Origin of the sequence: Shewanella sp. Shew256, from assembly GCF_002196695.1 — a bacterium.
Lineage (GTDB): Bacteria > Pseudomonadota > Gammaproteobacteria > Enterobacterales > Shewanellaceae > Shewanella > Shewanella mangrovisoli.
The window spans coordinates 346,029-403,699 of sequence record NZ_NAJR01000004.1 but is presented as its reverse complement, the minus strand read 5'-3'; the positions used below and the strand labels follow the sequence as shown (position 1 = coordinate 403,699).

47 protein-coding genes and 1 pseudogene are annotated in these 57,671 nt (G+C 47.9%); 34 read left to right on the top strand and 14 right to left on the bottom strand.

Annotation, left to right across the window (positions count from 1 at the left end):
* Positions 1–638: 638 nt before the first annotated feature.
* Positions 639–4,541: a S8 family serine peptidase gene (locus B5P39_RS09870; protein ID WP_088211379.1), complete on the top strand. Its 3,903-nt coding sequence runs from the start codon at positions 639–641 to the stop codon at positions 4,539–4,541.
* Positions 4,542–4,626: 85 nt separating this feature from the next.
* On the opposite strand, the gene B5P39_RS09865 is transcribed toward B5P39_RS09870, so the two are convergent.
* On the bottom strand, positions 4,627–5,508 hold the full coding sequence (locus tag B5P39_RS09865; protein ID WP_023265845.1) for a LysR family transcriptional regulator: 882 nt from the start codon (positions 5,506–5,508) through the stop codon (positions 4,627–4,629).
* Positions 5,509–5,778: 270 nt separating this feature from the next.
* On the opposite strand from B5P39_RS09865, the gene B5P39_RS09860 reads away from it, so the two are divergent.
* From B5P39_RS09860 to B5P39_RS09845, 4 genes are all read left to right on the top strand, one after another.
* On the top strand, positions 5,779–7,029 hold the full coding sequence (locus B5P39_RS09860) for an MFS transporter (RefSeq protein ID WP_088211378.1): 1,251 nt from the start codon (positions 5,779–5,781) through the stop codon (positions 7,027–7,029).
* A gap of 341 nt (positions 7,030–7,370) precedes the next feature.
* The gene (locus tag B5P39_RS09855) at positions 7,371–8,441 is read left to right on the top strand and encodes an alpha/beta hydrolase (protein ID WP_217895739.1); all 1,071 of its coding nucleotides are present in this window, start codon (positions 7,371–7,373) and stop codon (positions 8,439–8,441) included.
* Between the two features lie 94 nt (positions 8,442–8,535).
* Positions 8,536–9,582, top strand: a complete 1,047-nt coding sequence (locus B5P39_RS09850; protein ID WP_088211377.1) for an NAD(P)-dependent alcohol dehydrogenase — start codon at positions 8,536–8,538, stop codon at positions 9,580–9,582.
* A gap of 106 nt (positions 9,583–9,688) precedes the next feature.
* Positions 9,689–10,126, top strand: coding sequence for a (R)-mandelonitrile lyase (locus B5P39_RS09845; RefSeq protein WP_088211376.1), 438 nt, complete (start codon positions 9,689–9,691; stop codon positions 10,124–10,126).
* A gap of 87 nt (positions 10,127–10,213) precedes the next feature.
* Here the strand turns inward: B5P39_RS09845 and B5P39_RS09840 are convergent, their stop codons facing one another.
* Positions 10,214–10,588 (bottom strand): cyclophilin-like fold protein, encoded by a 375-nt coding sequence (locus B5P39_RS09840; protein WP_088211375.1) that lies wholly within the window; start codon positions 10,586–10,588, stop codon positions 10,214–10,216.
* A gap of 81 nt (positions 10,589–10,669) precedes the next feature.
* The gene (locus tag B5P39_RS09835) at positions 10,670–11,209 is read right to left on the bottom strand and encodes a (R)-mandelonitrile lyase (RefSeq protein ID WP_176399904.1); all 540 of its coding nucleotides are present in this window, start codon (positions 11,207–11,209) and stop codon (positions 10,670–10,672) included.
* A 210-nt stretch (positions 11,210–11,419) separates the two neighbouring features.
* Between B5P39_RS09835 and B5P39_RS09830 the strand changes: the two genes are divergently transcribed.
* The gene (locus B5P39_RS09830; protein WP_088211374.1) at positions 11,420–12,328 is read left to right on the top strand and encodes an AraC family transcriptional regulator; all 909 of its coding nucleotides are present in this window, start codon (positions 11,420–11,422) and stop codon (positions 12,326–12,328) included.
* Positions 12,329–12,671: 343 nt separating this feature from the next.
* Positions 12,672–14,234 carry an MATE family efflux transporter gene (locus B5P39_RS09825; protein WP_088211373.1) on the top strand — a complete coding sequence of 521 codons (1,563 nt, stop codon included), beginning with the start codon at positions 12,672–12,674 and terminating at the stop codon, positions 14,232–14,234.
* Positions 14,235–14,387: 153 nt separating this feature from the next.
* On the opposite strand, the gene B5P39_RS09820 is transcribed toward B5P39_RS09825, so the two are convergent.
* Entirely contained in the window at positions 14,388–14,606 is a 219-nt protein-coding gene (locus B5P39_RS09820) for a DUF2986 domain-containing protein (RefSeq protein ID WP_088211372.1), read from the bottom strand.
* Positions 14,607–14,874: 268 nt separating this feature from the next.
* Between B5P39_RS09820 and yqfB the strand changes: the two genes are divergently transcribed.
* Entirely contained in the window at positions 14,875–15,207 is a 333-nt protein-coding gene (gene yqfB / locus B5P39_RS09815) for a N(4)-acetylcytidine aminohydrolase (protein ID WP_088211371.1), read from the top strand.
* Positions 15,208–15,366: 159 nt separating this feature from the next.
* Here the strand turns inward: yqfB and B5P39_RS09810 are convergent, their stop codons facing one another.
* From B5P39_RS09810 to B5P39_RS09795, 4 genes are all read right to left on the bottom strand, one after another.
* Positions 15,367–18,423 (bottom strand): efflux RND transporter permease subunit, encoded by a 3,057-nt coding sequence (locus B5P39_RS09810; protein WP_088211370.1) that lies wholly within the window; start codon positions 18,421–18,423, stop codon positions 15,367–15,369.
* Positions 18,420–21,683 (bottom strand): efflux RND transporter permease subunit, encoded by a 3,264-nt coding sequence (locus B5P39_RS09805; RefSeq protein WP_088211369.1) that lies wholly within the window; start codon positions 21,681–21,683, stop codon positions 18,420–18,422. The genes B5P39_RS09810 and B5P39_RS09805 overlap by 4 nt, the downstream gene beginning before the upstream one ends.
* A 12-nt stretch (positions 21,684–21,695) precedes the next feature.
* Positions 21,696–22,760 carry an efflux RND transporter periplasmic adaptor subunit gene (locus B5P39_RS09800; RefSeq protein WP_011716731.1) on the bottom strand — a complete coding sequence of 355 codons (1,065 nt, stop codon included), beginning with the start codon at positions 22,758–22,760 and terminating at the stop codon, positions 21,696–21,698.
* A 286-nt stretch (positions 22,761–23,046) separates the two neighbouring features.
* Positions 23,047–24,333 (bottom strand): citrate synthase, encoded by a 1,287-nt coding sequence (locus B5P39_RS09795; RefSeq protein ID WP_011716732.1) that lies wholly within the window; start codon positions 24,331–24,333, stop codon positions 23,047–23,049.
* Between the two features lie 416 nt (positions 24,334–24,749).
* Here B5P39_RS09795 and sdhC point away from each other — a divergent pair, with 416 nt between their 5' ends.
* The 10 genes from sdhC (at position 24,750) to B5P39_RS09745 (ending at position 35,745) form a co-directional block, all read left to right on the top strand.
* On the top strand, positions 24,750–25,145 hold the full coding sequence (sdhC, locus tag B5P39_RS09790) for a succinate dehydrogenase cytochrome b556 subunit (protein ID WP_011622410.1): 396 nt from the start codon (positions 24,750–24,752) through the stop codon (positions 25,143–25,145).
* Positions 25,139–25,486, top strand: coding sequence for a succinate dehydrogenase, hydrophobic membrane anchor protein (gene sdhD / locus B5P39_RS09785; protein ID WP_011622411.1), 348 nt, complete (start codon positions 25,139–25,141; stop codon positions 25,484–25,486). Before sdhC ends, sdhD begins: the two co-directional genes overlap by 7 nt.
* Complete coding sequence (sdhA, locus tag B5P39_RS09780; protein ID WP_011622412.1) at positions 25,487–27,253, top strand: succinate dehydrogenase flavoprotein subunit; 1,767 nt, start codon at positions 25,487–25,489, stop codon at positions 27,251–27,253.
* Positions 27,254–27,264: 11 nt separating this feature from the next.
* Positions 27,265–27,972 carry a succinate dehydrogenase iron-sulfur subunit gene (locus B5P39_RS09775; protein WP_011622413.1) on the top strand — a complete coding sequence of 236 codons (708 nt, stop codon included), beginning with the start codon at positions 27,265–27,267 and terminating at the stop codon, positions 27,970–27,972.
* A 214-nt stretch (positions 27,973–28,186) separates the two neighbouring features.
* Positions 28,187–31,006: a 2-oxoglutarate dehydrogenase E1 component gene (gene sucA, locus B5P39_RS09770; RefSeq protein WP_088211368.1), complete on the top strand. Its 2,820-nt coding sequence runs from the start codon at positions 28,187–28,189 to the stop codon at positions 31,004–31,006.
* A 48-nt stretch (positions 31,007–31,054) separates the two neighbouring features.
* A complete protein-coding gene (odhB, locus tag B5P39_RS09765; protein ID WP_088211367.1) occupies positions 31,055–32,257 on the top strand; it encodes a 2-oxoglutarate dehydrogenase complex dihydrolipoyllysine-residue succinyltransferase in 1,203 nt (400 codons plus the stop codon).
* Positions 32,258–32,375: 118 nt separating this feature from the next.
* Positions 32,376–33,542: an ADP-forming succinate--CoA ligase subunit beta gene (gene sucC, locus B5P39_RS09760; protein ID WP_011622416.1), complete on the top strand. Its 1,167-nt coding sequence runs from the start codon at positions 32,376–32,378 to the stop codon at positions 33,540–33,542.
* Positions 33,542–34,414 carry a succinate--CoA ligase subunit alpha gene (gene sucD / locus B5P39_RS09755; protein ID WP_011622417.1) on the top strand — a complete coding sequence of 291 codons (873 nt, stop codon included), beginning with the start codon at positions 33,542–33,544 and terminating at the stop codon, positions 34,412–34,414. Before sucC ends, sucD begins: the two co-directional genes overlap by 1 nt.
* Positions 34,415–34,793: 379 nt before the next feature.
* On the top strand, positions 34,794–35,201 hold the full coding sequence (rnk, locus tag B5P39_RS09750; protein ID WP_086904046.1) for a nucleoside diphosphate kinase regulator: 408 nt from the start codon (positions 34,794–34,796) through the stop codon (positions 35,199–35,201).
* Between the two features lie 46 nt (positions 35,202–35,247).
* The gene (locus B5P39_RS09745; RefSeq protein WP_088211366.1) at positions 35,248–35,745 is read left to right on the top strand and encodes a GNAT family N-acetyltransferase; all 498 of its coding nucleotides are present in this window, start codon (positions 35,248–35,250) and stop codon (positions 35,743–35,745) included.
* A gap of 91 nt (positions 35,746–35,836) precedes the next feature.
* Here B5P39_RS09745 and fur read toward each other — a convergent pair whose 3' ends face one another.
* Entirely contained in the window at positions 35,837–36,268 is a 432-nt protein-coding gene (gene fur / locus B5P39_RS09740; protein WP_011716738.1) for a ferric iron uptake transcriptional regulator, read from the bottom strand.
* 256 nt (positions 36,269–36,524) lie between these two features.
* Between fur and cobB the strand changes: the two genes are divergently transcribed.
* From cobB to corA, 4 genes are all read left to right on the top strand, one after another.
* Positions 36,525–37,268 carry a Sir2 family NAD+-dependent deacetylase gene (cobB, locus tag B5P39_RS09735; RefSeq protein WP_088211365.1) on the top strand — a complete coding sequence of 248 codons (744 nt, stop codon included), beginning with the start codon at positions 36,525–36,527 and terminating at the stop codon, positions 37,266–37,268.
* Positions 37,269–37,301: 33 nt separating this feature from the next.
* The gene (locus B5P39_RS09730) at positions 37,302–37,751 is read left to right on the top strand and encodes an ATP-binding protein (RefSeq protein ID WP_088211364.1); all 450 of its coding nucleotides are present in this window, start codon (positions 37,302–37,304) and stop codon (positions 37,749–37,751) included.
* Positions 37,752–37,990: 239 nt separating this feature from the next.
* A complete protein-coding gene (locus B5P39_RS09725; protein WP_088211363.1) occupies positions 37,991–38,353 on the top strand; it encodes a hypothetical protein in 363 nt (120 codons plus the stop codon).
* A 126-nt stretch (positions 38,354–38,479) separates the two neighbouring features.
* Positions 38,480–39,427, top strand: a complete 948-nt coding sequence (gene corA / locus B5P39_RS09720) for a magnesium/cobalt transporter CorA (protein ID WP_011716742.1) — start codon at positions 38,480–38,482, stop codon at positions 39,425–39,427.
* 81 nt (positions 39,428–39,508) lie between these two features.
* On the opposite strand, the gene B5P39_RS09715 is transcribed toward corA, so the two are convergent.
* Positions 39,509–40,771 (bottom strand): HD-GYP domain-containing protein, encoded by a 1,263-nt coding sequence (locus B5P39_RS09715; RefSeq protein WP_088211362.1) that lies wholly within the window; start codon positions 40,769–40,771, stop codon positions 39,509–39,511.
* A 116-nt stretch (positions 40,772–40,887) separates the two neighbouring features.
* Here B5P39_RS09715 and B5P39_RS09710 point away from each other — a divergent pair, with 116 nt between their 5' ends.
* Complete coding sequence (locus B5P39_RS09710) at positions 40,888–41,583, top strand: 2OG-Fe(II) oxygenase (protein ID WP_088211361.1); 696 nt, start codon at positions 40,888–40,890, stop codon at positions 41,581–41,583.
* A gap of 15 nt (positions 41,584–41,598) precedes the next feature.
* Here the strand turns inward: B5P39_RS09710 and B5P39_RS09705 are convergent, their stop codons facing one another.
* The gene (locus tag B5P39_RS09705; RefSeq protein ID WP_011716745.1) at positions 41,599–42,948 is read right to left on the bottom strand and encodes an ATP-binding protein; all 1,350 of its coding nucleotides are present in this window, start codon (positions 42,946–42,948) and stop codon (positions 41,599–41,601) included.
* Positions 42,939–43,613: a response regulator gene (locus B5P39_RS09700; protein ID WP_088211360.1), complete on the bottom strand. Its 675-nt coding sequence runs from the start codon at positions 43,611–43,613 to the stop codon at positions 42,939–42,941. The genes B5P39_RS09705 and B5P39_RS09700 overlap by 10 nt, the downstream gene beginning before the upstream one ends.
* A 253-nt stretch (positions 43,614–43,866) precedes the next feature.
* On the opposite strand from B5P39_RS09700, the pseudogene tnpA reads away from it, so the two are divergent.
* Both tnpA and B5P39_RS09690 read left to right on the top strand, forming a co-directional pair.
* Positions 43,867–44,313, top strand: a pseudogene (tnpA, locus tag B5P39_RS09695) (IS200/IS605 family transposase).
* Positions 44,314–44,724: 411 nt separating this feature from the next.
* Positions 44,725–47,373 (top strand): TonB-dependent receptor, encoded by a 2,649-nt coding sequence (locus tag B5P39_RS09690; protein WP_088211359.1) that lies wholly within the window; start codon positions 44,725–44,727, stop codon positions 47,371–47,373.
* Positions 47,374–47,447: 74 nt separating this feature from the next.
* Here the strand turns inward: B5P39_RS09690 and B5P39_RS09685 are convergent, their stop codons facing one another.
* Positions 47,448–47,807: a TraR/DksA C4-type zinc finger protein gene (locus tag B5P39_RS09685; protein WP_011717378.1), complete on the bottom strand. Its 360-nt coding sequence runs from the start codon at positions 47,805–47,807 to the stop codon at positions 47,448–47,450.
* A 163-nt stretch (positions 47,808–47,970) separates the two neighbouring features.
* Positions 47,971–48,918 carry a tRNA-dihydrouridine synthase gene (locus tag B5P39_RS09680; protein WP_088211358.1) on the bottom strand — a complete coding sequence of 316 codons (948 nt, stop codon included), beginning with the start codon at positions 48,916–48,918 and terminating at the stop codon, positions 47,971–47,973.
* Between the two features lie 259 nt (positions 48,919–49,177).
* On the opposite strand from B5P39_RS09680, the gene B5P39_RS09675 reads away from it, so the two are divergent.
* The 9 genes from B5P39_RS09675 to recR all read left to right on the top strand — a co-directional run bounded on the left by B5P39_RS09675 (position 49,178) and on the right by recR (position 57,463).
* The gene (locus B5P39_RS09675; protein ID WP_088211357.1) at positions 49,178–49,609 is read left to right on the top strand and encodes an HvfA family oxazolone/thioamide-modified RiPP metallophore; all 432 of its coding nucleotides are present in this window, start codon (positions 49,178–49,180) and stop codon (positions 49,607–49,609) included.
* A 91-nt stretch (positions 49,610–49,700) separates the two neighbouring features.
* Positions 49,701–50,540, top strand: a complete 840-nt coding sequence (locus tag B5P39_RS09670) for an HvfB family MNIO-type RiPP peptide maturase (protein WP_088211356.1) — start codon at positions 49,701–49,703, stop codon at positions 50,538–50,540.
* Entirely contained in the window at positions 50,540–51,280 is a 741-nt protein-coding gene (locus B5P39_RS09665; RefSeq protein WP_088211355.1) for an HvfC family RiPP maturation protein, read from the top strand. The genes B5P39_RS09670 and B5P39_RS09665 overlap by 1 nt, the downstream gene beginning before the upstream one ends.
* A gap of 156 nt (positions 51,281–51,436) precedes the next feature.
* Positions 51,437–51,559, top strand: coding sequence for a hypothetical protein (locus B5P39_RS24910; RefSeq protein WP_011623018.1), 123 nt, complete (start codon positions 51,437–51,439; stop codon positions 51,557–51,559).
* A 119-nt stretch (positions 51,560–51,678) separates the two neighbouring features.
* Positions 51,679–52,047: a YbaN family protein gene (locus tag B5P39_RS09655; protein ID WP_088211354.1), complete on the top strand. Its 369-nt coding sequence runs from the start codon at positions 51,679–51,681 to the stop codon at positions 52,045–52,047.
* Positions 52,048–52,518: 471 nt separating this feature from the next.
* The gene (gene apt / locus B5P39_RS09650) at positions 52,519–53,070 is read left to right on the top strand and encodes an adenine phosphoribosyltransferase (protein ID WP_011623016.1); all 552 of its coding nucleotides are present in this window, start codon (positions 52,519–52,521) and stop codon (positions 53,068–53,070) included.
* Positions 53,071–53,199: 129 nt separating this feature from the next.
* Positions 53,200–56,352: a DNA polymerase III subunit gamma/tau gene (dnaX, locus tag B5P39_RS09645; protein WP_088211353.1), complete on the top strand. Its 3,153-nt coding sequence runs from the start codon at positions 53,200–53,202 to the stop codon at positions 56,350–56,352.
* 169 nt (positions 56,353–56,521) lie between these two features.
* Positions 56,522–56,851, top strand: a complete 330-nt coding sequence (locus tag B5P39_RS09640; protein WP_047540411.1) for a YbaB/EbfC family nucleoid-associated protein — start codon at positions 56,522–56,524, stop codon at positions 56,849–56,851.
* 12 nt (positions 56,852–56,863) lie between these two features.
* Entirely contained in the window at positions 56,864–57,463 is a 600-nt protein-coding gene (gene recR, locus B5P39_RS09635) for a recombination mediator RecR (RefSeq protein WP_023265729.1), read from the top strand.
* Positions 57,464–57,671 lie beyond the last annotated feature (208 nt).

Here is a 57,671-nt window from a genome sequence, read left to right as displayed (position 1 = left end):
GTTTTTTCGAAAGGGGAGTCAATCCCCTTTTTTATTGCTTGTTTTTCACTCTTCCACTTTTCTTTTATCGGATGTCCATACTCTGTATTTCGTTCTGTGTATTTCGTTCTGTGTATTTCGTTCTGTGTGTTTTGTATGGACAATAAGTTTGCTAAATAAGTACGACATTCGTTAAATCATATGCCTGTAATTTGTCCATGTAATCCTCTAACTCATCACAGCCTTAATTGTGAAAAATTATGTCTGCTTGAAATTATTTCATTTAAATCTAATCCGTTTTTATCTTGATTTATCAGTTATTCATACTGTTAATTATCAATTAAGCAAAGGATTTATTAATGAGTGATAATGAATTTTTATTTGGTTTTTAAGCGCTTGCTAACATTCCCTTTCGCAGCATAAACCATCTCGCATTCCGTTAACCGTTAAACAATGAATATTTATTGAGAACGACATTCTTATTAATTGATTTTATGGGTAATTATCCGGTTAATAAGGTGTTTCAATATGTATCGTTGCGTGTTAAAACGCTGCGGTAAAGTTCTCTCAGTTACAGCCATTTAATGATGTTGCCGTACTGAATAAATATTAAAAATGGAACTTTCGGTAGTAATTTTAATATAGCGAAGGAAGCGAACATGAAAACAAAAATTGCACTAGCAGTGTCTATGGCATTGCTGTCGGCTGCAGCAAATGCGCAAACCGTATTATCGCCAACCGGTGAAACGTTACAGTTAGATATTCCAGCCGAATTATCAAATGATTCTACCCGAGGTCAATTAACCGCGGTTAATAACCAAGATGTAAAATTTATTCCTGAGCCAGATTTAGCCGAGGGAGAATATACCTATATCGTGAGATTGCGTGACAGCGCGGTCGCGAATTATCAAGGGGATATTCCAGGCTTTAAGGCCACCAGCCCACAACATGTACAGTCGTCCTCACAGGCAAAAAGCACCGGTAAGACAGGCAATGTCAAACTGAACGCCGCCGCACCTGAAGTCAAAAATTACGTCAGTTTCCTCAAGGTCAAGCAAGAGCGCTTTTTAACGAGCGCCAGCGCGGCCATTGGTACCCGTCTTGAGCCGCTGACCACTTACCAATACGCCATCAACGGTGTTGCCGTGCGTATGACTCAGGCTCAAGCCATCAAACTGGCCGAATTACCTGAAGTGGTTTATATCGAGCGCGAGAAAATCGAACAGCTCGAAACCGATGTGAGTCAGGCACTGATCGGCTCCCCAAAGGTGTGGGACGGTAGTGCTACGGGCACTAAGGCCATGGGTGAAGGCGTGATTGTGGCGATTATCGACTCAGGGATTAACTCTGATCACGCTTCTTTCGCCGATGTGGGTGAAGATGGTTACGATCACACCAACCCCTTAGGCCAAGGGATTTATGTGGGTGACTGTAAAACCGATTTTGCCAGCATGTGTAACGACAAGTTGATTGGTGTGCGCAGCTACCCTGAAATCACCGATATCTATGATGACGAAAAGGTTTTCGGCGCGACGCCGCCCGCTAAAAACGGCGAAGACTACGGTGGCCATGGCTCGCACGTGGCCAGCACCGCGGCAGGCAACATATTACTCAATGTACCTTATGTTGAGGGAGAAGTAGGTAAACTCGAAGGTTCGGGTATCCCGACTGGCTTAACGTTTGCGCAAATGTCCGGCGTGGCGCCCCATGCAAACATTATTGCCTATCAAGTCTGTGAGCCAGGTGATCAAGAAGATACATACAGTGGCTGTGCAACGGCGCCGATTTTAAAAGCGATTGATGATGCGATTAAAGATGGCGTGGACGTGATTAACTTCTCTATCAGTGGCGGCGGCAATCCATGGAACAGCGCGACGGAGCAGGGCTTCTTAGCGGCGCGTAATGCCGGTATTTTTGCTGCGGTTGCGGCGGGCAACACCCGGGCAAACATCGAGCAGGTACCTTATTCATCGTCTAAAAACGCACCTTGGTATACCTCAGTCGCTAACTCGACTCACAATCGTGAAGTGGTACGCGAGCTGGAATTTAATGGTAAGACCTTTGAATTCACCCCAGGCTCAGGCCCTGTGCAAACCGACGTCGTGAAAGGGCTACCCGTATTTGCAGGCGCGATTGATGCGACCAATGTGGAAGGCTGTAAAGTGTTCCCTGCCGATGCCTTTAAAGACAAAATTGCCGTTATCAAACGCGGTTCATGTGATTTCGCTACTAAAGTGTCGAGTGCATTAACCGCGGGCGCTAAAGCGGTGATCGTGTACAACCGTGATGGTGAAGGCAATGCGCGTTTAACCATGTCGGCATTAGAGAAGTTAAATGTCCCTGCGGTATTCATTGGTAATACCGATGGCGTAGCTTTACTCGAGGCCATGGCCGCCAATCCAGCCGTTGAGCTAACCTTAACCCCGACACCGCAAGTGATTAGCCGCGAGGCCGATGTGTTATCTGCCAGTTCACTGATTGGCCCAAATGCGACCAATGATGTGATCGTACCTTCGGTGGCCGCTCCGGGTACGGACATTTACGCTGCTTATGCTGATCAGCAATTTGGCCATGATAAATCGGGCACAAATCCTGCCGACTTTACCTTGATGTCGGGCACATCCATGGCAAGCCCCCATGTTGCGGGTGCGGGCGCGCTGTTAAAGTCACTGCACAAGGACTGGACGCCGGACAATATCCGCTCTGCATTAATGCTGACCGCTACGACCGCGCAGGCGATGAAAAAAGCCGATGCTAAAACCGTTGCCGATCCGTTCGATGTGGGCGCTGGCCGTATTCGTGTGGATTTAGCGGCTAAAACCGGTTTAGTGATGGACGAAAGTGCACTGAACTATGAAATTGCTAACCCAGTCGTGAACGGTGACCCACGTAAGTTAAACGTGCCTAGCATGGCCGATTCTCGCTGCGTGAACACCTGTACTTGGACCCGTACCGTAACCGCAACTCAAGATGGTAGCTGGACGGCGAAGGGCCAAGCGGTGACCGATAAGTTAGCCGTAACGGTATCGCCTGAAAGCTTTACCCTGAAAAAAGGTGCGAGCCAAGCCATTACCGTGACCGCCGATGTGACACAAGTGGGCGCAGATTGGGGCTTTGGCAACTTAGTGCTCGAGTCGACCAGCTTCCCAACGGCGACTATGCCGATTGCCGCTAAGATTGGTAAGCGTAATCTGCCCAATTTGGTGAATATTGAAGCGACCCGTAATGCGGATGAAATCAATCTTGAAGGCTTAAAGGCGGTTGATTTTGCCAGCGTTGGCGCCGAAGTGTCGGGCCTAAAGCTTAGCCAAACCATTGAGTCAAGCGTGAAGCAAGACTCGAACAATGCCTCATACACTGATGATCTTGCCGATGGGGTCAAAGTGTTTAAGTTTGACGTGAATGAAAATGCACTGTATTTCCGTGCATCGATTAGCTACACCACGTCGCCTGATCTCGATATGTACGTGCTACTCGATAAAAACGATGGTAGTAAGCTTGCTCGAGTGGCTTCATCGGCGAAAGACGGTTCAGAGGAAAGTGTCTTACTCAACAATCCTGTTAAAGGCACTTACTATGTGATTGTGCAAAACTACAGCGCCTCATCCGCGACGGCCGATGACGTGTTTGGTTTGAAACAATTGACCTTCTACAACAACGAAACCGCGGGGGATAACCTGACGGCGACCCTTTCTGGCGATACTAAAGACTTCGACGTCAAGTTGGCGTGGAAGGACGCGCTCAAAGTGGGTGACGATGGTTTAGCCATGCTGACCCTCACTACGGGTGATGACAAGGTAGCGCCAGTCAAGTTACCCGTTATCTTTGAACGTGTGGGTGATGATGTGTTGTCGCCTCTGGGCAATGCGCTAAGTGGTCAGTTGACACCAGGTGTGGCCAAGATGATGAAGACCCGCATCGAAGCCAACAGAACCCAAGAAACACGTGTATATAACTTAGAAGCTCTGCTGCCTGAAGGCCATGAAGTGGCTAACATCAGCCATGACGGTAAGCAGGATGGCAATAAGATCACTTGGACAGTCGAGATGCCATCGGGCGCTGACGCGAAAGACATCAGCTTTGAGTTGGTACCACGTAAGGCGAGTGTCGATAATCAGTTAAGCCTAACAAACAAGGTCAACAATGCCTCGTCAGAAACCCTGACGCAAAGTTACCAGTTTGATGTGGCTGAAGTGGCGCCAGTGGCTAAGGTGGAAGCGCCAACCTCAGTACAAGAAGGTAAACCGCTGTTTATCGATGCAAGCAAATCATCGGATGCGAACAATGATCCGCTGACCTACAAGTGGACTCAGTTAGGTGGCACCAGCTTTAATTTTGACCCCGCAGCGGCCAAATTAAACTTAGTGGCGCCAAGTGTGAATGGTGCGGCACAAACCGTGTCATTCCAACTGACGGTATCCGATAACCACGGCAATAGTGATTCGAGCTTAGTATCTGTATCTATTACCGATACTCCGCCGAAGAAGGATGACGGTGGTGCTTTAGGCTGGTTAAGTTTATTACTGCTGCCATTTGCTTTTGGTCGCCGTAAACAGCGCTAACTTGTTATGAGTTAACCTATTTCACCTTAATTATTAGGGGACGCATTAAAAGGGCCGAGCAATCGGCCCTTTTTATTGCTTTTTGTTAGCGGTTTTTCATTAAAAATTCCACAAAGGCGCGGTCGGCTTGGCTGACGGGGCGCTGCTTTTTCCACGCAATGTGCAGATTTAAAAACACTGGTGGGTCAAAGGGTTTGGCTAGAATGTCATCTTTTGGACTAATGGCCATTTCAAGCACGCTGGTGATCCCAAATCCCTGGGAGACAATCTGTTTGATTAAGTTAATCAGGTTAGTCTCAAAGGCGATATTGGGCTTTTTACCCAGTTCTTTGGCTTGGGAGAGGATCCATTCCCGGTGGAAATAGCCGGTTTTAAACATGACTAATTCATGGTCAAAGAAGTCATTGAGGCTGACCGCAGGATGATCGGCGAGCGGGTGCTCGGCGCCCATGGCGATCACCATCTGCTCACGGATCAACAATTGGCTATCGAAGTCACTCTGCAGATCCTGTGCGGTAATGATGGCAATATCCACTTCTTCCTGCTGTAACATCCGCAGCGCGTCACGGGTACCGCCTTCGAACAGTGACAGCTTTAACTCGGGATATTGATGGCGAAACGCCATAAGTCGTGAGGGCAGATAGAAGGAGCCCAGCATACCCGGCACTGCAATCCGTACTTCCCCCGAGGTGAGATTCGCCATGGCGCGGATTTGCGCTTCCGCCTGCTTGATTTGTTTTAGGATCAACGTGGCATGCTGGTGCAGCACTAAGCCTTCGGCGGTGAGCGCGAGGTGCTTGTCATTCTTATTGCTGGTGCGATTAATCAGTATCACCCCAAGCGACTGCTCGAGCCGTTTAATACTTTGACTCAGGGCAGGCTGCGCCATATTGAGCTTTTTGGCCGCCGCGGTAAAACTGCCGGTATTGGCCAGCGCATCTAAATGTTTAAGTTGGCGTATATCCATGATTATCCATATTTTTGGCAATAGCACTTATACGCGATGGTATTTATGCTCGAGGGCACTTACACACGATTACACTGTGCTTTAAGGGCTAACAAGGCGTCATAACCCAGTACAGTCGTGTCTCGCATGGCTTGGTCGACAACAGGGCGCATCGCAACTGTTAGCTATAACAAAAATCAATAATTTCAATATAAATTATCTATTATTGTTATGTTATGCCCAGTGCTAATCTTTGTCTATCCTGAGAGTGATGCGTTATCGAGGCCAAAAGTGCAAGCCGTGTTAGACACTATTATCGACAGTAAACAACGTGATACCCGACTGATGTGGGCCCTGTGTGTGGCTTCCGTGGTGGTGTATATCAATCTGTATTTGATGCAGGGCATGTTACCGCTGATCGCCGAGCATTTTGCGGTATCTGGCTCACAGGCAACGCTTATCCTCTCGGTCACCAGCTTTTCGCTGGCGTTTTCCCTATTAATTTATGCGGTCGTGTCCGACAGAATTGGCCGCCATACGCCGATTGTCGTGAGTCTCTGGCTACTGGCGCTGTCGAATCTGCTGTTGATTTGGGCTGGGGATTTTAATGCACTTGTCTACGTGCGCTTTTTACAGGGCGTGCTGTTAGCAGCGGTGCCCGCCATTGCCATGGCCTATTTTAAGGAGCAACTCTCGCCAAGCACTATGCTCAAAGCCGCGGGCATTTACATCATGGCCAACAGTATCGGTGGGATTGTCGGCCGGTTACTGGGCGGGGTGATGTCGCAGTTTTTATCTTGGCAAGAGTCCATGTGGCTGCTGTTTTTAGTCACGCTTGCGGGTGTTGCCTTAGCCAGTTATTTATTGCCTTCTGGCGCCGATGCGCAGGCGGTCTCGGGTGGACAAACTACCTCGCCAACACTCTCAAAACGGGCACGTTTATTACAGGATTTTTATGGCTTTAGCCATCACCTTACCGATCCGCAGATGCGTTTAGCCTATGCCATCGGTGGGATCACTTTTATGATGATGGTGAATCAATTTAGCTTTATTCAATTGCATTTGATGGCCGCACCCTACGAGTGGAGCCGTTTCCAAGCGACGTTGATTTTCCTGTGTTATTCCAGTGGTACCGTGGCCTCCTATTTTACCGCCAAGTGGCTGGCAAAATTTGGTCAGCACAAGTTATATCAATGTTCTTGGTGCTTGATGTTACTGGGCAGTTTATTGACCCTGTTCGATACCCCTGTCACGATTAGCCTAGGCTTTTTGATGACGGCCTGTGGCTTCTTCTTAACCCACAGTTGCTGCAATTCCTTTGTGGCGATGCGCGCGAGTCGCGACCGCGCTAAGGCGACGTCGTTGTATCTGTGTTGCTATTACTTAGGCGCAGCGCTGGGCGGGCCTTACCTGATGCTGTTTTGGCATAAAGCCGAGTGGCAGGGGGTCGTGATGGGGTCATTAACACTGCTTGCATTAATCGCCTTTTCCATCGCTCGGTTGCGTTATCACCAAACCCAGATGAGCCGCGTGGCGTTATAGTCTGCTAAGCCCGTTAGCGCCGCAACCCACAACAGGTTCGATATCCACTGAACGTTTAGGCCAACGATTCCCTGTTGGCCTTTTTGTACGCCAGATTTGCCCTTGCGGCTATTCGCGTTAAACCGATACATATAGCCGAACTCGACATTGCTGCGTTATCCGGCCTCGATTTCCTCACCTCTCACTACATGATTTCCGCATTTTCGGAGTTTTAGGCAAGTAACTACGAGTTTCATGGCTTCAATGTCTTGGGCGTTTTGTCGACAATTTCAGCATGAGTTGCCATGGCATTTTACGTATATCGCCTAAGTGACACCTCTGTTCCCCATTAAGGACTGAATATGAAAACATCGAACGGTGCATTGTCTTTGGCGGCATTGCTGATCTCGGCATTGTTGATAAATACAAGCATGCCGGCCTTAGCGGCAACATCGGGCCATCAAGGTGATTTATCCCATGGTGTTAACAATTTTTATCGGAGTGCAACCCTGACTATGCAAAAAGTCACTTTTCCAAACCAATACAAAATGAATGTCACGGGCAATCTGTATTTGCCTAAGGGTATGAAGGCGGGCGAAAAAAGCGCCGCCATTATCGTGGGCCACCCGATGGGCGCGGTAAAAGAACAAAGTGCGGTGCTCTATGCCCAGCAACTGGCCGAACGCGGCTTTGTAACCCTCGCCATCGACTTATCCTTCTGGGGTGAGAGTGAGGGCAAGCCCCGCAATGCCGTGTTGCCAGACATATACGCCGAAGACTTTAGCGCCGCGGTAGACTTTCTGGGCACCAGCGAGTTTGCCGATAGGGAGCGCATTGGCGTGCTCGGGATCTGTGGTAGCGGTGGTTTTGCCATTAGCGCCGCGAAAATTGACCCACGCATGAAAGCCATTGCCACCGTCAGCATGTATGACATGGGCGGATTTAGCCGTCATCTGTATGGCAAGTCGTTGACCTTAGCGCAGCGCAAACAAATGATCGCCGAGGCGGCTGCGCAGCGTTATGTGGAGTTTAGCGGTGGTCAAACCCAATACACTGGCGGTACGCCCCATGAAATCGATGAAAACTCTCACCCCATTGCCAAGGAGTTTTATGACTTCTATCGCACCCCAAGGGGAGAGTATACGCCAGCGGGATCATCGCCTGAGCTGACGACACATCCGACCCTGAGCAGTAACACTAAGTTTATGAATTTTTATCCATTTAACGATATTGATTCGATTTCTCCGCGCCCCTTGTTATTTGTTGCTGGCGATGAAGCGCACTCACTGGAGTTTAGCCAAGAAGCCTACAGCCTCGCAGCAGAGCCTAAAGAACTCTATCTGGTAAAAGGTGCTGGCCATGTTGACTTGTATGACAGAGTGAAGCTAATCCCCTTCGATAAGTTGACGCAATTTTTCACTCAGTATTTGTAATTTAGCTCACGGGCCAGCGCTTTTGCTGGCCTTGATGATTTCTCGCAGAGGCGTGTCATTTTACGTTTCTGCCTCAATCCACAGGGGATGAAATATGCAAACCATTGGATATGCCGCAGCGTCGGCGCAAAGCCCGCTAGAACCTTATCACTATGAGTGCCGTGAATTACGCGACAACGATGTCGCTATCGAAATTCTCTATAGCGGCGTCTGCCATAGCGATTTACACACAGTGAAAAACGATTGGGGCTGGACGGTTTATCCCACAGTGCCAGGCCATGAAATCGTTGGCCGCGTGGTGCAAGTGGGCAGCCAAGTTAACAAATACAAAGTGGGCGATCATGTCGCTGTGGGCTGTATGGTCGACAGTTGTCAGGAATGTACTCACTGTCATCATGGTGAAGAGCAGTTTTGTGAGCAGGGTTTTACCCAAACCTACAACAGTGTCGATAGGCACACCCAAGAGCTTACCAAGGGTGGCTATGCCAAGCATATCGTCGTGCGCCAAGAGTTTGTGCTGAGTATTCCAGCATCGCTCGACCTTGCTAAAGTCGCGCCCTTACTCTGTGCGGGGATCACTACCTATTCGCCCTTAAGAACCTGGAACGTTGGGCCTGGCAGTCAAGTTGCGGTCATTGGTATGGGCGGTCTAGGCCATATGGCGATCAAACTTGCGGCCGCGATGGGCGCCCATGTTACTGTACTGAGCCGCTCGGAAAGTAAGCGCAGCGATGCGCTCGAACTCGGTGCGAGTGACTTTTTGATCTCTTCAGATCTTGAGCGTATGCAGCAAGCCGCTAATCGCTTCGAGCTTATCATCGATACAGTGCCGACAAAGCACGACATTACCCCATACCTGCCATTATTGAATGTGGATGGCACGCTCACCTTAGTCGGTCAAGTGGGGCCAATTGCCGAAGTGAATACTGTGCCTATGGTGATGGGACGTCGCCGCATTGCCGCCTCACTCATTGGTGGCATTGCCGAGACCCAAGAGATGCTCGATTTCTGCGGCCGAATGAACATTTTGCCAGAGGTCGAGATGATCACAATGGAGCAGATTAATGAAGCCTTCGAACGGCTGGAGAAATCCGACGTGCATTACCGGTTTGTGATCGATATGCAGGCATCTTCCTTCTAGGCTTAAGAAGGTTATCTCATTTGTTAAAAGGGCGGTTTGCGGACCATTTCCCATGCCGCCATCACTTTTAAATCAGCTTAAGACAACGTCAGCAAAGGAGTTTTTGATGAATACCTTAGAAACCGCATCCATGACACTGATCCCTGCAGGAACACAACAACCGATTAAAGGCCCGAGTGAATGGTTTACCGGCGAGGTGGTGATCAGCAGTTTATTTAATGCGCCGCCACCCGCGCGGGTGGGTATGGCCGTAGTTAACTTTTCCGCGGGCGCGCGAACCCATTGGCATAGCCATCCACTCGGGCAAATGCTATTGGTCACCCAAGGTGAAGGCTGGACCCAGTGTGAAGGTGGTGAGCGCACTACAATTCGCCCAGGGGATTTGATTTGGTGTAATTGTGGTAAGCGGCATTGGCATGGCGCAACGGCATCATCCTCAATGCAGCATGTGGCCGTTCAAGAGGCGCTTGAGGGGAAAGCGGTCGATTGGTTTGAAGCCGTCACTGATACTGTGTACTTAAATGGCGACAGTGTAGGCGAGTAACTCAATCACCGGCGAAAATGATCGGAATTAAAAGAAAAAGGCGAACTCAGTGTCGCCTTTTTTGCTTTTATGTTTTGCTTTATATGGTTAGGGCAGTTTATCGAACACCACCTCGAGATCTTTGCCGCTAAGCAGTTCGACAAATTCATCACTCATCTCTTTACTCGTCTCGTTACTAAGAGTACCGAGCGGAATTAAGCCATCGGCATAGCCAAAGTCTCTATAGAACAGGGCTAAGTTACCCCAAGGGGCGTAATAGGTGATATCGCCGCGTTTAGCGCTGGTGCCTTTTGGGGCCTGCGCTTTGGTGAGCTTTGGCTCGAGCATGGCGATTTTTTCGGTATTGGCATAGTCCTTAAGCGTGAGTTTTAGGGGTAAGCGGGCGTAGAAATCCTTTGCCGTTGGATTATCGAGGAGGGTAAATCGATATGCTTTGCCGTTTGCGGTCACACTAATGTTCATCGAAGTCACCTTAGATTGCGTCATGGCGTTTTTAGCTTGATTTGGTTTAACTAAATTTGACGAAGAGTCGCTAAGCTTGATTCAGGGCTTGTCGTATTGTGCTGGGGAGACACTTTCTAGCCATGTGACCACCTTGCCCGCGTTGGCTTCTTGTATGGCGATATGCGTCATGGGTGTGCTGCTCGTCGCGCCATGCCAATGTTTGACATTCGCAGGGATCTGCACCACATCCCCTGGCTGGATTTCAAGGCGTGTTTGACCTTCTTGCTGCACCCAGCCCATTCCAGAGGTGATGATTAAAGTTTGCCCCACAGGATGAGTATGCCAATGGGTGCGACTGCCTGGCTCAAAGGTAACTAAGGCGCCAGATGCGCGACCTTCGCCCTTGGCCTGAAACAAAGGCTCAACGCGCACTGGGCCGGTAAAATAGTCTTCGAACCCTGTCGCGGGGAGCTGAGTGCCATTGCGGGCAATACTGATTTGCTCAAAGGCAATCGCTGTTTTAGGCATTATCTCTGATACAGGCATTGATACAGGCACTGATGCTGGCACTGGCTCTGTTGCCAGCACGCCAAGCGTTAACAATAGCAGGGAGCCTAATCCAAAATGCATGGGTTTCATCGATTTTCTCCTTTATTCAATCGCTAAAAAATCACTTGTTCGGATCCCTTATTCTTGCCACTTGCAGGCGCGCAGGGTAGTTCATTCGTCGGTAATGCTTGCCTAATTCTCCAAGAGTTAGGCATTTCGTATGCTAACGCGATAAGTTGCGAGTAAGATAAATTCAGATGACCGAGTGCCGACTGTTACTGATAAAAATTGGTGAAACTGATGAGCGAGATGCAAATGATGAATGGTTTTTCCCAAGAGCTTACCGACAATGTGGCCAAAAGAACCCTTGGCGTCGAATGGGCATCATCTGAGGTCGAAGGGCTCGAGTTTTATCGGCAGAATGCGCCCACCTCCAATTCGGTTTGTATTGTCGAGCCAAGTATTGCGCTCGTGGTGCAAGGGACGAAGAGCATGACCTTGGGGGAGCAGGTATTGATCTACGATCCTAGTCGATTCTTAATCACCTCTTTAGAGTTACCCGCCACCATGCAAGTGTTAGAGGCCAGTGCTGAAAAACCTTACCTCGGTGTCGTGCTAAAACTCGATTTGGCGGTGATGAGTGACTTAATGTTGCAAACGCCCTTGGCGAGGCAAAAGGATACAGTTACCGAACAAGGCATGATTTTAGGCCATTCCACCCCAAGCTTGTTGAATGCTTTCAGCCGGTTAGTCGCCTTACTCGATGAGCCTGAGTCGATTCCTGTGCTTGCGCCTCTGATTAAAAGAGAGATTTACTGGCGGGTGCTTATCAGTGAGCAGGGCGCGCGCTTAAGGCAAATCGTGTCGGCGGGCAGCCATGGTTTACGTATTGCGCATTCTATCGAGTGGCTTAAAGTGAATTTTGCCCAACATTTTAGCATTGATGATTTAGCTGATATGACCAGAATGAGTAAATCGACCTTTCACCATCATTTTCGCCAATTGACCTCAATGAGTCCGCTGCAATATCAAAAACGATTACGCTTGATGGAGGCTCGCCGATTGATGTTGGGAGAGAACCTCGATGCTGCCGCAGCCGCTTATCGTGTCGGTTATGAGAGTCCATCGCAATTTTCCCGGGAATACTCGCGCCTGTTTGGCAATTCCCCCAAACGAGATGTCGATATCCACTGGTTATCATCGACCTAACTAAAGAAAGATACTTAGACCAACTGGTTGGGCTTAAGTGATTGGATTTAACAGGTTGGGACTAACTATTTGGAATAAGCCGTTTGGCATAGGCGACTGACTTAAGTGACTGGCTTAAGCACGACCGAGTGACATGGCTTGAGGGCATTCTAACCAAACAGGCTTATTGTGAGAGTAAAGGCCTGAGTGTGTAAGTTATTCGTAACAAACCAAATCGTTTAAATGATTTATTATGTGCGCTGCCTCATGGTAGGCTTACTTACTCAAGAGACTGCTTAAGTGGCGAGAGCCGCAGACTGGATTTAATGTCAGTCCATCCAATAGATCAAGGTAAAACAACCCCATGACCCAAGCCAAATTCGTTGAAGGTTCGATTCTTCGTCATATCCTCGTGATGAGTTCGACCGCCGCCGTGGGGATTTCTGCCTTATTTGTGGTCGATTTGCTCGATATTTTCTTCTTAAGTTTACTTGGCGAACATGAACTGGCCGCAGCGGTGGGCTATGCGGGCAGCATTTCGTTTTTTACCACTTCTATTGGCATCGGCCTCTCGATTGCGCTCGGCGCGTTAGTTTCCCGCTCGATTGGTGCAAAGGATGTTGAACTCGCTAAACGCCTATTGCTCAATAGTGCGGCGGTGACCACCTTAATCAGCCTCTTCGTGAGTGTGGTGGTGACCTGTTTTATCCCAGAATTAGTGACTCTGGTGGGGGCGAGCGGCCATACCGCCGAACTTGCCGAGAGTTATCTGTACATTTTGGTGCCTTCTTTACCCTTTATTTGCCTTGCGATGGCCCTTGGCGGTGCGCTGCGTGCCGTTGGGGATGCTAAGCTGTCGATGATGTCGACCTTAGCGGGCGGCGGCGTTAATGCGGTGCTGGATCCGATTTTTATTTTCCTGTTTGCCATGGGGATTGAAGGTGCGGCACTGGCGTCGGTGCTTGCCCGTATCGCGGTTTTTATCATTGCCGGGCGCGGCGTAGTCGTAAAACATCAACTGCTGGGTAAGTTTAACTTCAGCTATTTTGTTGCCGATCTCAAACCGATTTTCGCCATTGCCGGGCCTGCCATGCTGACGAATATCGCTACGCCCATAGGTAACGCCTTTGTGACTCGCGCGATTGCCGATTTTGGTGATGCCTATGTTGCTGGTTGGGCGGTGCTTGGTAGATTAATCCCGGTCACCTTTGGGATGATTTTTGCGTTATCCGGTGCCATTGGGCCGATTGTTGGGCAAAACTTCGGGGCGGGCCGATTCGACCGGGTGCGCGAGAGTTTAACCAAGGCGATTCAATTTTGTACCTTGTATGTGGTGGTGATGTCGCTATTGCTGTTCTTGCTTAAATCGCAGGTGGTTAGCCTGTTCGATATGAAAGGCGATAGCGCGGCACTTATTGAGTTTTTCTGTACCTATATCGCGGTGTTTTTTACCTTCTCTGGCATTTTATTTGTGGCCAATGCTTCGTTTAATAATCTGGGTAAAGCCAAATATTCCACCCTGTTCAATGTCGGTAAAGCCACGTTAGGCACTGTGCCATTTGTGTATTTTGGCGCGCAGTGGGGCGGGGTATACGGTGTGTTAATCGGCCAAGTATTAGGCTCGATTCTTTTTGGGATCATGGGCGTGTGTGTGGCTTACCGCTTAGTTGATAAGGTGGCACTGGCAAGTCGTGCGAACGCAGTGCAGTCTGTCGTGAGCGATACCGAAGAGGCGCAGAATAAGTGCCAGCAGCTACTGGCGGGGGACGAGGAAGAAATTGCCAATTGTGTTGGCCAAAATCTGCCCTCATCTACGAGTCCGTTTTCATCCTCCCATGTGCAAATGGGCCAATTGACCGAAGAGCTGGAATGCGAGGCGGCCGCTAACGCAGTGGATTTTGATAAAGCAAAACCCAATACGCCGTAAACCCTTAGATAACCATCTTGGTAATTTAAAGAGATAAAAATTGATAAAACATAAAGGCCACTGAAAAGTGGCCTTTATGTTTGGCATATTCGCATTCACGCGAGAGCGTTTTATGCGAGTGCGAGCACCCCGAGAGTCACGACACAAAGCGGCTTAGCTCGCAGCTTTATCTTCCGCGCTAGATGCGTCGACATCTGCGATCTCTTGCGCTACTTCTAAAGCCACGGCTTCTGGCGTTTCTGCTTCAAGACGCGCGCGCTCTGCTTTAGAAATATAACGCGGCTTTGTACCCACCTTGGGCTTCTCGATTTTGTTTTGTTTGGCTTTTTCGCGCTTAGCCATCTTCTTAACGATCTTTTGCTTCTTGTTCATAACATCTCTAATTCGGTTTTTGCCTATGCAGGCTGAGTCCAGTGGCTCAATTAAAGCTGGATTCTAACTGAATATTGCCAATCTCTCCATGTTTTGCTGTTACAGCGCCATAGAAGCTGTATCTAGAGCGAGGTCGAGGCCGTGCTAGAATATGGCGTTTTTTACGGGTGATGCACTTTATTTATGGCAAAATGAGCGTGAGTTACCCATTTAACATACTGATAGTTATAAATTTTTAATGCTTTAAAAAGCAATAGGTGGAGGTCACTTGTTAACTAAGATCACTTTCTTTGAGCGTTTCGAGCAGGATATTTTATCGGGAGCTAAGACCATTACCTTAAGGGATGAAGCCGAGTCCCATGTGTTTGCCGGGCAAATTTTACCGGTATCGACCTTCGAAGCTGACCGTTGGTTTTGTGATATTAAGGTGATTGAGGTTGTGCCTGTATTGTTTTCGGCGCTGACAGAGCAACATGCTGCCCAGGAGAATATGACGCTGCCTGAGCTGCGCCGAGTGATCCACGAGATTTATCCCGGCCTTGAGCAGTTATTTCAAATTCGCTTTTGTGTTGTGAATACAAGGGCTCACCCTATTGATTAACTCAATTGACTAAGTCTATTGATTTAGCCTACTGATCTACCCATTGGTTAACGCTATTGGCTAAGCTCTGTTTATAAAAAATAGGCTGGCTTGTTTTGATGCAAGCCAGCCTATTATCTTTCAAGTGGAATGCGAACTTATATCGCAAACATTAACTAGTTAAACCGTCCAAGGTAGCAGTTTTTGGGCGATGCGGTTCGATTCACCCAGGCGCACCGCGGCGCGATAACGCATTCTGTAGAGCAGTTGGTAACATAATGGCACCAAATACAGACTCGTCACCGTTGAGAACGACAAACCGCCGATAATCGCGATGGCCATTGGCGAGTACGGTGGGCCTCCGCCGCCGATTTGGGTATCGCCCATTGCCAGTGGCACTAGGCCTAGTACGGTTGTTCCCACTGTCATCAGTACCGGGCGCAGACGGGTAATACAGACTTCGCGTATGGTGTCCGACAACTTATCGAGCTCCGGTGTCATCTGGTTGATTTGGTCAACCAATACGATACCGTTATTCACCACAATTCCCATTAGAATCAAGATCCCTATCATGGCCATGACCGACATAGGTGTGCCTGTTAGCAGCAGTGCCCAAAAGACGCCGGTGATCGAGAACAGAATCGAGGTGATAATTGCCGTCGGTAATAGCAAGGATTCAAACAGCGCCGCCATCACGATGTAAATCATGGCGATAGCAAGCAGCATATTGATAGCCATCACGCTCTGATCTTCATCCTGACGCTCAAATCCACCGCGCAGTGAATAGTTATAACCATTCGGGAAGCGCACATTTTCCATCACCTGTTTGATCTTCGTTTGGGCTTCCTCTGTGGTGAGATTATCTAAGTTCGCCCCGATAGAAAGCGAAGTTTGGCGATTATAGTGCTTGATGGTATCGAACCTAGGTTGGATCTCGATACTGGCAAGGTTATCAAGGGTATACAAACGTTGGTCGATACGCACGATCGGCAGTTGTTTTAGCTTCTCGAGGGATTTTTGCCATTCCTTCTCATAGGCCATTTCGATACGCAGTTCCCCATTGGGATCGTGCCTAAATGAGCGTAGCGGTGAGCCGCGCAATGCCATTGAGATGCTAGAAGCTACTTCGTTGAGTTTTAAATCCAGTCGTGCCGCCATCTGACGATTTATGCGGATCACGACTTCCTGCTGCGCGCCGTTCACTTCGGAGCGCACATCCACTAACCCTTTGATATTGGAGAGTAAGGGTAATACTTGCTCACTCAAATGGATAAGCTCTGAGGTGGAGCGACCTGTGAGCGTGACACGTACGCCCGAGTTATCATTGCCCCAGCCAAATTGAGGTTTCGCGATGGAGAATTTAGGAAAACCGCTGCGGATTTTCTTCTTTAATTCATCCAGTGGCATGGGCAAGTCTTTTTTCAGCAAAATCACCGAAGAAGCATCATCGGGGGCATAGTAGCTATACACTGAGTCGATATGGAATTCCTCTTTATTATTATAAAGATACTCTTCCATTTGGCTCACCATTGCCTCGGTCACATTAAGATTATGGCGACCTTCTACTTGGTAGTTGACGTAAATGCGCTCCTTACTTTGGCTGTCCTCCTGATCCTGTTTGACCATCGACAGCGGCAGGGCGGTGGATACTAAAATCGCCACCGAAATCAGGCCAGAACGCCAAGGACGCAGCAGCACCCAGTTGAGGCTACGATTGTAGAAGTTTTGCAACTTACCCGGCGCTTTCTCTGGCGTGATATCGAAGTGGAACTTAGTTAACATCAATGGGATTAATGTTTTAGCCACTAACAGTGAGGCCGCCAGCGAAATACAAATCGCAATCGCTACATGCTCAAGGAAGATGGTGAGCTCGACTTTAACCCCGAAGATATTGGGTAAAAACACGATAGCCGTGGTCATAGTGCCCGCAAGCACGGCAAGACTGACCTTATCGACCCCTGTCATGACCGCATTTTCATTGTCTTGAACACTCTTAGTATCTTTGCCTTGTTTCTCCTGCAGTACACTCTCGGTCACCACCACAGCATTATCGATAAGCATACCGACCGCTAATAACAGTCCCATCATCGACAGAATGTTTAAGCTGTAACCTAGAAGATACATAGCGGCTAGCGTCATACCAATCGAAATCGGCACAGATGACACCACAATCAAGGTCATCTTGAAGTTTCTCAGGAATAAATACAGCACGATAAAAGACAGCAAGGCGCCGATTAATCCCGACAGTAGTAGATCCGAGAGGGAAGATTTTACGCCAGAGGCTTGATCTTCCATGATAAACAAGCGAATACCTTGGAATTGTTGATCTTGCTTGGCAAGCTCAATCACCTTTAACACTCGGTCAGACACTTCCACTAAGTTGGCGCCGGATTCTTTAAACACATCCAGACCCACGGCGTAATGCTTATCTAAATGACGCCCTTCGACCCGTTCAGGCAGCGCAAATTGCACATCGGCAACGTCACCTAAGGTCAGCCCTGGCAATAGCACTAGGGCTTTAATGTCTTCTAGATTGCGAAACTCGCCCTTAGGTGACACCTGATAAACCAGATTACTCTCCCGCAAAGTGCCAGCGCTCAGCACAAAGTTTTCGCGGCCGAGACGCGTCTGTAACTCGGTTGCCGAATAGCCACTGGCGGCGAGGCGGTTGGCATTGATCCTGACCTCAATCTGCTTTTGCTCAACCCCATAGAGATTGACCTTAGACACCCCCTCGACCCGCTCCAGCGGACGTTTAAGCTGTTTATCAAGCAAGTCGAATGCGCCAGAGAGCTCGCGGTCGCTCGAAATCCGTATGGTCAATACCGGCATATCGGCGGTGGAGAATTGGCGGATAAACACCCGTTCAACATCCTTGGGCAATAAATGCCGCACCGCATCGATTTTTTCCCGCGCTTCTAAGCTTTTAGTGGCGACGTTCTCGCCCCATTTCATATTGATTTCGATTTCCGAACCCTCTTGGGAGGATTCGGACTCCAGCTCATCAATACCGCCCATAGTGGCGAGGGACTCTTCGAGCACCTTAGTGATATCGCGCTCAACTTCCGCTGGCGTTGAGCCTTTGTAAGGCACTTGCACCACAATTTGTGGAATATCGATGCCGGGGAACATTTCGAGCGGCAATAGGCGACTAGAAGCCAAACCAAACAGCAAGATAGCGAAGAAAAACATGCTGGTGGTGACAAGGCGTTTTATCGCTAAACGGGTGAGGTTCATAGGCGAGCCTCCGTGGTTTCTACCGTGTTGTCTTGCTCTGTGGCGGTATGCGTAAACTCTTTACGGTCAAACAAGGCATAGAGCACTGGAATCACAATCAGGGTCAATAGGGTCGAGAGGCTCAAACCAAAGATCACGGTAATCGCCATCGGTGCGCGGACTTCTGAGCCATCGCCTAAACCTAACGCCATCGGCAGCAAACCTAAGGTGGTGGTTAGGGTGGTCATCATAATCGGGCGCAGCCGGGATTTGGCCGCAACCTTAATGGCCTCGAGTTTGTCCACGCCTTCGGTGCGCAGCTGATTAATTCTATCTACGAGTACGATGGCGTTGTTGACCACAATTCCCGCGAGCATGATAAGGCCTATAAACACCACCACACTCAAATGGGTTTGGGTGATATAGAGCCCCAGCACGCTACCAGCCAGCGCCATGGGCACTGCAAATAAGATCAGTAGCGGATGCAGCAGCGATTCGAACTGACTCGCCATCACTAAGTACACCAGAAAAACCGCTAGGATTAATGCAATCTTCAGTGATTGGAATGAATGCTCCATTTCCTCATTTTGTCCACCAAAGCGCGCTTGAACCGAGGCGGGCAACACTTGTGCCGACAAAATTTGCTGCGCTTCGGCTACTGCGTCACTTAAGTCGCCATAGGCAAGGTTAGCCGATACTAAAGCCACGCGTTGTTGGCTGATGCGGTTAATCGCCGATGGACCTAATTGCAATGACACTTCGGCCACGGCGCTCAGGGCAATCGGTTGTGGGCTGTTGGGGTTGATGATCAAGGCATCGATATCACTGATTTGATCCCGCTCATTCAGTTCGCTGCGCACTAAAATATCAATCTTGCGGTCACGTACTGTGTATTGACTGGCGACCGTGCCGCCGACGCGCTGGGCGATGCGATTGGCGACCGTGGGCGCATCCATGCCTAAGGCGGCTAAGCGAGCATGGTCGAAGCGAATGCTGAGTTCTGGCTGACCATCACGCAGGCTAGTATTCACATCGGCAAAGCGATCGGAGGCGGAAAGTGCCTTAACCAGATTATCGGCACTGCGTTTGAGCAAGTGTAAATCGTAGCCTGTGAGTTCAATCTCCAATGGGGTTTTAAAGCTGAATAGTTCAGGTTGCTCGATTTTGGCTTCCAGTTCAGGGATGCGGCGTGCAGTGTCACGCAGCACTTGTGTTACTTTGTGGTAAGCCGTGTGATCGCTCAGTACGACCTGTAAACGCCCCCAGTTTTCGCCGCCACGGGCGGTATCAGAGGTCATGAGACCGCCGCTGCCTGCTTGGCTATAGGCATGTTTAACTTCCGGCCTGTCTTTAATCGACATCGCGAGTTGTTGCAGCACTTTATCGGTTTCACCGACCGCCGTGCCAGGAGGCAGCAGGATCTCCACATAAAACTCCCCTTGATTCATCGGTGGGATGAGTTCCATGCCAAGACGGGGGAGCAGGCTAATACAGGCGCCAGTGATCCCAATGGTCAGCAACAAGGTGGCGACTTGTTTACGCAGCGCCATCGCCAGCAGTTTGTGATAAACCGACTCGATAGCATGGTAAACAAAGTTAAAACCACTGCTCAGCGGGCGCATCACTAACCCGAGTAGCCAAGAGAAGAAGCGGCCAATGACTAACGCTAATGTCAGCAATGCACTCGGTAAGTAGCTAAAAAGCAACACAATCGGGAAGGAAAATACCGTCGCACTATAGTGTTTTAACTTACCGAGCTTAGTAGTGGGTTTCTCCTTCGGGGTTTTATTGATGAGTTCGGGCAGTGCTGTAAAGCCTTCGCGGGAGGCCAGCATTGGAATTGAGGTTAATGCCACCAAGAGTGATGCGAGCAAGGCAAAGGTCACTGTGAGGGCTTGATCGGAGAATAGGGCGCCCGCAATACCATCGACAAATACCAAGGGGACAAACACCGCGAGTGTGGTTAGGGTGGAGGCGAAAATCGCGCCCGCCACTTCTTTGGTCCCAGTCACAGCCGCATCTAACTTACTCATGCCTTCGCTGCGGCAGCGGTCGATGTTCTCCAGCACCACAATGGCGTTGTCAACCAAGAGCCCAATGGCGAGCGCAATACCGCCTAATGACATGATATTTAGGCTGATATCGGCAAAGTACATCATGTTAAAGGTGGCAATCACCGAGAAGGGGATCGAGATAGAGATGATCAGCGTCGGAATAATATTGCGCAGGAACAGGTAAATCACCAGCATGGACAAAATACTGCCCATCAACGCGGACGAGGTGACTTCGCTAACGGCACTCTCAATAAACTCGGACTGATCGTAAATCACTTCCAGTTTGTTTTGCTTAGGATCTTGGTTGATTTTGACTAGCTCATCGCGCAGCTTTTTAGCCACCGCGACCGTGTTGGCATCGCCTTCCTTATAGATAGCCAGTTCAATCGACTCTTGGCTGCCGATACGGGTGATGTCGCTGCGCTCTTTAAAGGCATCGGTAATGGTGGCGACTTCAAATAGACGTACTAAGGTCTGTGCGTCGCGATAGACGATCACTTGTCCCAATTCTTCCAATGAATTGAATTGGTTAAGGGTACGTACCAGATATTCGCGGTCGCCTTGGATCACTTTACCCGCAGATAAGTTGATGTTTTCCTCGTTGATGCGGCGTTTAATGTCGTCAGCATTCAAATTGAGTTGAGATAACTTTTCCTGATTGAGCTGAATATGCACTTCCTGCTCTAAACCACCGGATAAACGCACCGCGGCCACACCAGAGAGGGCTTCTAAACGACGCTTAAGCTCTTCCTCGGCGTAAGTGCGCATCTGCTTGAGTTCAGCCTCAGACGCATTAGGCACCGACAGCGCGAGACGCATGATAGGGTCAAGGTTGGGGTTAAAGCGCAGCAATAATGGCTTTTTAACATCCAAAGGCAGGGCGATAGTGTCGAGTTTTTCACGCACATCGAGGCTCGCCATATCCATAGTGGTGCCCCATTCAAACTCGAGCACCACATCGGACATGCCAGAGCGGGAGATAGAGCTTATCTTACGTAAGCCTTTCACCACGCCGACGGCTTCCTCAATGGGTTTTGAGACCAGTTGTTCTACTTCAACGGGCGCCGCACCATCGTACATGGTCCGAATGGTCAAGGTGGGATAGCTTAAATCGGGCAGGAGTTTTACCGCTAAGCGCGAAAACCCCACCATGCCGAATAACATAATGGCCAGCATGAACATCCATACCGTGACTGGCCGTTTAACTGAGGTGCTGATGATTGACATGAAAGACTCCTATCAGTTCTTCGCTGAGGCCAAATCGAGTGGGGTAATGACTTCAACTAAGGATTGGTCTTTCAAATTTTGCTGACCACGGGTCACGACTTGCTCGCCGGGTTTGATACCGGAGACGACTTCCACCGAGTCACCTTCGCGGTAACCGATTTCGACTTCGCGGCGGTTGGCATTGCTGCCGTCAATTACATACAGGGCTTGCTTATTGTCTTGGTTTATCAGGGCACTGTAGGGCACAGTGATCACATTCTCATGGGTGTCATACTTCAATTCGACCCGTGTGAACATCCCTGCTTTTAAATGCGCATTTTGATTGGGCACGGCCAAGGTGACTTTAAAGGTGCCACTCTGTGGGTCGACCACTGGGCTGATGCGCAGCACTTTCGCGTGGATGGCATTTTTGCTCTGTTGATTGCTAAAGACTTGCGCTTCTTGGCCTAAACGTAGGCTGGTTAATTGCTGCTCAGGTAAATGGACAATCCCGTGCAGCTCGTCTTGATTGACGATATAGAAGAGGTCACCAAATTCCTGCGCCATGTTGCCCGCTTTGACATAACGCTTAGCAACAATACCGTCGATGGGCGAAACCACATGGCTTTCTTTGACTTGTAATTCAGCAAGATCCCGTCTTGCAATGGCGGCTTGCAGGTTATATTCGAGCTTTGCCATGGAGTCGGCACTGATAAACTCTTTATTGGTCATCTTCTTCAAGCGGTTTAACTCTTGCTCGATGATTTTCACTTCGGCTTCGGAGCGGTCGAGATCGTATTGCTGACGTTTGGCATCGATAACCGCGAGGATTTGGCCTTTTTGCACCCGGTCACCTTCTTCGACATTAATCGCTTCGATAAGGCCAGCGATGCGGCTCACGACGTTAGCTTCTTGCGGGGCTTCAAGGGTGGCGGTTGTGCTATAAAACGAAGACACATTACCCTGCATCACGGTAGTGGTTTCGACGGGAATGGCATATTGTTCTTCTTTTTTAGCCACTTCCTCTTCGCCGCATGCCGCTAACATTGACACTAACAGCACGGGTAGGGCGAACTTAGCAATTGTTGACTTTTCCATAAGAGTATTACCTGTTGTCATTTTTGTGATGCCATCTGAAAGCAGAAAACATGCCAAAGTTAAAAATACATTAATTTCAGTAGATTAACGTAAATTTGTCAGATTGTAGATTAGGCAAACTTACTAAATGTAGCTAAAAAGTTTAAAAAGTGATGAGAAATGCTAAATAAGCTAAAGCGAGGTCATCCGGGATTGTGTGGCTGGGAGTGATAAGAAGATCGAAGGGTGGCTATGAAAATCCCAATAAAAAAGCGCCCAGTGGGCGCTTTTAATCGATAAATGCCGATTAGCGTTTATCTTGGCTTACGAAATCACGCGAAGTCTCGCCAGTATATAGCTGACGTGGACGGCTGATCTTGTGACCTGGTTGATCCAACATTTCTTTCCAGTGAGCAATCCAACCCACAGTACGTGCTAATGCGAACAGTACGGTGAACATGCTAGTTGGAATACCAATGGCTTTCATGATGATGCCAGAGTAGAAGTCGACGTTTGGATAGAGTTTCTTCGAAATGAAGTACTCGTCTTCCAGTGCGATACGTTCAAGTTCCATAGCCACATCTAATAATGGATCTTGTACTTTCAGCTCTTTTAACACTTCGTGACAGGTTTCACGCATGACTTTGGCACGTGGGTCAAAGTTTTTGTAAACACGGTGTCCGAAGCCCATTAGACGGAATGGGTCATTCTTGTCTTTCGCACGGGCGATGAATTCAGGAATACGGTCTACTGAACCGATTTCTTCTAACATTTGTAGACAAGCTTCGTTCGCGCCGCCGTGTGCAGGGCCCCATAGAGAAGCAATACCCGCAGCGATACACGCGAATGGATTCGCGCCTGAAGAACCTGCTAAACGTACGGTTGATGTTGACGCGTTTTGTTCGTGATCCGCATGAAGAATGAAGATACGGTCCATAGCGCGTTCAACGATTGGGTTTACCTTGTACTCTTCACAAGGCACGGCAAACATCATGCTTAAGAAGTTGCCTGCGTAGCTTAAGTCATTGCGTGGGTAAACGAATGGCTGGCCAGAAGAGTACTTGTAGCACATAGCGGCAATCGTTGGCATTTTGGAGACTAGGCGATAAGCGGCGATTTCGCGGTGGCGAGGATCGTTGACATCGAGTGAGTCTTGATAAAATGCAGACAATGCACCAGTAACACCACATAACATCGCCATAGGATGAGCATCACGACGGAAACCTCTAAAGAAGAAGGCGAGTTGCTCATGAACCATAGTGTGGGTTTTTACTGTGTGTACAAATTCAGCATATTGCTCTTTCGTCGGCAGTTCACCGTAAAGCAGCAGGTAACACAGGTCTAAGTAATCTGAGTCAACGGCGAGTTGCTCGATTGGATAGCCGCGGTGTAACAATATACCTTGATCGCCATCGATATAGGTAATTGCAGATTCGCAGGAGGCTGTCGCGAGAAAACCTGGATCAAAAGTGAAGTAACCCTTGCTGCCAAGTTTACTGATATCGATTACGTCAAAACCAGCGGATCCTTGCTTTACTGGCAATTCTATCGAGTCGTTCCCTGGTAATTCTAATTTGGCTTTTAAATCAGCCATACCCCGTTCTCCTTACTTCGTTCTTATCTGTGAGTGCGGCATGTCAAACCGCCATTACTTTACAGCCATTCTAGATCACATTTCAATTTAAATAAGCGTTTAAATTTGTTAGACCATGGTATAAATCTCTTTACTTTCCTTGGTGCAGCTGGCACTTAGGTGAAAATATCCTTAAAAAAACAAAATTTGCATTCTGTGATGTTTGTATTTGACATTTCGCGCGAGTATACTTGCCTCCGCCTAATAAGGGCTGCAAACGATGATGTTAAAACACCCTTTGTTTACATGTTAAATAAGTGAGTGTTCAAATAGTTATCTGTTTGTTTAAACTTTGCTTTTGTGTTTACTTTTGCCCTGATTTACCCCTCGGTTTAAAGTTTGTACAAAAGCGGTTCACATAACAAAAAAAATGCTCAATGGAGCTGAGTGAGCAGAACGTGAAAAAGCAAAGACCTGTCCATTTAGATCTGCAGACCATTCGCTTTCCTGCAACAGCGATTGTGTCAATTCTTCACCGTGTATCCGGTGTCATCATGCTGTTCGCTGTTGGCATTCTTATTTGGTTGCTAAATTCATCTTTAGCCTCCGCTGAAAGTTTCGCAGGCGTACAATCTCTGTTTGATAACTTCGTCGTGAAGTTCATCATGTGGGGCATTTTGACTGCACTGGCATATCACTTATTCGGTGGCCTACGCCACTTAGTAATGGATACCGGTCGTTGGGAAGAGTTGGCTTCGGGCACCGCCTCAGCGAAAGCTGTATTTGTACTGACGGTAGCCTTTTCAATTTTAGCGGGGTTATGGGTATGGTAACCAATGCAGCAAGTTTTGGACGCAGTGGTGTTCATGACTTTATTCTACTACGCGCTAGTGCAGTAATCCTCGCCTGTTACACCATTTTCATGGTTGGCTTTATTGCATGTAGTTCCCCTCTCACCTATGACGTTTGGCATGGCCTGTTTAGCGCTCTGCCAATGAAAGTGTTTACCCTGCTTGCGCTGGTTGCACTGCTTGTTCACGCCTGGATTGGTGTATGGCAAGTATTGACGGATTACGTCAAGTGCACTTCGCTACGCGGTGTTTTACAGTTCACCTTCGTCGTCACCGTCTTTTGTTATCTGGCGGCCGGCATTGTTATTGTGTGGGGTGTCTAAGTGAGTATTCCAGTACGTGAGTTTGATGCTGTAGTGATTGGTGCCGGCGGTGCCGGTATGCGCGCAGCATTACAGATTTCTAAAGAAGGTAAGAGCTGTGCGCTTTTATCTAAAGTATTCCCAACTCGTTCTCATACCGTATCTGCGCAGGGTGGTATCACCGTTGCGTTAGGTAACGCCCATGAAGACCATTGGGAACAACACATGTACGATACCGTAAAAGGTTCCGACTTTATCGGTGACCAAGACGCTATCGAATTCATGTGTCAAACTGGTCCAGAAGCCATTATTGAACTCGAGCACATGGGTTTACCTTTCTCTCGTTTCGATAACGGTAAGATTTACCAACGTCCTTTCGGTGGTCAATCTAAAAACTTCGGTGGTGAACAAGCGGCGCGTACCGCTGCTGCGGCAGACCGTACTGGTCACGCACTGCTTCACTGCTTATACCAACAGAACGTTAAACACAAAACTCAAGTGTTTTCTGAGTGGTATGCCCTCGATTTAGTGAAAAACCAAGACGGTGCCATCGTAGGTTGTACTGCGATTGAAATCGAAACCGGTGAAATCGTTTACTTCAAAGCCAAGGCCACTGTACTCGCTACTGGCGGTGCAGGTCGTATCTACGCATCAACCACAAACGCACACATCAATACCGGTGACGGTGTTGGTATGGCGATGCGTGCTGGTGTTCAGATGCAAGATATGGAAATGTGGCAATTCCACCCAACCGGTATCGCTGGCGCGGGTGTACTTGTGACTGAAGGTTGCCGTGGTGAAGGTGGTTACCTGCTGAACAAAGACGGCGAGCGTTTCATGGAGCGTTATGCACCAAACGCCAAGGACTTAGCATCTCGTGACGTGGTAGCACGTTCTATGATGACTGAAATCCGTGAAGGCCGTGGTTTAGATGGTCCATTAGGCCCACACTGCTTACTGAAACTCGATCACTTAGGTAAAGAGACCTTAGAAGCCCGTCTACCAGGCGTGTGTGAACTCTCTCGTACTTTCGCACATATCGATCCGGCCGATGGTCCAATCCCAGTACTGCCAACCTGTCATTATATGATGGGGGGTCTGCCAACGAAGGTGAGCGGTCAAGTTATTCGTAAGAATGACGACGGCAGCGAGCAAGATGTGGTTGGTTTATTCGCAGTAGGTGAGATTGCCTGTGTGTCTGTACACGGTGCTAACCGTTTAGGCGGTAACTCTCTGCTCGACTTAGTGGTCTTTGGCCGCGCTGCGGGTCAACACTTAGGTAAAGCACTCGATGAGACTGCGGATCCAAAAGATGCGACCGATGCGGAAATTCAAGCGACTTTAGCACGCTTAAACCGCTGGGAAAGCAACAAGTCTGGCGAAGATCCAGCGCAAATCCGTAAAGATTTACAACTTTGCATGCAATTAAACTTCTCTGTATTCCGCCGTGGCGATGCAATGGCAGAAGGTTTAGAGCAGTTGAAAGCTATCCGTAAGCGTTTAGAAAATGCCAAGTTGTCTGATAACTCTCGTGAATTCAACACTCAACGTATTGAATGTTTAGAGTTAGACAACCTGATGGCGACGGCAATTGCCACCGCTTATGCCGCTAACTTCCGTACAGAGAGCCGTGGCGCTCACTCACGTGAAGACTATTTAGAGCGTGATGATGATAACTGGTTATGTCACACCCTGTTTGACCCTGTGACTGAAACCATGGACCGTCGTGCTGTGAATATGGCGCCTAAGTTACGTGAAGCATTTCCGCCGAAGAAACGTACCTACTAGGAGTTGCAAAGATGAAATTGGAATTTGCAGTTTATCGTTACAATCCTGATGTAGATACAAAACCTTACATGCAGGATTACAGCCTTGAAGTGGCTGAAGGCTCTGACATGATGGTGCTTGATGCACTGATCAAGTTAAAAGAACAGGACCCAACGTTAGCGTTCCGTCGCTCATGCCGTGAAGGTGTTTGCGGTAGTGACGGTGTGAACATGAACGGTAAAAACGGTCTGGCTTGTATTACACCAATCTCTACCTTCAAAGGTAAGAAGTTGGAAATTCGTCCACTGCCAGGTATGCCAGTCGTACGTGACTTAGTGGTTGATTTAACTCAGTTCTACAAGCAGTACGAGAAGATCAAGCCGTTCCTCATCAACGATGAGAAGATGCCTGCCCGTGAACATTTACAGTCACCTGAACAGCGTGCGCATTTAGATGGTCTGTACGAATGTATCATGTGTGCATGTTGTTCTACGGCTTGCCCATCGTTCTGGTGGAATCCTGATAAGTTTATCGGTCCTAGCGGTCTGCTACACGCTTACCGTTTCTTGATCGACAGCCGCGATACAGCGACAGAAGAACGTCTTTCTGAGCTGGACGACGCCTACAGCGTGTTCCGTTGCCACGGCATTATGAACTGCGTTGACGTCTGTCCAAAAGGACTTAATCCGACTAAAGCAATTGGTCACATTAAGTCAATGCTGCTTAAGCGAGCTGTGTAATGCGAGAACCCGAGCTTAAATCAATAATAATATAGCTCTCGAAGAGTCACTTTCTGGGTATAGAAGGTGGCTCTTTTGTGTATGTAATGGAAGACAACGCGCCGTGAAATCTGGATATCTAGGGGCGGCAAAATTTATGCATCGAAGGTAATTGCTTGAGATTGCATATAAAAACTATGGCTAAGCACGTGTATAAAGTTTGAAAGGAATAGCAATGCACCAAGGCATCATGAAAGCCTGGCTCGAATCATCTCACTTAAGTGGTGCAAATTCGACCTACGTAGAAGAGATGTATGAAGCCTATCAAGAAGACCCACAGTCAGTCTCTGACGATTGGCGTGCGGTATTTGATAATCTCCCTCCGGTGAACGGTGCTTCTAAAGACGCGCCTGAAGCGGCTCACTCCAAAGTACGTGATTATTTTCGCAGTTTAGCGATGGACGGACGTCATAAGAGCGCAGCTCGTGTGACCGATCCTGAGTTGGATGCTAAGCAAGTTAAAGTGCTACAGCTGATCAACGCCCACCGTTTCCGTGGTCACCAAGGGGCTAACCTCGACCCGTTAGAATTGTGGAAACGTGAACCTGTTGCCGATTTAGATCCCGCATTCCACGGTCTGACCAAAGAAGACATGGAACGTGAGTTCAACACTGGCTCGTTCGCCCACGGCGGCGAAACCATGAAGCTGGCTGACTTAGTCAAAGCGCTAAAAGCCACTTACTGTGGTTCGATTGGCGCCGAATACATGCACATTACCGATACCGATGAGAAGCGTTGGATCCAACAACGTCTCGAACCATCCTTAGGTAAAGCCAACTACGATAAAAGCGTTAAGACCCGCATTCTCGAAGGCCTAAATGCTGCTGAAGGCATTGAAAAATATTTAGGCGCTAAATTCCCTGGTGCAAAACGCTTCTCGTTAGAAGGCGGCGATGCGTTAGTCCCTATGATGCGCGAAATCATTTACCGCGCAGGTGAAGCGGGCACGAAAGAAATCGTCGTTGGTATGGCTCACCGTGGTCGTTTAAACGTACTGGTGAACGTGTTAGGTAAGCGTCCAGCCGAACTGTTTGACGAGTTCGCCGGTAAACACGCCGATACCCACGGTTCAGGCGACGTAAAATACCACCAAGGTTTCTCTTCAGATTTCGAAACGCCGGGTGGCAATGTGCATTTAGCACTGGCCTTTAACCCATCTCACCTTGAAATCGTTAACCCTGTGGTCATGGGCTCTGTACGTGCTCGTCAAGACCGCCGTGGTTGTAAAGACGGTTTACAGGTGATGCCAATCACGATCCACGGTGACTCTGCAATTGCGGGTCAAGGTATCGTGCAAGAGACATTCAACATGTCTCAAACCCGTGGCTTTAAAGTGGGCGGCAGCATCCGCATCGTGGTAAACAACCAAGTTGGTTTTACCACGTCAAATCATTTTGATGTGCGTTCAACTGAATACTGTACTGACATCGCTAAGATGGTTCAGGCACCGATTTTCCACGTGAACTCTGACGATCCAGAAGCCGTTGCCTTTGTTGCTCAGCTTGCTGTTGATTACCGTAACGAGTTTAAACGTGACGTGGTGATTGACTTAGTGTGTTACCGCCGTCATGGCCACAACGAAGCTGACGAGCCAAGTGCAACTCAGCCATTGATGTATGCCAAGATCAAGAAACACCCAACGCCACGTAAGATCTACGCTGACAAACTGATCGCCGAAAACAGCATTGGCGCTGATGAAGTGACCAGCATGATCAACACCTACCGTGACGCCTTAGACCAAGGTGACTGTGTGGTGAAAGAATGGCGCCCAATGACACTGCACACAGTGGATTGGACTCCTTACATTGGCCGTGAGTGGGACGAAGCGTATCAAGCATCTCTACCACTTGAGCGTCTGCAAACTCTGGCTGATAAGCTCAGCTACGTGCCAGAGAGCCACCCACTGCATTCACGCGTTGCTAAGATTTACGGCGATCGCGTTGCTATGGCAAAAGGTGAGAAATTACTCGATTGGGGCTTTGCTGAAACCTTAGCGTACGCCACGATTCTTGAAGACAACAAGCGCGTTCGTATTACTGGTCAAGACTCTGGCCGTGGTACTTTCTTCCACCGTCATGCGGTTCTGCACAACCAAAACGATGCAACCACCTATATGCCACTGCGCAACCTGTCTGAAGACCAAGGTCCAATCGACATCACTGACTCAGTATTGTCTGAAGCGTCAGTACTGGCCTTCGAATACGGCTACACCACAGCAGAGCCTGGTGGTCTGGCGATTTGGGAAGCCCAATTCGGCGACTTCGCTAACTGTGCTCAAGTGGTTATCGACCAGTTCCTGTCGTCAGGTGAGCAGAAGTGGGGCCGTCTATGCGGTCTGACCATGCTGTTACCACATGGCTATGAAGGTCAAGGTCCAGAACACTCAAGCGCCCGTTTAGAGCGTTTCTTGCAGCTGTGTGCTAACCACAACATGCAAGTGTGTGTGCCATCAACGCCAGCACAGGTTTACCATATGCTGCGTCGCCAAGTGGTGCGCCCAATGCGCCGTCCACTGGTGGTGATGTCACCTAAGTCATTGCTACGTCACCCATTAGCGGTTTCTAGCATGGAAGAATTGGCTAATGGCACCTTCCAAAACGTGATCGGTGAAATCGATACGTTAGAAGCGAGCAAAGTCGATCGCGTCGTGTTCTGTAGCGGTAAGGTGTACTTCGAGCTACTGGAAAAACGCCGTAAAGAAAACATCAATAACATCGCAATAATCCGTGTCGAACAGTTATATCCGTTCCCACATGAAGAAATGGTTGCAGCCTTAGCTGACTACCAACATGTGACTGATTTTGTATGGTGTCAGGAAGAGCCGCAAAACCAGGGTGCTTGGTACTCTAGCCAACATCACTTCTGGGCTGCTATCCCTGCGGGTGCAAAACTGACCTATGCTGGCCGTGAAGCATCTGCTGCACCAGCCTGTGGTTACCCTGAGCTGCATGCTCACCAACAAGAATCTTTAGTGAACAGTGCCCTAAAGCTGTAATAGCTAAGACTGTAGTAATAGACATTTTATAAAAAAGGATCGTTTTTCATGAGTATCGAAATCAAGGTACCCGTACTGCCAGAATCTGTTGCCGATGCAACTATCGCCACTTGGCACGTAAAAGTGGGTGAGCAAGTTTCTCGTGATCAAAATCTGGTTGATATTGAAACTGACAAAGTCGTACTGGAAGTGGTTGCACCAGAAGATGGTCACATCGGTGAATTCCTGTTCCAAGAAGGCGATACCGTTCTGGGCGAGCAAGTGATTGCTAAGTTCATCGCGGGTGCGGTTTCTGGTCAAGAAGTGACTAAAGCCGAAGCCGAAGCCGAAGCTGCTGCACCTGTTGCCGCTGCTGCGACTGAAGAGTCTAACGATGCATTAAGCCCATCAGTACGTCGTTTACTGGCTGAGCACAATGTTGATGCGAGCAAAGTGAAGGGCACTGGTGTCGGTGGCCGTATCACTAAAGAAGACGTCGAAGCCTTTATCAAGTCTGCACCTAAAGCGGCTGCAGCTCCAGCGGCTCCTGCGGTACAACCACTCGCTGCTGGTCGTAGCGAGAAACGTGTTCCAATGACACGTTTACGTAAGACTATCGCTAACCGTTTATTAGAAGCGAAAAACTCTACTGCAATGCTCACGACGTTCAACGAAGTGAACATGAAGCCAATCATGGATATCCGTAAGCAATACCAAGATATCTTTGAAAAGCGCCACGGTATCCGTTTAGGTTTCATGTCTTTCTACGTGAAAGCGGTGACTGAAGCACTGAAACGCTTCCCAGAAGTGAACGCGTCAATCGACGGTGACGATATCGTTTACCACAACTACTTCGACGTCAGCATCGCGGTATCGACGCCTCGTGGTCTGGTCACCCCAGTACTGCGTGACACTGATACCATGAGCCTGGCTGATATCGAAAAAGCAGTACGCGATCTGGCGATCAAAGGCCGTGATGGCAAGCTGACTGTGGCTGATATGACTGGCGGTAACTTCACTGTGACTAACGGTGGTGTATTCGGCTCGTTAATGTCTACTCCAATTTTAAACCTGCCACAAAGCGCGATTTTAGGCATGCACGCCATTAAAGACCGCCCAATGGCAGTTAATGGTCAGGTTGAAATCCTGCCCATGATGTACCTAGCTCTCTCATATGACCATCGTATTGTCGATGGCCGTGAGTCAGTTGGCTTCTTAGTCGCCATTAAAGACTTCTTGGAAGACCCAACTCGTCTGCTACTTGACCTATAATCTAACGCGCTAAACGATAAAGTTTAGCCTGTTAGTTAAAGACAAGCGTCAGACATACCCTCGTGACTGGCCCCGTGGGGCCAGTTGGATTTGATTAGAAGTATACGGATAGATCATCATGAATTTGCATGAGTATCAGGCAAAATCCCTATTTGCCGAATATGGTTTACCAGTGTCAGAAGGTTTTGCATGTGATACAGCCCAAGAAGCTGTAGAAGCGGCAGGCCGTATTGGCGGAAATTTATGGGTTGTTAAGTGTCAAGTACACGCAGGCGGCCGCGGTAAAGCGGGTGGCGTTAAAGTCACTGGCGATAAAGAAGAAATCAGAGCCTTTGCCGAACACTGGTTAGGCAAAAATCTGGTGACTTATCAAACAGATGAGAAAGGTCAGCCGGTTGCTAAAATTTTAGTAGAAAGCTGCACCGACATCGCTAACGAACTGTACTTAGGTGCAGTAGTTGACCGTGCTACCCGTCGCGTAGTGTTCATGGCGTCAACTGAAGGTGGTGTTGAGATTGAGAAAGTGGCCGAAGAAACGCCAGAACTCATTCACAAAGCGATCATCGATCCACTGACTGGTCCTCAACCATACCAAGCACGTGATCTTGGCTTCAAACTGGGCTTAAACCCAACTCAAATGAAGCAATTCACCAAGATCTTCATGGGTCTGGCGACTATGTTCGTTGATCACGATTTCGCTCTGCTGGAAATCAACCCACTGGTTATCACCACTGAAGGTAACCTGCACTGCTTAGACGGTAAAATTGGTATCGATGGTAACGCACTGTTCCGTCAACCAAAAATCAAAGCAATGCACGATCCATCTCAAGACGACGCCCGTGAAGCTCACGCTGCAATGTTCGAACTGAACTATGTTGCGCTGGACGGAAACGTAGGTTGTATGGTGAACGGTGCTGGCCTAGCGATGGGTACTATGGACATCGTTAACCTGCATGGCGGCAAGCCAGCTAACTTCCTCGACGTAGGTGGTGGCGCGACTAAAGAACGTGTTGCTGAAGCATTCAAGATCATTCTGTCTGACAGCAATGTTAAAGCCGTTCTGGTTAACATCTTCGGTGGTATCGTACGTTGTGACATGATCGCAGAAGGTATCATTGGCGCTGTTAAAGAAGTTGGCGTTAAAGTTCCAGTTGTAGTGCGTTTAGAAGGTACTAACGCTGAATTAGGCCGTGAAGTATTAGCTAAATCAGGTCTTGATATCATTGCAGCTAACAGTCTGACTGATGCGGCTGAGCAAGTAGTTAAAGCTGCGGAGGGCAAATAATGTCTGTATTAATTAACAAAGATACCAAGGTAATCTGCCAAGGCTTTACCGGTGGTCAAGGTACTTTCCACTCTCAACAAGCTATCGATTACGGTACGCAAATGGTTGGTGGTGTATCTCCAGGTAAAGGCGGTACTGAGCACTTAGGTCTGCCAGTGTTCAACACTGTGAAAGACGCTGTCGCTGCTACTGGTGCAACCGCTTCTGTTATCTACGTTCCAGCTCCTTTCTGTAAAGATGCAATTCTCGAAGCAATCGACGGTGGTATCGAGCTGATCGTATGTATCACTGAAGGTATCCCAACACTGGATATGCTGGAAGTGAAAGTGAAGCTAGAAGAAACTGGCGTTCGCATGATCGGTCCTAACTGCCCAGGTGTTATCACTCCAGGTGAATGTAAGATTGGTATTATGCCAGGCCACATCCACTTAAAAGGCAAAGTGGGTATCGTTTCTCGTTCAGGTACGCTGACCTATGAAGCGGTTAAGCAAACGACTGACGAAGGTTTCGGCCAATCTACTTGCGTAGGTATTGGTGGTGACCCAATCCCAGGTACTAACTTCATCGACGTATTGGAAATGTTCCAAAACGATCCACAGACTGAAGCCATCGTGATGATCGGTGAAATCGGTGGTACTGCTGAAGAAGAAGCTGCGGCTTACATCAAAGCTAACGTGACTAAACCAGTTGTGTCTTACATCGCGGGTGTAACTGCTCCTGCTGGTAAGCGTATGGGTCACGCGGGTGCGATCATCGCTGGCGGTAAAGGTACTGCTGCTGACAAATTTGCTGCATTAGAAGCAGCGGGCGTGACAACTGTCCGTTCGTTAGCGGATATCGGCAAAGCGCTGCGTGCTAAAACGGGTTGGTAATCTAACAGTTAACACACGAAAAGGCGCCTAAGGCGCCTTTTTTATTGCGCGTCTGTTAGCGAGTGCCGAGCTGTAAAGTGTGAGAGTGGGCAAAGCTAGCACTGTGCGGGCTAGCATTTTTATTTACAAAGGGTTAGATTGGGCCTCTCTACCGAGCGTCATCACCTGATTGACGTGTGAATGCATTAGTAGAGCCACAACCCTAAGCCCTGCGCTTATGGCACCACGGCTGTTCAGCAATAAATCTTGTACTTAATTACCACGCGATTGCGGCATTAAGCTGCGAGCGTATTTTTATATCGGTTTATCCCATTGGGGGAGGATAGGCCAGCACAGATGTTTAACCCTAAGGGACATCTATTTACACGAGGGAAAGACTGTGAAAACACCAAAGATCATTATTTCAGAAATCGATTTAGAAAGACTCGAGCGTCTGTTGGAGTCATTACCGGCGAACGCCTTCCCTGGGCGTGCGGCATTGGAGGCGGAACTCGACCGAGCCGATATTGTGCCCGCAGCGCAAATGCCCGGTAATGTGGTGACGATGAATTCTGAAGTGAAATTTAGCGTGTCATCCAGTCAGGATACCTTTTGCTTACGGTTAGTCTATCCCAAGGATGCAGCAGGTGAGGGCACCATTTCTATCCTCGCTCCCGTGGGCAGTGCCTTATTGGGCTTATCCCAAGGGGATGAAATCGAATGGCCAGGCCCCGGTGGCTCAATGGTCAAAGTGCGTATCGAAGAAATCGTTTATCAGCCAGAGCGTAGCGGTGACTTTCACCGTTAATCGCAGCGCTTATTAGTGTGTAGAGGGCAATATGAAGGAAGCCAAAATGATTGTACAAACAGAGCGTTTAATACTCAGACCATTTACCGAGCAGGATATCGATGCCCTCTATTTGATGAACAGTAACCCTGCGATGTTGAAATACATTCCAACCGTACCTTTTACTGAGCGTGAGCAGGCACGTGAGCTGTTCCATAACGTGATTTCTCAGGATTATCAGCAGCGTGGATTTGGTCGCTGGGCGGTGGAGCATAAAGCCGATAATAAAGTGATTGGCTTTTGCGGACCAAAGTTTATTCCTGAATATAACGAAGTCGAAATTGGCTATCGCTATTTTCCCGAGTATTGGGGCAAGGGAATTGGTACCGAAGCTGCTCAAGCGGCAATCAGCGTGTTCCCGCAGTTTGGCATTACGCAAATCATTGCATTGATCCTAGAGGGTAACATTGGCTCTGAAGGCGTTGCTAAACGCATAGGCATGCATTGGCGTGAACCGAGCGAGTTTATGGGGCATAAAGTGAATGTGTACGCAAAGGTGCTCTAACAGTGCCAGAATGTTTCAATAAAAAAACCAGCCAAATGGCTGGTTTTTTATTATGCGTGTCTGGTTGATATCCAGATTGAGCCAAATCTGCTTACTCGTCGTTATGATCGCACTTATCGTTAGTGCAATGACCGTACAAATATAAGCTGTGGTTAGTCAGTTTAATGTTGTACTTGCTAGCGATCTCGTCTTGGCGACGTTCAATCACTTCGTCTGAAAACTCAATCACTTTGCCGCAAGAAAGGCACACTAAGTGATCGTGGTGGTGTTGAGTCGATAACTCGAATACCGCCTTGCCACTTTCGAAGTGGTGGCGAGATACGATACCGGCATCATCAAACTGGTTTAATACACGGTAAACTGTTGCTAGACCAATTTCTTCACCTAAATCGAGCAGTTTCTTGTATAAGTCTTCTGCACTGATATGTTGGTTTTCAGGTCCTTGCATCAGTTCGAGGATCTTGACTCGTGGCAGGGTGATTTTCAAACCGGCTTTTTTGAGCGCTTGATTTCCATCTGTCATTGCTAATCTCTTGATTGCAGAACCAATAGGTTCATCCGTGGATAGTGAATGCCATTATAGGGGGTCAAATTAAAAACTTAAACCTTTGTTCTAGCTTTATGGGTCTATATGCAGATAAATTGTGTCACTTAGCGCGAAATTGCAATAAATTGCGGCAATTCAAGCATAGTTTTTGTAAGGTTATACCAAGGAATAATGTTCACGACGCGCAAATGTCGGGACAATGGACAGAATAATTACAATAAAAGGAAGCGGTATGTACCAGCATATTGTGGTGTTAACTGGCGCAGGCATTTCTGCCGAATCGGGATTACGTACCTTTCGCGATCAAGATGGTCTATGGGAAGAACATCATATTGAAGACGTGGCCACTCCTGAAGGTTATGCCCGCGATACCCAACTGGTTGAACGATTTTATAACAGTCGTTGGGAGCAATTGCACAGTGGCGCCGTGATGCCCAATGCGGCGCATCTGGCGTTAGCTAAGCTAGAAGCGGAATTTGCAGGGCAATTATTGGTCGTGACTCAAAACATCGATGACTTACATGAAAGGGCTGGCTCACGGCGCTTATTGCACATGCATGGCGAATTATCCAAAGGTCGCTGCCCACGCTCGCGTCAAACCTTCCTATTAAGAGAACCCTTCGGCCCCAATAACTGTTGTACCTGCTGTATTCCGGCGCAACGATTACGCCCCCATGTGGTGTGGTTTGGTGAAATGCCGCTGGGGATGGACAGAATTCACGATGCGCTCGACAACTGCGATTTGTTTATCGCCATTGGCACCTCTGGCACTGTGTATCCGGCGGCAGGGTTTGTCGATACGGCCAATCATCATGGCGCGCAAACGGTGGAAGTTAATTTAGTCACTCCCGACAGACACAGCCAGTTCCAATATCATTTAACCGGTAAAGCGGGGGAGTTGGTGCCTAAATTGGTCGATACCATACTCGCAGGTAAAGTGATTGGCTCCGATTTAGCCGAGTCTAATCTGATTTAACTGGGTCGATTTAAAACAATGAGCAGCGAGTGTATGACGCAAAAACTGGCGATTATTATGCGAGGATTACCGGGCAGCGGTAAATCCCATTGGGTCGAGCAGTTTGTTGCTAATCTACCGTTAGAAGAGGCGCTGCGCGTTCGCCAAGGCGGCATTTTTTCGACCGATAGTTTTTTCTACGAAGGAGAGGAGTATCGATTCGATGCGAAAAAACTCTCCGAATACCATCAACGTAATTTAACCGCGTTTATTCAAGCGCTCAGTAGCGCTCAGCCTATCGTGATTTGTGACAACACGAATCTTTGCCGCTGGGAATACATGGCCTATGAGGCGGCAGCGAAAGCCTTAGGTTATCAAGTGCGTATCGTTCTGGTGGGCGAGCCTTTAGACCGCGCGCATCAACAACTGTGTGCCGAGCGTAATCGTCATGGTGTGCCGCTAAATCAAATACGACGCATGGCCGCGCAGTTTGAGGCATTCTAGGGCGCCTCATCTGCCGCTGTGTAGATGCATTTAGCGTGTTATCGTTTTGTATTGACTTGACTTTCAATTGACTCGATTTTCTCAGTTAAGTGATAAGTTGTCATCTTCTGCTGTTAGTTTGATATAGATGTCAGCGGTTATGCCGTCGCGATATTGTGTTGCATAAGCTTGATCTTAATGACAGTTTCGCATTTCAATGTCGATTATAATCAGCTAAGTCCCGCCCTCTGGAGTCTCCCTTGTTAACAAAACTGCTGCTCACCTTAGCCGTTATCATTATGGCGATTTTACTGCTGGCCAATCGGCGTCCTAAGCAGGTGTCTGCCACTTCGGTGGATCTTCCGCCGATGCCGAGCCTGTGGCGTCGTTACGGCATGCGAGCAGCATTTTTACTGCTGGGGCTGAGCCTTTTAAGCTACAGTGTTTGGTACTGGTACGATCAACATAAAGTCGTGACTGTGACGATAGTGTCCTCTGCCGGAGTATTATCTGGCGTGTACAAGGCGCGTAAAGGGGATATCTCTGAGGCCAAAATGGTGACAGTTGAGGGCGTACATATTCGCTTTTCTAATGCGGAGCGGCTGGAAATTCTCGAAGACTAACACAGATTTATTTTATGAATTTATCGCTCCCGCCTTTTCATTACTAAGTTATGCGTTAAACTAGCGACAATTTTTTAGCCTGCACTTAAGTGGACTTTTTAGCTTAAGTTTTTTTCAGGAGGACACATGATTACTGCCTATGTCTACGAAAACCGTCAACTGACGGTCACTGAGATTAACACACAAGACAGTATTCCGGCGTCGACCATATGGTTGGATCTCTATAAACCTGATGATGCAGAGCGAGAATGGTTAAGTCGTTTTTCCGTTGAAGAAGTGCCCGACGAAGAGGATATCAACGAGATTGAGGCCTCGGCGCGTTTTTATCAAAACAGCGACGGCTTACATATCAACTCGTTATTCCCCCAGCGGGTGGGGCAAGACGTGCGTGGGGTGAACGTTTCCTTTAACCTGCGGACGAATTTCCTGTTGACCATACGTGAAGAGGATGTCGGCCTTATCCGTTTGTTGCGTAACTATTTACGTTTAGGGCGACTCGAAGTCTCAACCCCGCAGGAATTGTTCCTCGAGCTGTTTAACCTCAAAGTGGATTATCTCTCTGACTTGATTGAGGATGTGTATACCGTGCTTGAAAATGTCGGTGAGCAAGTGTTCGACAGCGAAGAACTCGATGATGTGTTCAAGCTTATTACCTTGCAGGAAGACTCCAACGGTAAAATTCGATTGAGCTTGCTCGATACCCAGCGCTCACTGCGTTATATGCAGCGCTACTACCGCGGTCAATTGTCCGATGAACATTTGAAAGACTTACGGGAAATGCTCTCGGATATCGAGTCGTTAATGCCCCACAGTCAGTTTATCTTCGATAAGTTAAACTTCCTGCTCGATGCAGCCATGGGTTTCAGTGGGTTACAGCAGAATAAGATCATTAAAATCTTCTCGGTTGCCGCTGTGGTGTTTCTGCCGCCCACTTTGATTGCCAGTAGCTACGGGATGAACTTCCATGGTATGCCTGAGTTAGGTTGGCAATATGGTTATCCGATGGCAATCATGATGATGCTCGCCAGTGCTGCGGGCACGTATTTCTTCTTTAAACGTAAGCATTGGCTGTAATAGACATTCAATGAGTTCGAAAGAGACAAAAAAGCCGGAGTCACTCCGGCTTTTTATTGGGCAAATGAATCTCTTTATGGATTATTTACGGCTATCGCCGCCAAAGTAGTAGCTCACGCGCTCGCGAGGATTGAGGTACTCGTGTACTTTTTCGGGCAGTGCGGCGGGCGGCAGACAGCGGACTATCGTTATTCCTTCGACTTCAAGATCGACAATCGGCGCCTGATCCTTAGGCACCAGTGCATCATACACAAGGATTTTCGGGCAAAGCAGTTTTTGCAGATTGACCGACATCACCATGGCATATTGACCGCTCGACAACTCCACCACACTCCCGGGTGGATAAATGCCGAGCATTTTGATCATCTTGCCAATATATTCCTGATTTAATTTGGTTTTGTACTGCTTATATAAATAGCCCAAGGCGGCATAGGGCATACGCGCCTTGCCCTGATGACTCGGATAACAAAGCGAGTCGTACTCGTTCACTACGGCCAATAGTTGGGAAATTTTATCCAGATCTGCTTCCTTTAAACCTTTTGGATAACCTGTACCATCGAGAAACTCATGGTGATTGGCAATAGGAGGCAAGGCGGCTTCAGGGAAGTTATCGGCCAGTTTAAGCAGTTCAATCCCCAGCAGCGGATGTTGTTTAATAAAATTCAGCTCTGGCGCCGACCATGGTGTGGTCTTTTTCAAAATTTGCGGTGGTACTTTGAGTTTGCCGACATCGTGAAACAACGCACTTAAGCCGACTAATTCGATTTCGCTGCGATCCCATTCCATCTCTTTGGCGATGAGCATAGAGAGAATGGCTACGTTTAATGAGTGGTAGTAAATGCTTTCATCCTGTTTGGCATCGCTCATTAAATGCAGGACTAGGTTATCGGAGGTTAACAGTTGCTCGACAATGGTATGGACTAAATCCTTGGCATCATCCACGGCGTTGAGTGGGCGATTGCGGAGCTTAGCAATAAGGCTGCGCATCATAGCCACCGAGCGGGTAAAGTTTTGCTCGGTTTTATGGATATCGCGGCGTAGTTTTTTTTGCACTTCAATTTGCTCGGCTTTGTATTGATCCATGTCGTTTTTTAACACATTGATCTCGGCAGTCGGCGGCAATTTTATTGGATTAACGGCATCTGGATTTAAGGGTGTGGTTTCACTGCGCTCTAAATCGACAATCACGAATTCGATGCCCAGATTTTTAATGAGCTCAATCTGCGCAGCTTGTTTGATGTGAAAGCTACTGAATAAAAAAGGGTGATCTTTCCAGGCCACGGGCAAACGCACAAAATTGCCGACCTGTAATTGATGGACTGAGACTTTACAGCTTTTTTTCATATTCTTGTTATCGTGAAGCCAATGGGGTTATTTTATATCAATGATGCAGCTTTACAATTACTTAACTAACGTGTCAGCATAGTAAGGGTAGAAAATAGCCGAAGCACTGAGCATATATGGACTTTATTGAAGTATACCCTAATGCGTTACCCGATGACCTATGTGATCGTCTCATTCTTGCATTTGAACAACATGCTGGTGTGGTCGATGGTCAAACGGGTAATGGTGTCGACCTCGAAAAGAAGATCAGCCGCGATCTCACCTTAGATTATTTTGCCGATTTACAACCCATTAAGAGTGAACTGTTATCTTATACCCTAAAGGGCACAACGGATTATTTTACTAAGTATTCTATGGCCTTAATGGGCGCGGTGGCGGTTTCGGTGAGTGACGAGCAAGGCCAAGCGGTAACCTTAACGCCGAACAATTTTGAGCGCCTCGGCAAGCCAAGAGCCGAAGCATTAGTCAAATATTTATATCGCAGTGGTAGCATCAATGTGCAGAAATATCAGCAAAATAAAGGCGGATATCCCCACTGGCATTCGGAGCAATTTCCCCAACTAAACCACAATGAGGCGCTGCATCGTGTCGTGCTGTATATGTTTTATTTAAACGATGTGGAAGAGGGCGGAGAAACCGAGTTTTATTACCAGCAGCGTAAGATTTCGCCTAAGAAAGGCACTATGGTGATTGCGCCCGCAGGTTTTACCCATTCCCATCGCGGCAATATGCCTATCAGTAACGATAAATATATTGCCACGTCATGGGTGATGTTTAACCGCGCCGAGCAGCTATACGCGGTATATGCTTAAAATCCTAGGACTTATTTAGACGGGGATGCGAATGCGAAAGCGCGCGCCCTCTAAGTGGCTTTCTTCAATGCTGAGTTCGCCGCCATAACTGCTGACAATCTCATCACACACGGCTAAGCCAATGCCTTGGCCTGGAGATTGGGTGTCGGCTCTCACGCCCCGTTGAATGATTTTTTGGCGCAGCTTCTCTTCAACCCCTGGTCCGTCATCTTCGACGATTAATTCAAAATCACCTTGATCCGTATAACGGGCGCTGACCTGAACTTGGCTGATACACAAACGGAAGGCATTTTCCATCAGGTTGCCACATAGCTCCATCAAGTCGCCCTTATTGCCCGGAAACTGCAGGTTTGTGGGGATGTTAGCCTTAAATTGCACCTGTTTTTCGCGGTAAATCTTAAATAACATTTGCGCGAGTTGATCGACGAGCGGGGCGATAGCTGTGTGTTCTTGTTTCAAGCCTTGGCGACCCAACATGGCACGTTTAAGTTGATATTTAACCAGTTGATCCATTTGGCTGATCTGCTCCATGATTTTTTCATTGGCAGATTGTTTACTGAGACTCGTGTCATCGGTAATGGCGTGCACCGCTGCAAGACGGGTTTTTAGGCTGTGGGCCAGATCGTTCATCGCATTTTGATAGCGTTGCTGTTGCGCGCTTGATTGTTGTAAGAGTTGGTTAAGGGCTTGAGTGACCCCTTCAAGCTCGACAGGGTAACCCTCTGAAAGTGACTTCGTCTTACCTTGGTTAATCGATTGCAACTCGTTTTGCATTCGTACCAACGGACGCATCCCCCAATAAGCCGCACTGACCAGCAGAATGAGCGCTAGGGCGAGCACCATGGCTAAACGGATGTAGGTGCGTTTACTGAATTTGCTGTATTCCTGCTCGAGTTTGGCTGCATCCTTCATCACCAGCAGGTTGTAGTGTACCCCCGCGATTTCGACCGCGAGTAAATACACAAAGTAACCTCTGTCATCGGCCATGGTCAGGTAGTAGGGCGGTGAGTCGTTGCGGATTTCGTTGAAACGTTCGCAGGTATCAAATAGCCCTCGGTCAACGGCGAGGGAAGATGTCCACACTTGCTTAAATTTTTCATCGCAGCTCGCCATTACATAGCGTTCTTGCTTGTTATTTTCCTCTAACCAGGCGCTGGTGTCGGGGATCAAGTCATGTTCCCTCAACTCGGCGGCGACTTGGGGGATCTCGGCGATCAGCTGCGCTGTTTCTTCGTTGTAGCTATTTTGCGCATGCAGAATATTGACCATCCATGCGAGGCCAAATCCGACTAAGGTGATGATTGATAATGAGGTGAGAAACATCCGCGTGAGCAGACGTTTCTTCATTTTGAGTCTTAATTGCATGGCAGATTGAATTTATAACCTTGGCCACGGATGGTCACAATCGGGTTGTCGATACCATCGCGGGTAAGTTTTTTACGTAGACGGCTCACCATAACCTCAATGGTGTTCGGATCGCCTTCTTTGTCGCCGTAAATCACATCCAGTAGCCGCTGTTTGGCGACGACTTCATGGCAATGGCGCATCAAATATTCCAAGATGAGGTATTCAAAGGCAGTGACTTCCATTACTTCATTCGCAAGGGTGACCTGTTTAGCGGCAAGATCGAGTTTTAACTCACCACTGGTGATAACGGGTTTAACAAAGCCTGCGCTGCGTCTGACTAAGGCGTCGAGTCTTGCGACTAACTCTTCTTTCTGAAAGGGTTTGACTAAATAGTCGTCAGCACCCGCGTTGAGACCTTCGACTTTATCTTGCCAGTTAACTCGGGCCGTTAGGATTAAAATAGGCGCCTTAACGCCTTCTTCGCGCAATTGTTGGATAAGGCTAATGCCGTCTTGATCGGGTAAACCTAAATCGACGATGGCCACATCGATGGGATAGTTCGTCGCTTGGAAGAGTCCTTCCTTGGCGGTGAGGGCGACTTGGACTTGATTGCCCAAATCGCTTAACTGTACTTTTAGATGGTGGGATAAAATAAGATCATCTTCAACAACCAAAATTCTCATAATTCTCATGCCTTAAAGTCGACTGGGCTCAGTGTACGCAAAATATACGCGGGAGCCAAATATTGTCTTATTTTAGCCAATGGCAACTTAACCTCGGCTGACCAAGCTAAAGCAGTGGCTAAAATAAGTACTAATTTATTGGCATTCTAAAACCACCTCCTCTGGTGATGATCAGTCATCTGAGCTTTGCCCGTAGAATGCCCATACTAAATTCTGCCTTTGTTTGTTATCAGCAAATGAATGAGTAAATAGCATGAGCAGATATGAGTTTTCATCGCACGTATTTTACCGTTGTCAGTATCACTTAGTGTGGACACCGAAGTACAGATACAAGATTCTAGAAGGAAACTTGGGTAAGGAGCTTTACTGAAGTATTTATGTTTATTGCAATATGAAGAGATGTACGGTGGTAGAACTAAATGTGCAAATGGACCATGTGGACTTGGTTGTAAGGACTCCACCAAGTCTAATCGTATCGGAATTGATGGTTTTTGTTAAAGACCGAACAGCAATCAGGCTGTTTGCAAAGTTTCCTTATTTAAAAAGGTAATGGCTTTGGGGGAATCACTTTTGGCAAAGGGGCTATTTTGTTGACTCAGTAGGAGCCAATGAGGATATTATCAGAAGATATATAAGGTATCAGGATAAAGCCGCAAAAGAGAAAGCCGAGAGAAAAATTGAGTTAGGATTGGAATATTAGTTTGTTAGCCCTCCTTCTATGGGGCTTTTTACTTATGTTTTGCCTATTACCATGTTGTCGACATATTACTATTAAAAATAAATTTATAGATTGATACATTTTGAATCGAATGAAGTTGATTGTTTTTTTAATTGTTTTTTGTAACCACTTATTATCAATTAACTCTATTTGTATCGCTATGAAAATAACCTTGCCATATCAAAGCGTTTTTATAACCATCTGATTTGCAACTGGTTAAGTGTGGATTGTTTTACTTTTTCTTCATGATACATGTATCAATTTGTTTTGTGATTGTTATTTTAGGTTGATGAAATTCATTGTTCTTAACAACATTGATACGTCAAGGAAGCTTGAGATTCAACAAAAAAACAACAAGTCGGGTTTAAAAAATTAAACCTCAAGGAGAGATATATGCATCATCTAACGTTAGCAGCTAAAGCCGTGCGCGCTAGTGTTATTACTATGGGTTCAGCGAGCGTTTTATTCTCTGGAATGTCTTTTTCTGCGGAGGAAAATACTAAAGTTGAGCGTATTGAAGTTACTGGTTCACGTATTAAACAGGTCGATATGGAAACTGTTTCGCCTGTGACAGTGATTAATGCCGCAGATATTGCTATGACGGGTGAGAAAACTGTAGCCGATGTGTTAAATAATTCGGCGATTAATAGTTTTGGCTCGTGGCGTGGTATTTCGGGATATGGTTCAGGGGCGAGTTCTACAAGCAACGTTAACCTTCGTGGTTTAGGCTCCTCGGCAACACTCGTGTTGCTTGATGGCCGTCGTATGCCGGGTACTAGTTCCAGCTCTGGCTCTGTAGCTGATACATCTTCTATCCCAATGGCAATCGTTGAGCGTATCGAAATTCTGCGTGATGGCGCTTCTGCTGTCTATGGTTCTGATGCAGTTGCGGGTGTAATTAATATTATTACGAAGAAAGAGTTTGATGGTCTGCAACTCGATTACAGCACAGAACAACCGAGTGTTGATGGTGGTGATGCAAATCGTTTATCGATTGCAACGGGTTATAACACAGATAAGGGGAATATCACGTTAACCTATGAATATTATGATACCAAAGCGGTAATGGATCGTGATATTTGGACGATGGATGATCCGAGTTATTCGGCCTACAGTGGTTTTAGCTCAGTGCCTAATGGTAGTTCGGCATCCGGTTGGTATAGTAATTCAGAAATCTGTGAGCAAACTGAAAATACTGTAGATACTACCGATGGTAATAATATTGGCCGCTGTTTATATAACCATGGCAATGTGACCAAATTATTTGGTGACCAAACACGTAATTCAATTTTGTCGAATTTTTCCTATGATATTTCCGATGGCATTCAATTTCGTGGCCGAACATCTGCCTCTTTGGCTGAAACTGAAACTCGATATGCCGGGACGCCAGTATCAACCAATTATCCAGTGATGAGTGCCGATAATAAATTTAATCCACTTGGTGAGGATATGACTCTTTATATGCGCTCAGCTCAAATTGGTGAGCGCGATACTTTAACTGAAACCAATAATGTCGATATATTAGGCGGTTTTATTGGCGCCCTGGAATTAGGCAATGGAATCGATTGGGAATTAAATGCTCAGCATTCCCGCTCAACTACTAACTCTTTTAATTACAACTTGATTAACGATGAGATTGTCCAGCAAGGGATAGATTCTGAGCAGTATGACATTTTCAATACTTCTGGCATGAGCTATGAGCAATGGAACCAGCAAATGACAGAGCTGTATCGTAAAGCAGCTCATACTGGTGTGTATCAAGGTAAATTTGAAAGTACTCAAATCGACGGATTAGCCTCAACGCTACTACTTGATAATGGTAATGTTTCAGTTGCTATGGTGGGTGGACTTGAATATGAAATGATCAAGTTCAAGCAGACCAGTGATCCTGAATCGGCATCAGGCATTATTTCGGGTGGTTCAGGGGGAGATGACGTTGACGCTGAACGTGACCGCACCGCGGCTTATTTGGAATTCCAAGTCGGATTACCGGCCAATGTCGAGTTATCTGCTGCGGTTCGCTATGAGCGTTACGAGCAGGAAGGTTCGCTCACTGGTGCACAAGGGTCTGTGGTTAACTCTTCTACCTTCGATGCAGTGGTACCAAAGTTTGGCTTAAGTTGGCGACCAGTCGACAGTCTATTATTACGGGCAAGTTATGGCGATTCCTTCCGCGCACCTAATATGAGTGAGATGTTCTCTTCGCAATCCTTGAGCTTTGAAAAGAGTGTCGATTCGTTGTGGTGTAATCAACCCGGAAATGTGGATGCTGTGTATTGTGCAACCAATAATCAACATAAAACTTGGTATGGTGGTAATCCTAACCTTGAGGCCGAGGAGGGGAATTCACTCACTTTAGGTGGAGTCTGGAATGTCACTGATGATTGGAATATAGAGATGTCTTATTTTTCAATAACTTACGATAATAAAATTGAATCGGTTGATGTTGATGACATCCTGCGTGATGAAATCAAAAATGGCTCTTCATCCTACGTTCACCGTGGTGTAGATGGCAAGATTGAATATATTGAAGCGGGTGTACGTAATTTAGCCTCAGTAGAAACTTCGGGTATCGATTTTGTAACCGCCTACAACTTAGAAACCGCAATCGGTGATTTTAACTTCAAGATTGATCTGACCCATGTTCTTGACTTTAAAAAGCAAGATAATGCAGAAGCTGAGATGATTGATTACGCGGGCACGACAGATTCACCTGATTGGCGTGGTAATTTTGCAACTAGCTGGAAATATGAAGACTTTTCAGCGGCATGGACTGTGGTGTATATAGGTAGTCAATCTGCTGATTACTACAATACCTTGGAGGAGACTGATCGTTACGTCGATTATTCTAGCTACTTCAAGCACAATATCCAGTTTGCCTATCAGCACGCTTATAACGGTTCAATCACCGTTGGAGTGAATAATTTGTTTGATGCTGATGCGCCAAACTATTACACCTATGCAGATTATCGTGATGTAAACGTCGGCCTTTATGATGTGTTAGGTCGTACTTATTATCTGAGAATTAATCAGAAGTTTTAAGTTATCTCCCTTCCTGAATAACCCAAACCTCCGCTTGCGGAGGTTTTTTTGCCTGTGGAATATATCGATGTTGCTCAATGACTCAGCCGCAGCTCATGGCGATGCTCATGCTGATAATGCTCGGCGCAGCTGCTGCAACGTTGCTCAGTGGGATCTTGGGTCAAGCGCTCGGCTTCGATTTCGGTTTCGCAATCTGAGCATAGGCCGTACAAGCCTAAGTCAAGTTGACAGAAGGCGGCATCGAGGCGGTTTAAACGACAAAATAGCGGATGTTCTGCGAGGTGACTCTGTGCCAGGCGGTCAATTAACTCGCCTAGGCTGAGATTGGCATAATGCGCCCCAAGTATTTCAATAAACTGAGGGAGCGCGCCGATTTCCTTCCTTAGATTAGCTTCAAGCTCTGACAATTCTTGTCTGATATGGGTGGTGCTCACGTAAAATCGCCTGTTTTATCTGACTCTGGACATTCAGTCTAATAGTTCCACTATCAACGACTATGATAAAGATCAAGTATCTGTCCGATTTGCAGGGATTTAGTGGTGTTTTAAATAAAAATTCACCACTTTCTCATGGGATTATCCTATGCACTATCCGTGGTTATTCGCCAAGGCGCTGCTGCGCCTCTTCCAGCACTCGCACAATTTCCTCAGTAGTCTTATAGATGCGCAGCTCCCTAAACAGGGTGTCCGCCTCGGGGTATTGGCGATTCAAGTAACTAAACCACTGCTTAATTCGCGCCGGATAATAATCACTCTTATGGCCGCTCAGTTCACGTTGGGTGTAGCTCAGCATCAAACCTAAGGTGTCGGCCCAGCTATAAGGCGCCGCGCCAGTCTTAATGGTATCGGCAAGATTGGGCAGCGAAATCGCGCCGCGGCCAATCATAATGCTGTCGCAGCCCGTCACCTCCATACAACGCTCGGCATCCTCGCGGTTCCAAATCTCACCATTGGCAATGACTGGAATGGGCAAACGCTCGCGCACTTCGGTGATGTATTCCCAGTAGGCGGGTGGTTTATAACCATCGACCTTACTGCGGGCATGGATAGCCAGCTCAGTCGCGCCCGCTTCATAAACGGCCAGCGCATTCTCCATAAACAGGGATTTGTCTTCGTAGCCTAAACGAATTTTCGCTGTCACTGGATGCTCGGCGGGCACGGCTTGGCGCATGGCGCGTACAATATCGTGAATCGTATTCGGGTATTGCAGCAACACCGCGCCGCCATTACTGCGGTTCACCATCTTAGCGGGGCAACCAAAGTTTGCATCGACGCCGTGGGAGCCAAGCTCAATCGCGCGCATCGCGTTTTCGGCCATGCAGTTGGGCTCTTGCCCTAAAAGCTGTACGCGAACTGGCGTGCCCGAGGGGGTAAGGCCGCCATTGAGCAGTTCGGGGCAGAGTTTGAGGAACACTTTTTCGGGTAAGAGTTGGTCAACCACGCGCACAAATTCGGTGACGAGCAAATCGTAGGGGTTAATTGAGGACAAAATATCTCGCATTAAGTCGTCAACCACGCCTTCCATCGGAGCCAAAATTACGCGCACTGCAACAAACCCATATCCAGTTTCAAAGGACGTGCATTCTATCCTATTGGACTGTGGTTACAAAGCATTGCGAGGGAAGGGCGATGACTGTTTTGGGTTATTTTTACGACTAAATTCTGTTTCCTATCAGCATATTTTGATTATTTCTGTGATTTGGTGATATTTTTTGAAATGAAACCGAGATGGGGCGGGTCTTTTGCAGTAAGCCAGCTACAACACTGTTGTTGGCCACCATTCATCAAATAAAAGGAAGAAATATATGAAGTCAGTTAAGCAAACAGCCGTTGCAGTGGCGTTAGGTACAGTGGTGGTCGGTTCTGCGTTCGTCGTGAATGCGCAAACCAACCCATTCGGATTTGAAACCATGGAAGCGGGTTATCAAATCGTCGGTTCAGAAGGTAAATGTGGCGAAGCTAAATGCGGCGGCGATATGAAAAAAGCTGCAGCCGAAAAAGCCAAAGAAGGTAAGTGTGGTGAAGGCAAGTGTGGTGGCGAGATGAAGAAAGCAGCCGCTGATAAAGCCCATGAAGGCAAATGCGGTGAAGGTAAGTGTGGCGCCGATATGAAGAAAGCTGCTGCCGATAAAGCTCATGAAGGTAAGTGTGGTGAAGGCAAATGCGGTGGTGATATGAAAAAAGCCGCTGAAAAAGTCGAAGCTAAGGCCGACGCCGTCAAAAAAGAAATGAAATAAGCGCGAGTCGATACTATCGAGCTTCAATTCTACACTTGGCCAGCCTCTGCTGGCCTTTGTTTAGCGGCACGCCAGTAAAGAGGTTACAGCAATGCAAGAGAGTGGATTGGTTGGATTAGGCTTACGGCGTGAAATGCTCAGTGAGTTTTGCCAAGCGCTGCCAACGGCTATCGATTTTTTAGAGGTCGCCCCTGAAAACTGGATGACGCTCGGTGGAAAATACGGCAAGCAATTTAGGCAGCTTACTGAGCAACATACTTTTTTCTGCCATGGTCTGTCACTCTCTATCGGCAGTCCTGCCCCCCTAGATTTGGCGTTTGTTCGCCAAGTGAAGGCGTTTATGGATCTGCACCAAATTGAAGTCTATTCGGAGCATTTAAGTTATTGCTCGGGTGGCGGTCATTTATACGATCTTATGCCTATCCCCTTTACCGATGACGCAGTTAAGCATGTGGCGACGCGGGTAAAACAAGTGGAGGATATTTTAGAGCGGCCTTTGATCCTCGAGAATATTTCCTTTTATGCCGCGCCGAGCGCACAGATGAGTGAGCAGGCGTTTTTAACCGCAGTGTTAGAAGAGGCCGACTGTAAGCTACTGTTAGATGTGAATAATATCTATGTGAACTCGATAAATCATCAATACGATGCCGAGGCTTATTTAAAGGCCATGCCAACGGAGCGCATCGCCTATTTGCATATTGCAGGGCATTACCAACAGTCTGAAACCTTACTGATCGACACCCATGGCAGTGATATCAACGACCCGGTCTGGGCATTGTTGGATAAGTGTTATGCCCAGCATGGCGTCTTGCCGACGCTGCTCGAGCGTGACTTTAATCTGCCTGAAACGGTGCAGTTATTGGATGAGATTAACCAAATCCATGCCTATCAAGCGCGGGTGAAAAATCGTTTGGATAAGAGGATTGCCTGATGGATTTTACGCAAGTACAGCAGTCTTTTATCGATTATATTCGCGATCCCCAAAAGCCAGTGCCGAGCGGTGTACCCCTCGAGCGGATGCAGGTTTACCGAGAGCTGTTTTTTAATAATGTGATGGGCTTTGTCTCCAATGCCTTTCCCGTGCTCAAAAGTCTCTATAGCGATGCACAGTGGCAAGCCTTAGTGCAGGTTTTTTTCAGTCAACACGATTGTAAGTCCCCAATTTTTATTGATATTGCCGGAGAATTTTTACAATTCCTGCAATTTGAATATTCGCCAGCAGAAAGTGATCCGCCTTTTATGCTCGAGTTGGCGCACTATGAATGGCTCGAGCTGCGAGTGGCAACGGCGCTGCAAACGAGTGAGCAAGTTTTGCTATCCCAAGAGGATATTCTGCAACGTCATCTATGTTTAGCAACAACGGCCAGTGTGGCCCAGTACCAGTATCCGGTGCAGCAGATCCGCCAAGATTTTCGTCCAACAGAGGCGCTGCCGCAGCCAGTGTTTTTTTGCCTCTATCAGGATGAAGCGGGTGAGGTGGTTTTTTTACAATTAACGCCGTTAAGTGCGCAAGTGCTGGGATATTTGGCAGAACAAGGGCAGAGTCGCCTCGATGACATACTGAACTGGCTGCAAGGGATTTATCCGCAAATGCAACCGGCGATCTTAACCCAAGGCTGTATTCAGTTACTCGAGCTACTCGCCGTGAAAGGGATCGTGCGCGGGATTTAAGCGGTATGTTGCTAAAATCAGCAAAATAAATGCAATAACCTTACAGAAAAAGGGTTTTTGTTGATTTGACAAACCGCTACAATGGCGCCCGTTTTGTGATCTTAATCACTGTACGATTCCTGCGCACTTATCTTTGCACACATTTGAGGAGCTGTAATGAGCAGTCAGCCATTTAAAGACCCATTTAACTTTATGTATTTTATTGGTTTTATTTTAGTCTTACTGTTGCCGACGCTTCCAGCAAGCCTGACTTGGTTAAAGCAATTAGGCTTAATTTAAGCAGGTTTTAATCTCAAATTGAGTATACTACTGGCCACTCTTAGAGTGGCTTTTGTTTTTTAGGTTTGAGGCAGCCACATACTTTACTTATCTACAAACTATATGGTCATTTACAAACTATGATATTGAAACGCGGTTTGTTTTTATTGATAGGTTGCCTGGCGTTAGGCCTTGGACTGCTGGGTATTGTATTGCCTCTACTACCGACAGTGCCGTTTATCCTGTTGGCTGCTTTTTGTTTTGCCCGCTCAAGCGAGCGGTTACACCAGTGGTTGATGACCCACCCGTGGTTTGCCGATGCGCTGACCCAATGGCAACAACATAGGGCGATGCGCCCCGGCCTTAAACGCCGAGCAATGTTGCTCACGGGACTCAGTTTTAGCGTTAGTATCCTGGTGGTCCCGATTATCTGGGTGAAGTTGCTGCTGCTCACCATGGCGTGCGGATTACTTTGGTATCTTAAAACCATTCCTGAAATCGAATCCTAGTGTAGGGCGTGTTGATGTTTTGAGATTAAATTTTGTTCGTTCTGGCAAGCTTGTGCTCGCGAAACGAGGAATGACGTGTAGTAATTCTACTCAAATGACGAGCGGCTCTTATGACAGAAAGTAAGAGCAAATGCTTGCCAGACGAACCCTTCGGGCAGCGTTTGGTTGACGTTTCTGCTGCGTTATTGTCCGTTTATGTAGAATAACTACACAGCACGGACTTTGCCTTGCATAAACGCCAGCCAAATAGCTGCAAAAATAATCCTGAAACGTCAACACACCCTATGGAAGCACATTTGATCTAAGGCACAAATTGGTAACCAATTCGTCACTTGAATACGCTGCTTATTGCAACTCAAACCAAAGCGGCATAAGCTTTGTGCGAATTATTAAAGCTCGTCCACACTCGCTGTGGACGTTTTGTTTTTACCGCCAGCAGTTACGCGTGGCGAAACGATTAAGTTAAATTAAATGGCTATGAATACAGAAACCTTATCCTTGATAAAGCAAAGCATTAAAACGATTCCTAATTATCCTAAGGAAGGGATTCTATTTCGCGATGTGACCAGTCTGCTGGAAAATGCCGCGGCCTATAAAGCGACTATCGATTTATTAGTTGAGCAATATCGCAATAAAGGCTTTACCAAGATTGTGGGCACCGAAGCCCGTGGTTTCTTGTTTGGTGCGCCTTTAGCACTGGAATTAGGCATTGGTTTTGTGCCTGTACGTAAGCCTGGTAAGTTGCCACGCGCGACCATTAGCCAAAGCTATGAGCTGGAATATGGCCACGATAGCCTTGAAATCCATACCGATGCGATCACCGCGAATGACAAAGTGTTAGTGGTTGACGATTTGCTGGCAACTGGTGGCACTATCGAAGCCACAGTCAAACTTATCCGACAACTGGGTGGTGAAGTGCAAGATGCGGCCTTTGTGATTTCATTACCCGATCTCGGTGGCGAAGCCCGCTTAACTGCCTTAGGTCTTGAGTTGGTTAAACTTTGTGAGTTTGAAGGCGAATAATTCTTCAGCCAAAGGCGCCTAGGGATAGTTTAATGGCATGTCGTTAATTGACATGTTATCTTGCAACTATCTCGGGGCGCGATCCCCTTTTTTGTACCAACATTCTTGTCATGCACATTGGGGAGTTCCATGTCATATCAGGTGTTAGCCAGAAAATGGCGCCCTGCCACATTCGAACAGATGGTCGGCCAAAGCCACGTGTTGCACGCGCTCACGAATGCGTTAACGCAACAACGTTTACACCATGCTTATCTTTTTACGGGTACACGCGGTGTGGGCAAGACCAGTTTGGCGCGCCTGTTCGCCAAAGGCCTCAACTGTGAAAAGGGCGTAACGGCTTCTCCCTGTGGTGTGTGTGGCAGTTGTGTCGAAATTGCCCAAGGCCGCTTTGTTGACTTAATCGAAGTCGATGCCGCCTCGCGCACTAAAGTCGATGACACCCGCGAACTCTTAGACAATGTGCAATATCGTCCGACCCGTGGCCGTTTTAAGGTCTACCTGATTGACGAAGTACACATGCTCTCCCGCAGCAGTTTTAATGCGCTGCTAAAAACCCTCGAAGAACCGCCAGAGCATGTGAAATTTTTACTGGCGACGACCGATCCGCAAAAGCTGCCCGTGACTGTGTTATCCCGCTGCCTGCAATTTAACTTAAAAAGCTTAACTCAGCAGGAAATTGGCACTCAGCTACAACATATTTTAACCCAAGAGCAATTGCCCTTTGAGCACGAAGCCTTAACCCTGCTCGCCAAAGCGGCCAATGGCAGTATGCGTGATGCCTTAAGTTTGACCGATCAGGCCATTGCCTTCGGTGGCGGCACGGTAATGCTCAACCAAGTGCAATCTATGCTGGGCAGCATCGATGAGCAGCATGTGCTGGGCTTACTCAAAGCCTTAACCGATGCCGATATTGGCGTATTGATGCAGAGCTGCGCACAGGTGCTCGCCTATGGCGCGGACGCCCAAGAGGTGCTGCGCAGTTTACTGGAATTATTGCATCAAATTACCCTGACTCAATTTGCACCTGCCGCCGCGCAGCAATCCCTTTACAGCGCGCAAATTCAGGCCTTTGCCGAGCAGTTAGCGCCGGAACAAGTGCAGTTGTATTACCAGATTTTACTGACTGGCCGTAAAGACTTACCTCATGCGCCGGATCCTAAATCGGGCCTTGAAATGGCGCTGCTGCGAGCGGTGGCATTTGTTCCCGAAAAGCCTGTGAAACGTTGGCAAGTTGAAGACGCTGCTAAGGTGAGTTTGCCTGCTCAGCAGCCAACGTCTACTACGCCCGTATCAAATATGCCCGCGGCGGAACCAGCTGTAAATCAAGCTGTGGCTGAAAAAAAAACTCCGCTAACCGCTGATCGTGACTCACAGGCTCTGCCACAAGTAGCAACGACTGAGCCTATGGCTAAGAGTGAGAACGCTACAGCTTCGCAACAAGCCTTATCTGCTGAGGATATGTTAGCTGTCGATGATGCGATTGATGATGAGGCTGAACTGAATGCCGCATTAATTGCCGAGCAGCAAGTGATCTTAAGCCAAGCCCAAAGCCAAGGCTTTGGCGCAAGTGTGGCATCGAGTACTGAGGCCGTCTCAACTCCAGAAGCAAAAGCTGACTCAAGCTCTGAATCGAGCTCAGTTTCTACGCCTGCATCGAATCTTGATGCTGAGCATAATCAAGCTGCAACAGTGGATACCGCTAGCGTTGAGCTGAAGCCTTCTCCCGCGGCATTAACAGCAGCTGTTGCCTTATCTCTTGATGATATCGAGGAAAAAACTCAAGCGAGCGTTAATGAGAGTACAGATGCGGTAGCGCCAGATGAATATTCTGCAGAGGATTACGGACAATACGATTATGCCGCCGCGCCGCTCGATGCCTATCAGGATGATTATTCACAATTTATGGCTGAGGAGCAGGGCGGATTCTCTGGCTTGGAAGATAGTTCGTTTAATCGCGACAGTGCTCAGTCTATCGACCATAGGGATGTTGTGCATAAGTCCGCCGCGGCCCCCAAATCGCAGTCTTTTGTCGACAATTCAGCTTCAACAACTTCTCAGGCTTCAATACCTCCAGCATCAACTACTACTGTGTCCCTCGATGATGACGATATTTTATCGGCGGTATTAGCGGCGCGTGACTCCTTGTTATCCGATCTTGATGCGCTCAGCACCAAGGAAGGTGATGGAAAAAAGCCGGCAGCGGAGGTTAAGCTTAAAACCCCGAGCCAGAGTGCGCATAGCGCGCCAGTCTCTCACGCGACTTCACAAAACACGCCTTCAGTTGATGCATCTATCAAGCCGCAAGGGGTTAGTCACGCGTCCGATAACGACTTTGAGCTGCCCTTTGACGATGATTTCGAGGCCGAGCTCCATCTTGAGTCACAATCAAATGTCACGCCAACTCAGCCGCTTGACCCGAACGATCGCCCGCCATGGGAAGAGGCGCCTGTCGCGACAATGGATGATGCCAATGCGTCGGCTGCAAGTGCTAACCTACAGACTGAAAACGCTGTTGTGCCGCAAACAGCTGTTAATGATTTAGGCGCTGCGACCGTCGCCGCTCAAATATCGCCAACGGATAGCGAGACGACACATGTTGGGCAAGCGGCTGGACAACATATTGGACAAGAAGCTGCACAAGAGGCTCTACAAGAGAGCGAGCCAGCTGCGCAAAGCCCTGAGATGAATACGGCGCCGCAGCCGCCTCAGGGACTTACACCACAACTAACGCAGCAACAAATACAGCAACCGACTCAGCCACAAGATTCGGTGCAGTCACAGTCAAATGAGACGGTACAACCAACGTCATCCACTGCATTAACATTGGCGCAATCGATTACTGGTCATCCCTTAGACTTGCACTGGTATAAGCTCATGGCGAGCTTAGAGATTGGCGGCCGTGTGCGTCAGTTAGCGGTAAACTCGATTTGTCAGGTGCAGGCTAACCCTTTGCCGTTGCTGCTAAAACCTGACCAGAAACACTTGGCGGCGCCCGTGGCGATTGAGCAGCTAGAGCAGGCTCTGACCGCCGCGTTGGGGAACCCGAGGCAGGTTGAGGTGGTCATAGGAACTGATCCCGCGCGGGAAACCCCCTTGGAAATGCGTAAACGTTTCCACCAAGAGTTACTGCAGCAGGCGCGCCAATCGCTAATGATGGACGATAATGTGCAATGGCTGATTAACCGTTTTGGCGCCGAGCTGGATCAGGATACCTTACTCTATCCGCAAGAGTTGCTAGCCCAGCGTAGTGGACTCATTCCCGCACTGCCTGAGCCCGAGTAATATTTCCTCTGTGCATATGCTGCGTGGAGTGGCAGAGTTTGTTAAAAACTCGCTATCAAGATCATAAGTTTAGCGATGGGATATCGGCATTGATTGCCAATCCCATTTATTTCAGTAAGATTAGCCAGCTTAAAAGCTTGCGACTAACCCTAATAGAAGAGAAATGACTATGTTTGGAAAAGGCGGTATGGGCAATCTGATGAAACAAGCCCAGATGATGCAAGAAAGAATGGCAAAAATGCAGGAAGAAATTGCCCGCATGGAAATGGTCGGTGAATCAGGTGCAGGTCTGGTTAAAGTGACTATGACTGGCTCACACACAGTGCGTAAAGTCGAAATCGATCCAAGTTTGATGGAAGACGATAAAGAGATGCTGGAAGATTTGATTGCCGCAGCGTGTAACGATGCCGCGCGTCGTATCGAAGAAAATCAGAAAGCCAAAATGGCCGAAGTGACTGGCGGTATGCAATTACCACCAGGCATGAAAATGCCATTTTAATTGAGATAGACAATGAAATTTAGTCCCCTGCTTGACGAGTTAATTCAGTCCCTGCGGTGTTTGCCAGGGGTTGGGCCGAAATCGGCTCAACGTATGGCGTTTCAATTGCTTGAGCGCGATAGAAAAGCTGGGCTTAAATTAGCCTCTGCACTGTCGAGTGCCATGAGCGATATCGGTCATTGTCAGTCTTGCCGAACCTACACTGAAGAAAGCCTCTGTCCGATTTGTGCTAGCCATAAACGCGGCTCCTCGTCGACGATTTGTGTAGTCGAAACGCCGGCCGATGTGTTAGCCATTGAAGCGGGTGGACATTTTACCGGTCGCTATTTTGTATTGCTGGGCCATTTATCGCCACTCGATGGGGTGGGACCTGAGGAGTTAGGCTTGGCGCTATTAGAGCGTCACTTAGCCTCGGGCGATGTGGCTGAGCTTATCCTCGCGACCAATCCCACGGTAGAAGGTGAGGCCACCGCTCACTTTATTGCCGATATGGCAAGGCGCCACAAAGTGGTGATCAGCCGTATCGCCCACGGCGTTCCCGTGGGTGGCGAGCTGGAATATGTCGACAGCACCACCTTAGCGCTGTCCTTCAATGGGCGTATCCCGCTGTAGCGAGTGATGGACTCAAGATAAAACCCGCCAGCCCAGTGCTCGCGGGTTTTATTTTATGGGCGCAGGATGATGTGATTAAAGAGTATTGAGCAGATGGTCTTAGTGTTCTTGTTCACCGCGTTAGCATCCCTCATTTACGGCTGACGACTCCCCAAATATCTGGGCCATAGGCCGTGTTTTCGCCTCAGATTGCTTTATTTTTCGCCAT

Bases quoted from the DNA above. Each gene is read 5' to 3' on its own strand.
- B5P39_RS09870 (WP_088211379.1), top strand. From the start codon at position 639: ATGAAAACAAAAATTGCACTAGCAGTGTCTATGGCATTGCTGTCGGCT.
- B5P39_RS09865 (WP_023265845.1), bottom strand. From the start codon at position 5,508: ATGGATATACGCCAACTTAAACATTTAGATGCGCTGGCCAATACCGGC.
- B5P39_RS09855 (WP_217895739.1), top strand. From the start codon at position 7,371: ATGAAAACATCGAACGGTGCATTGTCTTTGGCGGCATTGCTGATCTCG.
- B5P39_RS09850 (WP_088211377.1), top strand. From the start codon at position 8,536: ATGCAAACCATTGGATATGCCGCAGCGTCGGCGCAAAGCCCGCTAGAA.
- B5P39_RS09845 (WP_088211376.1), top strand. From the start codon at position 9,689: ATGAATACCTTAGAAACCGCATCCATGACACTGATCCCTGCAGGAACA.
- B5P39_RS09840 (WP_088211375.1), bottom strand. From the start codon at position 10,588: ATGAACATTAGTGTGACCGCAAACGGCAAAGCATATCGATTTACCCTC.
- B5P39_RS09835 (WP_176399904.1), bottom strand. From the start codon at position 11,209: ATGAAACCCATGCATTTTGGATTAGGCTCCCTGCTATTGTTAACGCTT.
- B5P39_RS09830 (WP_088211374.1), top strand. From the start codon at position 11,420: ATGAGCGAGATGCAAATGATGAATGGTTTTTCCCAAGAGCTTACCGAC.
- B5P39_RS09825 (WP_088211373.1), top strand. From the start codon at position 12,672: ATGACCCAAGCCAAATTCGTTGAAGGTTCGATTCTTCGTCATATCCTC.
- B5P39_RS09820 (WP_088211372.1), bottom strand. From the start codon at position 14,606: ATGAACAAGAAGCAAAAGATCGTTAAGAAGATGGCTAAGCGCGAAAAA.
- B5P39_RS09810 (WP_088211370.1), bottom strand. From the start codon at position 18,423: ATGAACCTCACCCGTTTAGCGATAAAACGCCTTGTCACCACCAGCATG.
- B5P39_RS09805 (WP_088211369.1), bottom strand. From the start codon at position 21,683: ATGTCAATCATCAGCACCTCAGTTAAACGGCCAGTCACGGTATGGATG.
- B5P39_RS09800 (WP_011716731.1), bottom strand. From the start codon at position 22,760: ATGGAAAAGTCAACAATTGCTAAGTTCGCCCTACCCGTGCTGTTAGTG.
- B5P39_RS09795 (WP_011716732.1), bottom strand. From the start codon at position 24,333: ATGGCTGATTTAAAAGCCAAATTAGAATTACCAGGGAACGACTCGATA.
- sdhC (WP_011622410.1), top strand. From the start codon at position 24,750: ATGGAGCTGAGTGAGCAGAACGTGAAAAAGCAAAGACCTGTCCATTTA.
- sdhD (WP_011622411.1), top strand. From the start codon at position 25,139: ATGGTAACCAATGCAGCAAGTTTTGGACGCAGTGGTGTTCATGACTTT.
- B5P39_RS09775 (WP_011622413.1), top strand. From the start codon at position 27,265: ATGAAATTGGAATTTGCAGTTTATCGTTACAATCCTGATGTAGATACA.
- sucA (WP_088211368.1), top strand. From the start codon at position 28,187: ATGCACCAAGGCATCATGAAAGCCTGGCTCGAATCATCTCACTTAAGT.
- odhB (WP_088211367.1), top strand. From the start codon at position 31,055: ATGAGTATCGAAATCAAGGTACCCGTACTGCCAGAATCTGTTGCCGAT.
- sucC (WP_011622416.1), top strand. From the start codon at position 32,376: ATGAATTTGCATGAGTATCAGGCAAAATCCCTATTTGCCGAATATGGT.
- sucD (WP_011622417.1), top strand. From the start codon at position 33,542: ATGTCTGTATTAATTAACAAAGATACCAAGGTAATCTGCCAAGGCTTT.
- B5P39_RS09745 (WP_088211366.1), top strand. From the start codon at position 35,248: ATGATTGTACAAACAGAGCGTTTAATACTCAGACCATTTACCGAGCAG.
- fur (WP_011716738.1), bottom strand. From the start codon at position 36,268: ATGACAGATGGAAATCAAGCGCTCAAAAAAGCCGGTTTGAAAATCACC.
- cobB (WP_088211365.1), top strand. From the start codon at position 36,525: ATGTACCAGCATATTGTGGTGTTAACTGGCGCAGGCATTTCTGCCGAA.
- B5P39_RS09730 (WP_088211364.1), top strand. From the start codon at position 37,302: ATGACGCAAAAACTGGCGATTATTATGCGAGGATTACCGGGCAGCGGT.
- corA (WP_011716742.1), top strand. From the start codon at position 38,480: ATGATTACTGCCTATGTCTACGAAAACCGTCAACTGACGGTCACTGAG.
- B5P39_RS09715 (WP_088211362.1), bottom strand. From the start codon at position 40,771: ATGAAAAAAAGCTGTAAAGTCTCAGTCCATCAATTACAGGTCGGCAAT.
- B5P39_RS09710 (WP_088211361.1), top strand. From the start codon at position 40,888: ATGGACTTTATTGAAGTATACCCTAATGCGTTACCCGATGACCTATGT.
- B5P39_RS09705 (WP_011716745.1), bottom strand. From the start codon at position 42,948: ATGCAATTAAGACTCAAAATGAAGAAACGTCTGCTCACGCGGATGTTT.
- B5P39_RS09700 (WP_088211360.1), bottom strand. From the start codon at position 43,613: ATGAGAATTTTGGTTGTTGAAGATGATCTTATTTTATCCCACCATCTA.
- B5P39_RS09690 (WP_088211359.1), top strand. From the start codon at position 44,725: ATGCATCATCTAACGTTAGCAGCTAAAGCCGTGCGCGCTAGTGTTATT.
- B5P39_RS09675 (WP_088211357.1), top strand. From the start codon at position 49,178: ATGAAGTCAGTTAAGCAAACAGCCGTTGCAGTGGCGTTAGGTACAGTG.
- B5P39_RS09670 (WP_088211356.1), top strand. From the start codon at position 49,701: ATGCAAGAGAGTGGATTGGTTGGATTAGGCTTACGGCGTGAAATGCTC.
- B5P39_RS09665 (WP_088211355.1), top strand. From the start codon at position 50,540: ATGGATTTTACGCAAGTACAGCAGTCTTTTATCGATTATATTCGCGAT.
- B5P39_RS24910 (WP_011623018.1), top strand. From the start codon at position 51,437: ATGAGCAGTCAGCCATTTAAAGACCCATTTAACTTTATGTATTTTATT.
- B5P39_RS09655 (WP_088211354.1), top strand. From the start codon at position 51,679: ATGATATTGAAACGCGGTTTGTTTTTATTGATAGGTTGCCTGGCGTTA.
- apt (WP_011623016.1), top strand. From the start codon at position 52,519: ATGGCTATGAATACAGAAACCTTATCCTTGATAAAGCAAAGCATTAAA.
- dnaX (WP_088211353.1), top strand. From the start codon at position 53,200: ATGTCATATCAGGTGTTAGCCAGAAAATGGCGCCCTGCCACATTCGAA.
- B5P39_RS09640 (WP_047540411.1), top strand. From the start codon at position 56,522: ATGTTTGGAAAAGGCGGTATGGGCAATCTGATGAAACAAGCCCAGATG.
- recR (WP_023265729.1), top strand. From the start codon at position 56,864: ATGAAATTTAGTCCCCTGCTTGACGAGTTAATTCAGTCCCTGCGGTGT.